The sequence below is a fragment of the Thioalkalivibrio sp. ALE30 genome (assembly GCF_000377465.1).
Classification (GTDB): Bacteria; Pseudomonadota; Gammaproteobacteria; order Ectothiorhodospirales; family Ectothiorhodospiraceae; genus Thioalkalivibrio.
Genome location: NZ_KB898168.1, coordinates 569,533 through 625,182, shown reverse-complemented (window position 1 = coordinate 625,182; position 55,650 = coordinate 569,533). Strand labels below are relative to the sequence as shown.

General features: G+C 66.3%; 49 protein-coding genes and 3 tRNA genes (2 of these 52 cut by a window edge). 20 read left to right on the top strand and 32 right to left on the bottom strand.

The features are described 5' to 3' along the window. From D107_RS0102825 to D107_RS0102785, 9 genes are all read right to left on the bottom strand, one after another. Window positions 1-246: the 5' portion of an arsenate reductase gene (locus tag D107_RS0102825; protein WP_018867359.1), read on the bottom strand. The gene continues 108 nt to the left of window position 1, outside the view; the window shows 246 of its 354 coding nt (coding positions 1-246); its start codon is at window positions 244-246; its stop codon lies beyond the left edge, outside the window. Further along, window positions 239-1,060, bottom strand: coding sequence for a 2,3,4,5-tetrahydropyridine-2,6-dicarboxylate N-succinyltransferase (dapD, locus tag D107_RS0102820; RefSeq protein WP_018867360.1), 822 nt, complete (start codon window positions 1,058-1,060; stop codon window positions 239-241). The genes D107_RS0102825 and dapD overlap by 8 nt, the downstream gene beginning before the upstream one ends. Before the next feature lie 20 nt (window positions 1,061-1,080). Next, window positions 1,081-2,286, bottom strand: coding sequence for a succinyldiaminopimelate transaminase (dapC, locus tag D107_RS0102815; RefSeq protein ID WP_018880729.1), 1,206 nt, complete (start codon window positions 2,284-2,286; stop codon window positions 1,081-1,083). Window positions 2,287-2,370: 84 nt separating this feature from the next. Then, window positions 2,371-3,105 carry a glycosyltransferase gene (locus D107_RS0102810; protein WP_018880728.1) on the bottom strand — a complete coding sequence of 245 codons (735 nt, stop codon included), beginning with the start codon at window positions 3,103-3,105 and terminating at the stop codon, window positions 2,371-2,373. Window positions 3,106-3,127: 22 nt separating this feature from the next. Beyond that, window positions 3,128-3,448, bottom strand: coding sequence for a rhodanese-like domain-containing protein (locus D107_RS0102805; protein WP_018867363.1), 321 nt, complete (start codon window positions 3,446-3,448; stop codon window positions 3,128-3,130). A gap of 165 nt (window positions 3,449-3,613) precedes the next feature. After that, window positions 3,614-3,940 (bottom strand): P-II family nitrogen regulator, encoded by a 327-nt coding sequence (locus tag D107_RS0102800; RefSeq protein WP_018867364.1) that lies wholly within the window; start codon window positions 3,938-3,940, stop codon window positions 3,614-3,616. Then, window positions 3,937-7,074, bottom strand: coding sequence for a DUF2309 domain-containing protein (locus D107_RS0102795; RefSeq protein WP_018880727.1), 3,138 nt, complete (start codon window positions 7,072-7,074; stop codon window positions 3,937-3,939). Before D107_RS0102795 ends, D107_RS0102800 begins: the two co-directional genes overlap by 4 nt. Beyond that, window positions 7,071-7,820 carry a hypothetical protein gene (locus D107_RS0102790; protein ID WP_018880726.1) on the bottom strand — a complete coding sequence of 250 codons (750 nt, stop codon included), beginning with the start codon at window positions 7,818-7,820 and terminating at the stop codon, window positions 7,071-7,073. The genes D107_RS0102795 and D107_RS0102790 overlap by 4 nt, the downstream gene beginning before the upstream one ends. Before the next feature lies 1 nt (window position 7,821). Continuing rightward, window positions 7,822-9,504 (bottom strand): NADH-quinone oxidoreductase subunit L, encoded by a 1,683-nt coding sequence (locus D107_RS0102785; protein ID WP_018880725.1) that lies wholly within the window; start codon window positions 9,502-9,504, stop codon window positions 7,822-7,824. Between the two features lie 1,141 nt (window positions 9,505-10,645). Here D107_RS0102785 and D107_RS0102780 point away from each other — a divergent pair. Then, window positions 10,646-13,267, top strand: a complete 2,622-nt coding sequence (locus D107_RS0102780; RefSeq protein WP_018880724.1) for a PAS domain-containing sensor histidine kinase — start codon at window positions 10,646-10,648, stop codon at window positions 13,265-13,267. A gap of 87 nt (window positions 13,268-13,354) precedes the next feature. Here D107_RS0102780 and D107_RS0102775 read toward each other — a convergent pair whose 3' ends face one another. The 3 genes from D107_RS0102775 to D107_RS0102760 form a co-directional block, all read right to left on the bottom strand. Beyond that, on the bottom strand, window positions 13,355-15,112 hold the full coding sequence (locus tag D107_RS0102775) for an EAL domain-containing protein (protein ID WP_018880723.1): 1,758 nt from the start codon (window positions 15,110-15,112) through the stop codon (window positions 13,355-13,357). Window positions 15,113-15,491: 379 nt separating this feature from the next. Then, entirely contained in the window at window positions 15,492-17,411 is a 1,920-nt protein-coding gene (locus D107_RS13265) for an ATP-binding protein (protein WP_081619343.1), read from the bottom strand. Further along, window positions 17,408-19,156, bottom strand: a complete 1,749-nt coding sequence (locus tag D107_RS0102760) for an EAL domain-containing protein (RefSeq protein ID WP_018880721.1) — start codon at window positions 19,154-19,156, stop codon at window positions 17,408-17,410. The genes D107_RS13265 and D107_RS0102760 overlap by 4 nt, the downstream gene beginning before the upstream one ends. Window positions 19,157-19,478: 322 nt before the next feature. On the opposite strand from D107_RS0102760, the gene D107_RS0102755 reads away from it, so the two are divergent. Next, window positions 19,479-20,372 carry a response regulator gene (locus D107_RS0102755; RefSeq protein ID WP_018880720.1) on the top strand — a complete coding sequence of 298 codons (894 nt, stop codon included), beginning with the start codon at window positions 19,479-19,481 and terminating at the stop codon, window positions 20,370-20,372. A gap of 619 nt (window positions 20,373-20,991) precedes the next feature. Here the strand turns inward: D107_RS0102755 and D107_RS0102750 are convergent. Together D107_RS0102750 and D107_RS0102745 are read right to left on the bottom strand one after the other, a co-directional pair. Then, window positions 20,992-21,068, bottom strand: a tRNA-Arg gene (locus D107_RS0102750). An 81-nt stretch (window positions 21,069-21,149) separates the two neighbouring features. Next, window positions 21,150-21,857: an MBL fold metallo-hydrolase gene (locus D107_RS0102745; RefSeq protein WP_018875347.1), complete on the bottom strand. Its 708-nt coding sequence runs from the start codon at window positions 21,855-21,857 to the stop codon at window positions 21,150-21,152. Window positions 21,858-21,929: 72 nt separating this feature from the next. Here D107_RS0102745 and D107_RS0102740 point away from each other — a divergent pair, with 72 nt between their 5' ends. Next, window positions 21,930-22,550 (top strand): methyltransferase domain-containing protein, encoded by a 621-nt coding sequence (locus D107_RS0102740; protein WP_018877777.1) that lies wholly within the window; start codon window positions 21,930-21,932, stop codon window positions 22,548-22,550. A 159-nt stretch (window positions 22,551-22,709) separates the two neighbouring features. Next, window positions 22,710-23,228, top strand: coding sequence for a DUF302 domain-containing protein (locus tag D107_RS0102735; protein ID WP_018875348.1), 519 nt, complete (start codon window positions 22,710-22,712; stop codon window positions 23,226-23,228). 86 nt (window positions 23,229-23,314) lie between these two features. Here D107_RS0102735 and D107_RS0102730 read toward each other — a convergent pair whose 3' ends face one another. After that, window positions 23,315-25,270, bottom strand: a complete 1,956-nt coding sequence (locus tag D107_RS0102730) for a DEAD/DEAH box helicase (protein ID WP_018880719.1) — start codon at window positions 25,268-25,270, stop codon at window positions 23,315-23,317. A 352-nt stretch (window positions 25,271-25,622) separates the two neighbouring features. Here D107_RS0102730 and D107_RS0102725 point away from each other — a divergent pair, with 352 nt between their 5' ends. Then, the gene (locus D107_RS0102725) at window positions 25,623-25,976 is read left to right on the top strand and encodes a metalloregulator ArsR/SmtB family transcription factor (RefSeq protein WP_026280728.1); all 354 of its coding nucleotides are present in this window, start codon (window positions 25,623-25,625) and stop codon (window positions 25,974-25,976) included. Window positions 25,977-26,075: 99 nt separating this feature from the next. Here the strand turns inward: D107_RS0102725 and D107_RS0102720 are convergent, their stop codons facing one another. Further along, entirely contained in the window at window positions 26,076-27,155 is a 1,080-nt protein-coding gene (locus D107_RS0102720; protein WP_018877775.1) for a lipoate--protein ligase, read from the bottom strand. A gap of 34 nt (window positions 27,156-27,189) precedes the next feature. Then, window positions 27,190-29,280 carry a TonB-dependent siderophore receptor gene (locus D107_RS0102715; protein ID WP_018877774.1) on the bottom strand — a complete coding sequence of 697 codons (2,091 nt, stop codon included), beginning with the start codon at window positions 29,278-29,280 and terminating at the stop codon, window positions 27,190-27,192. A 144-nt stretch (window positions 29,281-29,424) separates the two neighbouring features. Here D107_RS0102715 and D107_RS0102710 point away from each other — a divergent pair, with 144 nt between their 5' ends. Then, entirely contained in the window at window positions 29,425-30,057 is a 633-nt protein-coding gene (locus D107_RS0102710; RefSeq protein ID WP_018880717.1) for a MarC family protein, read from the top strand. A 67-nt stretch (window positions 30,058-30,124) separates the two neighbouring features. Here the strand turns inward: D107_RS0102710 and D107_RS0102705 are convergent, their stop codons facing one another. Then, window positions 30,125-30,625: a heme-binding protein gene (locus D107_RS0102705; protein ID WP_018867376.1), complete on the bottom strand. Its 501-nt coding sequence runs from the start codon at window positions 30,623-30,625 to the stop codon at window positions 30,125-30,127. 194 nt (window positions 30,626-30,819) lie between these two features. Further along, entirely contained in the window at window positions 30,820-31,590 is a 771-nt protein-coding gene (locus D107_RS0102700) for a hypothetical protein (protein WP_018880716.1), read from the bottom strand. A gap of 165 nt (window positions 31,591-31,755) precedes the next feature. On the opposite strand from D107_RS0102700, the gene D107_RS0102695 reads away from it, so the two are divergent. Then, on the top strand, window positions 31,756-32,811 hold the full coding sequence (locus D107_RS0102695; RefSeq protein ID WP_018880715.1) for an NAD(P)-dependent alcohol dehydrogenase: 1,056 nt from the start codon (window positions 31,756-31,758) through the stop codon (window positions 32,809-32,811). On the opposite strand, the gene D107_RS0102690 is transcribed toward D107_RS0102695, so the two are convergent. The 6 genes from D107_RS0102690 to D107_RS0102665 all read right to left on the bottom strand — a co-directional run bounded on the left by D107_RS0102690 (window position 32,801) and on the right by D107_RS0102665 (window position 35,169). Continuing rightward, window positions 32,801-33,448, bottom strand: coding sequence for a dienelactone hydrolase family protein (locus D107_RS0102690; RefSeq protein WP_026280727.1), 648 nt, complete (start codon window positions 33,446-33,448; stop codon window positions 32,801-32,803). The genes D107_RS0102695 and D107_RS0102690 overlap by 11 nt on opposite strands. Further along, window positions 33,435-34,088 (bottom strand): phosphoribosyltransferase, encoded by a 654-nt coding sequence (locus tag D107_RS0102685; RefSeq protein WP_026280726.1) that lies wholly within the window; start codon window positions 34,086-34,088, stop codon window positions 33,435-33,437. The genes D107_RS0102690 and D107_RS0102685 overlap by 14 nt, the downstream gene beginning before the upstream one ends. 130 nt (window positions 34,089-34,218) lie before the next feature. After that, window positions 34,219-34,422 (bottom strand): DUF2892 domain-containing protein, encoded by a 204-nt coding sequence (locus tag D107_RS0102680; protein WP_018867381.1) that lies wholly within the window; start codon window positions 34,420-34,422, stop codon window positions 34,219-34,221. Window positions 34,423-34,545: 123 nt separating this feature from the next. Next, window positions 34,546-34,749 (bottom strand): DUF2892 domain-containing protein, encoded by a 204-nt coding sequence (locus D107_RS0102675; protein WP_018867382.1) that lies wholly within the window; start codon window positions 34,747-34,749, stop codon window positions 34,546-34,548. 199 nt (window positions 34,750-34,948) lie between these two features. Next, a tRNA-Thr gene (locus D107_RS0102670) sits at window positions 34,949-35,024 on the bottom strand. A 58-nt stretch (window positions 35,025-35,082) separates the two neighbouring features. Then, a tRNA-Leu gene (locus D107_RS0102665) sits at window positions 35,083-35,169 on the bottom strand. 258 nt (window positions 35,170-35,427) lie between these two features. On the opposite strand from D107_RS0102665, the gene queA reads away from it, so the two are divergent. The 5 genes from queA to secF all read left to right on the top strand — a co-directional run bounded on the left by queA (window position 35,428) and on the right by secF (window position 40,881). Beyond that, the gene (gene queA / locus D107_RS0102660; protein WP_018880712.1) at window positions 35,428-36,504 is read left to right on the top strand and encodes a tRNA preQ1(34) S-adenosylmethionine ribosyltransferase-isomerase QueA; all 1,077 of its coding nucleotides are present in this window, start codon (window positions 35,428-35,430) and stop codon (window positions 36,502-36,504) included. After that, the gene (tgt, locus tag D107_RS0102655) at window positions 36,494-37,609 is read left to right on the top strand and encodes a tRNA guanosine(34) transglycosylase Tgt (protein ID WP_018880711.1); all 1,116 of its coding nucleotides are present in this window, start codon (window positions 36,494-36,496) and stop codon (window positions 37,607-37,609) included. Before queA ends, tgt begins: the two co-directional genes overlap by 11 nt. Window positions 37,610-37,693: 84 nt before the next feature. Then, window positions 37,694-38,023 (top strand): preprotein translocase subunit YajC, encoded by a 330-nt coding sequence (yajC, locus tag D107_RS0102650; RefSeq protein ID WP_018867385.1) that lies wholly within the window; start codon window positions 37,694-37,696, stop codon window positions 38,021-38,023. Between the two features lie 25 nt (window positions 38,024-38,048). Continuing rightward, a complete protein-coding gene (gene secD, locus D107_RS0102645; RefSeq protein WP_018875361.1) occupies window positions 38,049-39,917 on the top strand; it encodes a protein translocase subunit SecD in 1,869 nt (622 codons plus the stop codon). A gap of 16 nt (window positions 39,918-39,933) precedes the next feature. Continuing rightward, on the top strand, window positions 39,934-40,881 hold the full coding sequence (gene secF / locus D107_RS0102640) for a protein translocase subunit SecF (RefSeq protein WP_018880710.1): 948 nt from the start codon (window positions 39,934-39,936) through the stop codon (window positions 40,879-40,881). 96 nt (window positions 40,882-40,977) lie between these two features. On the opposite strand, the gene D107_RS0102635 is transcribed toward secF, so the two are convergent. The 4 genes from D107_RS0102635 to D107_RS0102620 form a co-directional block, all read right to left on the bottom strand. Continuing rightward, window positions 40,978-41,505 (bottom strand): DUF302 domain-containing protein, encoded by a 528-nt coding sequence (locus tag D107_RS0102635; RefSeq protein ID WP_038035082.1) that lies wholly within the window; start codon window positions 41,503-41,505, stop codon window positions 40,978-40,980. 105 nt (window positions 41,506-41,610) lie between these two features. Continuing rightward, window positions 41,611-42,165, bottom strand: coding sequence for a C40 family peptidase (locus D107_RS0102630; RefSeq protein WP_018880708.1), 555 nt, complete (start codon window positions 42,163-42,165; stop codon window positions 41,611-41,613). Further along, entirely contained in the window at window positions 42,143-42,943 is an 801-nt protein-coding gene (locus D107_RS0102625) for a hypothetical protein (RefSeq protein WP_018880707.1), read from the bottom strand. The genes D107_RS0102630 and D107_RS0102625 overlap by 23 nt, the downstream gene beginning before the upstream one ends. 61 nt (window positions 42,944-43,004) lie before the next feature. Continuing rightward, on the bottom strand, window positions 43,005-44,567 hold the full coding sequence (locus D107_RS0102620; RefSeq protein ID WP_018880706.1) for a bifunctional aminoglycoside phosphotransferase/ATP-binding protein: 1,563 nt from the start codon (window positions 44,565-44,567) through the stop codon (window positions 43,005-43,007). Window positions 44,568-44,707: 140 nt separating this feature from the next. Here D107_RS0102620 and mrcB point away from each other — a divergent pair, with 140 nt between their 5' ends. Genes mrcB through truD form a run of 5 tightly spaced genes read left to right on the top strand, consistent with a single transcriptional unit; the run spans window position 44,708 to window position 51,344 of the window. Then, entirely contained in the window at window positions 44,708-47,062 is a 2,355-nt protein-coding gene (gene mrcB / locus D107_RS0102615; RefSeq protein ID WP_018880705.1) for a penicillin-binding protein 1B, read from the top strand. 41 nt (window positions 47,063-47,103) lie between these two features. Then, a complete protein-coding gene (locus D107_RS0102610) occupies window positions 47,104-47,628 on the top strand; it encodes a tetratricopeptide repeat protein (RefSeq protein WP_018880704.1) in 525 nt (174 codons plus the stop codon). Next, complete coding sequence (locus D107_RS0102605; protein WP_018880703.1) at window positions 47,621-49,597, top strand: ATP-dependent DNA helicase; 1,977 nt, start codon at window positions 47,621-47,623, stop codon at window positions 49,595-49,597. Before D107_RS0102610 ends, D107_RS0102605 begins: the two co-directional genes overlap by 8 nt. After that, window positions 49,588-50,271, top strand: coding sequence for a tRNA (adenosine(37)-N6)-threonylcarbamoyltransferase complex dimerization subunit type 1 TsaB (tsaB, locus tag D107_RS0102600; protein ID WP_018880702.1), 684 nt, complete (start codon window positions 49,588-49,590; stop codon window positions 50,269-50,271). Before D107_RS0102605 ends, tsaB begins: the two co-directional genes overlap by 10 nt. Beyond that, window positions 50,268-51,344, top strand: a complete 1,077-nt coding sequence (truD, locus tag D107_RS0102595; RefSeq protein WP_018880701.1) for a tRNA pseudouridine(13) synthase TruD — start codon at window positions 50,268-50,270, stop codon at window positions 51,342-51,344. Before tsaB ends, truD begins: the two co-directional genes overlap by 4 nt. 11 nt (window positions 51,345-51,355) lie before the next feature. Here the strand turns inward: truD and D107_RS0102590 are convergent, their stop codons facing one another. From D107_RS0102590 to D107_RS0102580, 3 genes are all read right to left on the bottom strand, one after another. Beyond that, window positions 51,356-51,787: a PAS domain S-box protein gene (locus tag D107_RS0102590; RefSeq protein ID WP_026280423.1), complete on the bottom strand. Its 432-nt coding sequence runs from the start codon at window positions 51,785-51,787 to the stop codon at window positions 51,356-51,358. A 221-nt stretch (window positions 51,788-52,008) separates the two neighbouring features. Further along, the gene (locus D107_RS0102585) at window positions 52,009-52,617 is read right to left on the bottom strand and encodes a DUF3365 domain-containing protein (RefSeq protein ID WP_018867398.1); all 609 of its coding nucleotides are present in this window, start codon (window positions 52,615-52,617) and stop codon (window positions 52,009-52,011) included. A gap of 538 nt (window positions 52,618-53,155) precedes the next feature. After that, window positions 53,156-53,713: a Smr/MutS family protein gene (locus D107_RS0102580; RefSeq protein ID WP_018867399.1), complete on the bottom strand. Its 558-nt coding sequence runs from the start codon at window positions 53,711-53,713 to the stop codon at window positions 53,156-53,158. A gap of 109 nt (window positions 53,714-53,822) precedes the next feature. Between D107_RS0102580 and surE the strand changes: the two genes are divergently transcribed. The 3 genes in view from surE to D107_RS0102565 are tightly spaced (at most 56 nt apart) and all read left to right on the top strand, a layout consistent with a single transcriptional unit that may run on beyond the window. Continuing rightward, the gene (gene surE / locus D107_RS0102575) at window positions 53,823-54,593 is read left to right on the top strand and encodes a 5'/3'-nucleotidase SurE (RefSeq protein ID WP_018875374.1); all 771 of its coding nucleotides are present in this window, start codon (window positions 53,823-53,825) and stop codon (window positions 54,591-54,593) included. After that, window positions 54,583-55,248, top strand: coding sequence for a protein-L-isoaspartate(D-aspartate) O-methyltransferase (locus D107_RS0102570; protein ID WP_018867401.1), 666 nt, complete (start codon window positions 54,583-54,585; stop codon window positions 55,246-55,248). Before surE ends, D107_RS0102570 begins: the two co-directional genes overlap by 11 nt. 56 nt (window positions 55,249-55,304) lie before the next feature. Beyond that, window positions 55,305-55,650: the 5' portion of a YqaA family protein gene (locus tag D107_RS0102565; RefSeq protein WP_018867402.1), read on the top strand. Its footprint extends 239 nt past the window's final position; 346 of the gene's 585 nt are visible here — the first part of the coding sequence; the start codon lies at window positions 55,305-55,307; the stop codon falls past the right edge of the window.

Sequence of the window (55,650 nt, the reverse complement as noted above, 5' to 3'; positions counted from 1 at the left end):
GGCGATCGCGCGTTCGCGGTCCAGCCCGTCGCGCTGTTCGGCGGGAAGCTGGCGCCAGGTCGTGCCGCGCCGGTTGACCAGGGCCTCCCAGCCAAGCGCCTCGACCCAGGCGCGCACCCGGGCTTCCTCCAGTCCGTCCTTGCGAACGTCCACGAAGCGAACGCTCACGCCGGCCGCGTCCAGCGCCCGGCGAGCCTTGCGGACGGTATCGCAGTTGGCGATCCCGAAGAGCGCGATCTCAGACATCGCGCAGCAGGGCGTTCAGACCCACCTTGGCCTTGGTCTTCTCGTCCACGCGCTTCACGATCACCGCGCAGTACAGCGAGTACTTGCCGTCCTTGGAGGGCAGGGTGCCGGAGACCACCACGGAGCCGGCCGGTACGCGGCCATAGAGGATCTCGTCGTTCTCGCGATCGTAGATCCGGGTGGACTGGCCGAGATACACGCCCATGGAGATGACCGCGCCTTCCTCGACGATCACGCCCTCGACCACCTCGGATCGGGCACCGATGAAGCAGTTGTCTTCGATGATGGTCGGGGCCGCCTGCAGCGGCTCCAGCACGCCGCCGATCCCGACGCCGCCGGAGAGATGCACATTCTTGCCGATCTGGGCGCAGGAGCCGACCGTGGCCCAGGTATCGACCATCGTGCCTTCATCCACATAGGCACCGATGTTCACGTAGGACGGCATCAGCACCGTGTTGGGGGCGATGAAGCTCCCGCGGCGCGCGGTGGCCGGCGGCACGACGCGCACGCCGGCCTCGCGGAAGTCACGGCTGGAGGTGTCGGCGTACTTGGACGGGACCTTGTCGTAGTAGTTGGTGAAGCCGCCCTTGATGAACTCGTTCTCCGAGATGCGGAACGACAGCAGTACGGCCTTCTTCAGCCATTCGTTCACCACCCATTCGCCGCCCTTCTTCTCGGCGACTCGGGCACGGCCGGTGTCCAGCATCTCCAGCGCCTCGTTCACCGCATCGCGGACATTGGTCTCCACGTTGCGCGGGTTGATCTCGGCGCGGCGTTCAAAGGCGGTTTCGATGGTGCTCTGGATATCGGACATCAGGTTTTCCTTGCAACGTATTAATAGGTAATGGATTCATACAGGCTGGCAATGCGCTCGGCGGCCTCGACACAGGCGGCCGGCTCGGCGACCAGGGCCATGCGGACATGCCCGGCACCGGGGTTGTGCCCGGAGGTCGGGTCGCTGCGCGAGAGGTAGCGCCCGGGCAGCACCGTCACTCCGGCCTCGGCGTACAGGCGGCGGGCAAAGGCCTCGTCGTCGCCTTCGGGAACCCGTGGCCAGAGGTAAAAGCCGGCGGCCGGTGTGGTGACGTCGAGTATGGCCTGTAGCCGCGGGACGACCGCCGCGAACTTCTCCGCGTACAGGGCCCGATTGTGCGCGACATGGGCCTCGTCCGCCCAGGCCACGCGACTAACGGCCTGGGTGGGCGGCGGCAGGGTGCAGCCATGGTAGGTACGGTACAGCGCGAAGCGGTCCAGCAGCTCGGCATCGCCCGCCACGAATCCGGAGCGCAGCCCCGGGAGGTTGGAGCGCTTGGACAGGCTGTGGAACACGATGCAGCGCTCGAACCCGGTATTGCCCATACGCGCCGCGGCACCCAGCAGGCCGGCGGGTGGGGTGGCCTCCGGGTGATAGATCTCGGAGTAGCACTCGTCGGCCGCAATTACGAAGTCATGGCGTTCGGCCAGACGGATCAGGTCCTGCATCGCCGCCTCGGACATGCAGGCGCCGGCCGGGTTGCCCGGGTTGCAGATGTAGACGAGCTGCACCGCATCCCAGGTGGCGACGTCGATCGTGGAGAAGTCGGGTAGATAGCCGTTCTCCGGCGCCAGGTCGTAGAAGGCCGGTTCTGCCCCGGCCAGCAGGGCCGCACCCTCGTAGATCTGGTAGAAGGGATTCGGCATCAGCACGCGCGCCCCGGGCTTCTCCGCGACGACGGCCTGGGCGATCGCGAACAGGGCCTCGCGGGTACCGCTGACCGGCAGCACCTGGCGCTCGGGCTTCACGGTATCCAAGTCGAACCGGCGTTGCAGCCAGGCGGCGATCGTCTCGCGCAGGGCCGGTTCGCCGCGCGTGGTGGGGTAGTGGTTGTAACCCTGTACGGCGTCGCGCAGGGCGGGTTCGACGAAACCCGGAAGCGCATGGCGTGGTTCGCCGATCGACAGCGCGATGGGCTCCAGCCCTTCCGGCTGGCGCAGGTCCGCGAACAGGGCCCGCAGGCGTTCGAACGGGTAAGGCTGGAGCCGGTCGAGGCGGGGATTCATGGCGTCCGGGGGTTCCTCTGCAGGGCGCGAACCGAAAGACCGCGCAGTATACCGAACCCGACGGGGCGACGGCACCGCGATCGTTCAGTCGCGACTGCCCGGACGGGTATACCAGAACCAGCTGAGGCGGCGGGAGCGCAGGCTCCAGGGGAGCAGCAGGACCTGCAGCACCACCAGGATGTGACGGCCGGGGTGAAACCAGTCCGCCTTGCGCCCGGAGGTCAACACGGGGGTGTCCAGGATTTCCACGCGCTGGCCGTGTGCCCGGCCCCAGCGGCGCAGGGCGCGCGACAGGAAGACCTCTTCCCCGGCATACACAGCTTCGCTGAAACCGCCGACGGCGGTGAAGGCCTCGCGGGTACAGAAGACGTAACAGCCGGCGGCCAGCTTCAGGCGCGCCGCCAGCGCGTTCCAGGCGCCGGCACCCCAGCGGTAGATGTGGTGATTCAGGTGGTCGAAATCTACTCGGGCACCGCCGCCGCAGACGCGGCCGCTATCCAGTGCCTTCAGGGTGGCCTGCAGCAGGTCGCGATCCGGCCAGGTGTCGGCGTCCACGAACAGCAGGTCGTCCCCGGTGGCCGCCTCGGCGCCGGCATTGCGGGCGCGGCTGATCCTGCGTTCCGGCTCGAAGACGACACGACAGCCGGCGCGCTGCGCGATCTGCGGGGTCGCGTCCGTGGAGGCGTTGTCCACCACGATGATCTCGCTGGGGCGATCGACGGCCGAGAGGGCGTCCTGAACGGCCGCCAGGGTTCGTGGCAGCCATTCGGCCTCGTTCCAGGCCGGGATGATGACCGACAGGGTGGGTGCGCGTCTCACGCAGCGGCCAGGGGAGCTCTGATCAATAGGTCGCCATGTGGGGATCGACCTCGCGTGCCCAGGCATCAATGCCGCCGGACAGGTTGATCACGTTGTTGAACCCGACCCGCTGCAGAAAGCCGCAGACTTGCTGGCTGCGGACGCCGTGGTGACAGATCACCACGATCTCGTCCTCCGGATTCAGGTCCTGGTACGCCGTCGGGATCTGGCCCATCGGGAGCAGTTGCGAGCCCTCGATGTGGCAGTGCCGGAATTCCCAGGGCTCGCGCACATCCAGCAGCTTCGGCGGGCTCTTTGCCTGCGAGAGATAGTCGTGCAATTCCCGGGGGGACATCTGGCGCATGGTGGTGAACCGTGACTGGGGAGTGACTCAGGCTGGCCTCGGGAGTGGCGCATTGCAAGAGGCGGGATGCACGCCAGGGATTGGCATGTTGCCTGTGAACCGGCCAAGCCCGGCTGTCGAACAGCAGGTGTTCCCGGGGGCACCGCAGCCGCCCGGGGGCGGATTTCAGCCCTTGAATTTCACCAGACGGCTGACCTGGATGTCGGAGATGAAGATCACGCCACTGTGCTGGTTGAAGAAGGGGGTGAAGCCCTCGAGGATCGGCTCGACCAGTTCCTCGGGTACGGCGGCGATGATCATGATCAGCACGTCGTCCTCGTTGAACATCAGATGGCCTTCGTGGAAGCCCTGGCTGCCCTTTCCCGAGAGGTTGCCCATGATGGTGTAGCCCTTGACGCCGGCCCGGTCGAGCAGATCGGTGGCAAAGGCCTGGTGTTCGCCCTCGAGAATGATCTCCAGCTTCTTGAGGGGATTCAGGTTCACGTCGTTCATGCGCGGGTCTCCTCCGCAGCCGTTGGATCGGTTTGTCCATGAGCGGCCCCGGGCAGCGGCTCTTCCAGCCACTGGCCGTCCGCGAAGCGATGGATCCGGTGGGTCTCGGGGTCGAGGATCACCACCAGGATCCATCCGTTGGTGACCAGGCTCCGGACCTTGGCGACGCCGTTGATCGCCGCCCGGGCCTGTTCAAAGGGCGCCTCGATGACCGCCAGCAGGCGGATCGGGTCATGGTATGGCCGGCCGTCGCGCAGTACGGTCTGGGCGGGGAGGCCGGTCCGCAGGTCACTGAGGTTGCCGGTGATGACACCGAGGCGGCACGCCACGTTGTGGTAGACCTTGCTGCCGCTGCCATAGTGTTCGTTGTCGACCGTGGAGAAGTAGTGCTCCATGTTGATCCACTGGGCGACCACCAGCGGGCCGGTCAGGATATTCGCGAGCAGACGCCCGCGCGGGTCGAGGCGATAGTCGTAGGAGTGCAGGAAGGTACGGCCCTCGAGGTCGCTGCCCTCGGTCAGGTGGCGGCGCCCGATGATGAAGCCCGCGTTGCGCGCCAGGCCCCATTCGGGCCGCACCTGGGCCCAGTCCACCGTGTTGCGCTGGGCCATCCGCGCGGCCTGGATGGGCTCGAGTTCCGGCCCGCCCTCCGGCGGCAGGGTCTGCAGCCGCTCCGCGGCGGTGCGGCGCCGCGCTGCCTGCAACCCGTTGCGCAGGCGCTCGAGGTAGACGAGATGACTGGCCGGGAGCAGATCCAGGTCGTGCAACTCGATCGCGTCGCTGGTCGTGTTGTGGAATGCCGGCAGGAACCAGGCATCGTCCGGGATGTGGATGCCCTCGTGCCGCAGGCGCCGGCGAACCTCCGGCTTGTTGCCCATATGCGCCAGGACGCGGGCACTGACGAGGCCGTGACTCCCGCCGCAGGCACCGCAGTCGAGGGCGGACTCGTAGGGATTGTTGTGCGACTGGCTGCCGTGCCCGGTCAGGATGATGAAGCGGGAGAAGTGTTCAGTGAGCCCGATGGAGCGCAGCGCCTGGGCGACGAAGTAGGTCTGCTCGTCGAGGGAGAAGCCGATGCGCCCGAGGCGTTCGAGCTGCATCTGCGCATACGAGCGATTGATGCGGTAGCGCTGTTGCAGGGTCTGGATAAAATCCGCCTCGGCGCGTTTGCCAAGGGCGAAAGCCTGCGCGAAGTGGGTCTGCCCCGTGTGGCGCCCCAGGGCCGCCTCGCGCAGTTCGCGGATGATCGCGTCGGTGATCGATTCGCGCTCGATGCCAAACTCCTTGTGAATCGCCTCCACGATGATGACCCGCTGCAGCGCACGAACGACCGAGTCCGCCTGTTCGCGGGTGAGCTTGTCGACCAGCAAACGGGTGGACGGCTTGTCCGATTCGATGCGGTGGCGCCAGCGATTGTAGAGCCGCGGCGCGAGGGTCTTGCCGACCATGTCGAAACCGAAGAGCAGGCCAATGGCCTCGACCGTGAAGTAGGGCGACAGGACCGAATGCTTCAGGTCGTGCAGCAGGTGTTCCGCCGAGGAATACAGATCCGTCTCCAGTTTCTCGGCGCCGGTCGTCACCTCGAGGACCAGGTTCTTCGGGGTCAGCAGTACGGGACACAGGTGATCCTCGCTACCCTTGCCCAGCGCGATGAAGCTGACCGGGACACCGAAGAATCCGGCGATCCCGTAGGTCTGGTAGTCGCCAAGCGTCTCGAGCTGGCGGCGAATGCGTTCCGAGCGCACATCGATACAAAACAGCATCTGCGCAAAGGGGCGCTTTTCGCGGGGTGGCGCGGGAGTCGGGTTAAGGCGTGACAGCAGCGCGCGGCGGTAGGTTGTCTCCATGGCCTCCAGCCAGATCATGCCCTCGCGCCGTTCGAATGCCTCCAGTTCCGTCAGCACCTCGGCCAGGCATCCCGGCGAGAGCCCGCGGAAGGCATTCGGTGTGCCGGCGCGCTGTGCCAGTTCTTCGAGGGCACGTGACTGGGTCCCGGCTTCAGCCTGGCGCTTCTCGGGGATGTAAGCCCCGATGAGCCGGGCGATTTCGGCCGGCCGACCGCGCGCCACTGCGTCCTCGACGGACTCGGCCCGAGTGGGCAGCACGGCGCCGGTGAACAGTTCGTGGCGCAGGAAGGATTCCGCCGGGCGCTCGGTAATCCGGGCCTCGAGTTCGAACCGGTTGCGTGGCATCCGACGGCGCCGCGCGTGTTCGCGGACCAGGGACAGTGCCAGCACCAGGCGAATCGCCAGGAAGTCGACCAGGTCCGCTGGATATTCGCGGGCCCAGTGATAGCGAGGCGCCCGTTCGCGCCAGCGGATAAAGCCGGCCCAGCCGTGCAGATGGGTGAGTTCGCGCACGATCAGCCCGGGCCAGGACGGCTCGGGGATGCCGAGTTCGTCGAGGACGAAGGCGATGATGCCCTCCGGGGTGTCGCTCTGATCCAGGATTTTCTTGATGTGCAGGCCGCGCAGGAACAGCCGCAGGTTGCGCTGTGCAAGCTGGCTCCAGGCGGCGAACAGGCCCTGTTCGCGCCCGGGCATGGGCCAGGCGGACTGGCCCTCGTCGAAGAAGTCGAGGCAGGTCTTGATCAGGAGCTCGTCCAGGGTCTCGGCGATGCGGGTGTCGTAGAGGTGGTCCAGCGCCTCGTAGAGCGGCCGCTCCGGCGGGAACGCCCGGCGCAGGATGTCCTCGATGCGTTCCACATCCACGCCGTCCCCCGCGGATGGAACACCGCCGGCGAGGATGGCCGCCACGTCCTCCGCCGCGGCCAGCACGCACGGTCGACGGGCCGGTTCGCGACAGCGCGTGAGCAGGGTATGGATCAGCGCGTGGCCACCGGTGGCCTGCAGGGCTGGATAGCCACCAAGCGCCCGGTCGATCGCTGTGTCCAGCGCATCCGGGTCGATGCGGCCATCGGCGAGCAGCCACTGGTAGTCGGCGCGGGCCAGGAAGCCGCGCCCGTGGAACAGGGCCCGGCCACGCTCGATCGCCTCGGGGAAGGGGTGGTCCTCCAGCCCGTGCAACGGGTTGTGGTGGATGAAGGTGCGCATGGGCCAGAAGTTGGGGATCGGCTCGGCGGCCATGTGCACCATGGAGCGGATCTTCAGCTGGCGGCCGAGGGAAAGGGTCACAGCGCACCTCCGGTCCAGATGAGCCCGGCGCCTGTCAGGGCCACGACGAGACCGGCGAAGCCCCATGCGCGGGGGGCCGTCAGATCGGCAGCCACGGGTCCGCTGCGCGGACCGAATACCGTGCCCTGCAGCAGACGGGCCCCCGCCCAGCTCCATAGCAGCCAGATCAGCAGGATGCCAATGGCGAAGCCGACGGGCGCACTGCCCAGTAGGGTCAGCAGGGCGAAGAAGCCGGGGAACAAGGGCAGGGCCATTGCCGCGAGCGTTGCCACCACAATGATCCCCGAGAGGCGCGGCAGATCGCGTGCCAGACCGCCGTGGAGCCCCGTGTAGGCGGCTCCCAGGCGTCCGACGAGGGCTTCGTGCACCACCAGCATCAGGACAGGGGCGGTGGTCAGTGCCAGCGTCACGGCGACGAGATCAACCGGCGCGGGTGTTTGCAGGGCGTAGAGCCAGACCAGGGGCCAGGCGGATACGGCCAGCATGGCGTTCCAGCGCCCGACCTCGCGCACGGTCAGCATCCGGAAGGCGTAGAACAGCGCACTCATCACGGCCCAGGTCGCGAGAATCGGACCTGGCTCCAGTTCGCCCCAGAGGATCAGGACGACCCCGATCTGGGGCCAGACGACGACGAGTGCGAGCCGTACCGGCAGAGGCTGGGTGCTGACGGCGAGCCGCGTGAACAGCATCGTGGCCGGGAAAAGCGGCAGGAAGAAGGCGGAGAGTATCAATAGAAACACCGACATGTCAGCGCCACCTCAGCCAGATATTGAGGCGTCTGGACAGGGCCAGCAGCCGGTCCGTGACACGTTCGTGGACGTCGGCTACATAAAGCTCGCGCGACAGCAGCGAGTACTGCATCAGCCGTGCGCCGGCCGGCAGCTTGTCCATCGGGCGCTGGCGCGTCCGGCTCAGATAGGCCCCGATCCAGCCGAGGACGAACACCACGGCCAGCAGGACGACCAGGACATCGAAGGTGAGCTTGTCGATACCCGCCGCCGAGTAGAGTGCGTCACGGAATGCGGCATCCGGATAGAGGAAGGCCTCGAAGGTGTGGCCCACGAGGACGTAGCCGATCACGATCACGGCGAAGGACAGGATGATCAGGGCCATCATGCGCAGCGGATTCTCGGTATCGAGCCGCTGGGCGGTGAAGAGCACCTGGACCCCGGTGATCCAGCCGAAGAACAACAGCACGATCGCGCCCTGTTGCTGGAAGAAGCGCTCCGCAACCCAGGCATGTGCGCCGACCAGGATCACCAGCGGCACGATCAGCGTGACCGCTCCGATGATGAACCAGGGCACGCGTGCGGGGGCCGATTTGCGCTCCACGAGGAAGTCGTAGAGAGGCTCGTTGGGAACCCCGTCATGGCGGCGCGCGGCCCCGATCACGTTGCCGGCTCCGAGGAACAGGGTGCCCTTGAACAGGCCGTGGGCGATCAGATGAAAGATCGACAGCGCGAAGGCGCCGGCACCGGTTTCCATCACCATGAAGCCCATCTGCCCCATGGTGGAGTAGCCCAGCGACTTCTTGATGTCGTTCTGCGAAAGCATCATCAGCGAGCCGATCACGGCGGTCAGCAGGCCCACGATGAAGAGCAGATGGAGGACCTCGCTACTGTGGACAAACACCGGGGCGAAGCGGTTGATGATGATGCCGCCGGCGTTGACGATCCCCGCATGCATCAGGGCCGACACGGGCGTGGGCCCCTCCATGGTGTAGGGCAGCCAGGTGTGCAGCGGGAACTGGGCCGACTTCGCGAAGGCGGCCAGCGCTACCAGGAAGGCCACCGTCCCGGTGACGGGCAGCCCCATGACGGTGCGGGCATCGGGGCTTTCGGCGATACGGTCGAAGAGGGTGGGGAGGTCGAGTACGCCGTAGGCCTGGAACAGGATCACGGTGGCCAGCACCAGCGGCAGGTCCCCCAGACGGTAGGTGATGAACGTCCAGAAGGCGTAGCGCTGCGCGCGCGGCGGTTCGGTGTTGTGCGTAAGCAGGAAGTAGAGGACTACCCCGATCAGGTGCCAGCCGATCAGGAGGGTGATCAGGTCGCCGGCCATCACCATCAGGAGGATGGATCCGGTCATCAGGTCCAGCAGCATGAAGAAGCGGGCGTACCCGGGCTCCTCGAACATGTAGCGGATCGAGTAGACGTGCACCACCAGGCTGATCCCGGCCACGACCAGCGCCATGATGGCGCTGAGCGGGTCCAGCTGCAGGCTGCCCCAGCCGTTGGCCAGGCCCATCCACTGCGGCCCGGTGTCGCCGGTGATGTAGAGCGCCAGCTGGAACGCGGCGATCCCTACGACGATGACGTTGATCCCCACGCTCAGGTGCGCGACCCGGTGGCCCAGCCGGCCCGCCAGGAGGTGCACCAGCAGTGCTGCCAGAAAGGGCAGCAGGGCGATCAGCCACTGCAGTTCCATCATTGTCCCACCCCGCTCTTTCGGGTAACGCCCCGCGTGTTGCGGGTCGTCCACCTCCGATCGCGTCCTGCCCGAGGCCTGCACGGCGCCCAGCTTGGGAAAACGCCGGGAGCACTACCGAGGCGTCATCGAAACCCGGTTGCTACGCTAAAAGTACGGGTCGGGGGCATGATTGCGCAAACGGCGCATTCCCGGGAGCTGGCCCGTGGAAAATATAGAAGGAGATGCGTTGCGCCGCACCTGAGGGCTGGCTGTAGGGGCACGATCGAAGGCGTTCCTACGAACACAAGGAACGGAATGACTCGCGAAGCCAGGTACTAATCGGGCACGAGGAGCCCAATTGGCGTAATTCGGGTTTGTCACAGGAGTGGCACGAGCCCTGAGCCAGAACGAAAAAGGGACCAGCGACTGTAAGTCACGGATCCCTTTCTCCGAAATCTGGCGCGCCCGAAAGGATGGCGGCGACGCGGTACGTGTTGACCTCCCGGCTGCCGGCTGTGGGCTGACACGTTCCTCGCTGCGCTCGGGGTCGAACCGTATTGTTGAACGGAGGTTCGAATCCTTTGTGCTGGTCCAAACGAAAAAGGGCACCCGAATGTGGGTGCCCTCTCTCAGGAATATGGCGCGCCCGGAAGGATTCGAACCTCCGACCTGGTTCGTAGCCAGAGCAAGGGTCGTTGGTGCGCGTAGGCTAAGGAGGATTTAGAGCGGCGCCAAATGGCACCGAAAACCCATAAGTGTCGGATACTACTAGTGTTCGCCGTCCCCGAAGCATAACGCGATAGGCCGACTTGGGCCGACGAGGCGCGTTACGCTTAGAGCCAATCGGGCGTTCGCCGTCACGGGGACTGGCACAGGCCTTTTCCTCCCGGATGACCTTCTGGCTAGGGGTACACACTCAGGGCAAGAGCCTCATGAAACAGATCAACGTCCCCGTCACGCGCTAAAAGCTCTCAGTCGCTGCAGTTCAATCATCTTCTCACCTCGATCTGCGCGGTCCCGGACGCCTCGAGTGGCCCTGTCAAAGGGTGGCGAAGTAGCCCGAAACCATACTTTGTGTTCACCTTATGGCCGATAAACGAATGAGGGCCGGGGGTTACTGCGGCTATGCGTAATTGAAGTCGAAAACGTCAGGAAACCATCAATGACCAGAACCGAGCCCTCGGAGCCGCAAAGCCCGGCCGTCACCGCAGTCGTATTTGTCGGCATGGCCCTGATTCTGGTCGCCGAGCGATTCACGCAACTGGGATTCGCGCACGGTTTTCTCTACGTCCCTCTGATTGTTTTGGCCTTCTATGCGGGTGGAGGGCGCCTGCAAACAGCGGTGACGGTGTTGGCGGTAGCCGCTATCTGGATTGGGTACGCGCTGTCGCCGGCTGCGCCTGAAGGCTTTTCTACCGGGTATGTCGTCGCGAACCGGTTTGGGGCCACCGCAGCAGTTCTGGCGGTCTGGTTCGTCTTCTACTATCACCAGTCCGTATTTGAGGAGGAGCGCAAGCGGCTGGATCAACTGCGCAAGGAACGGGAGCGCTACGAGCAGATCGCGGATGTGATGCCCATCCAGGTCTGGACCGCGAGACCCGATGGTGAACTCGACTATATCGGGGCCCAGTTCGCGCGTTTTTCCGGCGCGTCGAAGGACGACTTTCTGCGCGCCTGGCGCGACTCCCTGCATCCGGCGGACCGAGCCTCCACGCTGGAGCAGTGGGGCCATTGCGTTGAAACCGGTACGCCCTACCTGCGCGAGGTGCGGCTTCGCCGCGCGGATGGGGAATATGTGTGGCACCTGGCGCAGGCAGTTCCACAAGTGTCTCAGGATGGAACGGTCCAGCGCTGGCTGGGGTCGGCGATCGAGATATCGGCGCTGCGGCAATTGCGTGAAGAGGCCCATGCATTGCACCGGCGCCTGAAGGAGACGGTCGAGAGCATCACGGATGCCTTTTTCACGGTCGATCGGGAATTCCGCCTGACCTATGCGAATCGGAAGGCGCGAAGTCTGCTTGAGCTGTCCGGTGAGTCGGAAGAACGCGTATCCATCTGGGGCAAGGAGCGGTTTTCACCGAGTAGTGCGTTCGGGGTGCAGTTTCGACGCGCCATGCGTCGCGGAGAGGCGGTGAGCTTCCAGGCGCATTTCGATCCCCGGGGGGTATGTCTGGATGTGCGGGTCTATCCATTGGAGGGTGGCCTGACGGTGTACCTGCTGGATGTCACCGACGAGCGCCGGCAACAGCAGGAGCTCAAGCTGCTGCAGGCGGCGGTTTCGCGCATCAACGACGTTGTCCTGATCACGGAAGCCGAGCCGATCGATCATCCGGGTCCGCGAATCGTCTTTGCCAACAAGGCCTTCGAGCAGCGCACGGGCTATACGGTAGAGGAAGCGGTTGGCAACACGCCGAGAATGCTTCAGGGCCCGGGTACCCAGCCGAAGGAGCTGCAACGCATTCGGCGTGCCCTGGAGAAGTGGCGTCCGGTGCGCGCGGAGCTCCTGAACTACACCAAGGCCGGCGAGGAGCTGTGGCTGGAGTTGGATATCGTGCCGCTGGCCGACGAGACGGGCTGGTACACGCACTGGGTCTCCGTCGAACGCGACATTACCGCCAAGCGCGCGCTCGAGCAGGAGTTGATGAAGGCGCAGCGCATGGAGGCAACCGGGCATCTGACGGGGGGGCTGGCGCATGATTTCAACAATCTTCTGACCGTGATTCTGGGCAATGTGGACCGTCTGGAAGAATGCCTGTCCGATCAGCCGCAACCGGCTCGGCTGCTGCGGGTGATCGAGCAGGCCGCGGAACGTGGACGCAACCTCACCCAGAGCTTGCTGGCTTTTGCCCGGCGCCAGACGCTGATGCCCGAAACGCTGGATTTCCTGGCCTTGCTTGAAGAGATGCGCCCGATCCTGGAGGCCTCTCTGGGGCAAAAAAGCCGACTGGTCATCCTGCCGCCGGAGGGATCATTGCGTCCGGTCCACATGGACCGAAGCCAGCTTGAAAGCACGTTGTTGAACCTGGCCTTCAACGCCGCCGATGCCATGCCGGAAGGGGGCGTGCTGGAGATCGGGACGCGCAATGCGCCCTCGGGTCCAGGAGGACGGGCCGGCCCGGACGACGACCATGCGGATTTTTTGGAGGTCACGGTTCGCGATACGGGCACAGGGATCGCGCCGGATGATCTGGACCGGATTTTCGAGCCGTTTTTCAGTAACAAGGGTACAGCGGAGGGTAGCGGGCTGGGTCTTAGCATGGTGTTCGGCTTCCTCCAGCAGTCGGGAGGATCGATCCAGGTTGCATCGGAGGCGGGGTTCGGGACGACCTTTACCTTGCGCCTGCCCACATCCAGCGAGCCGGTCGAGCAGGCTGGCGCACCCGTCCCGAATGCCCTGGAGCAGGGCTGGGGGCAGGTAATCCTGATTGTGGAGGATCATCCGGAGATCCAGGAGCTTGTAACCAGCATCGTGCGGGACGCCGGATTCCAGACACGGGACGCCGAAGACGCCGAGAGTGCGATGGATATCCTGCGCAGCGATGCCCAGATTGACCTGCTCCTGTGCGATGTCGTGCTGCCGGGGCAGTTCTCGGGGGCCGATATCGTAGCCCTGGCCCGAAAGGTGCGGCCGGATCTCCCGATTCTGATGGCCTCGGGCTATACGGGCGACGAACCCATGCTGGACCCGACCGATGCCGACATGCCGCCGGTGCTGCGCAAGCCGTACCGCAAGAGACAGTTATTGGCGGCGATTCATCAAGCCCTGCACCCGCAATCCGGGTAGCGTGTCAGTGGCCCGTAGGGGGAGGTGGCCCCGATCGAGCGGCTGGTGACTTTGCCTATACCCACTGGTGGGGTCCGCTCGCTCGGGTCACTGGGACGTATAGGCCGGATCCAGATCCGTTTCCTCGTTGGTTAAAAGCGCCTCCGCGTTGGTCGCGGGCTGGATCTGGGAATAGGACGCACCCATGAGGTGCTCCACCTGGTCATGCTCGATTGGCTTGGCCAGGAGTGAGCCCTGGAGTTCATCGCAGCCCAGATGCACGAATTCGCTCACCTGCGTGGGGTTCTCGAGGCCGCTGGCGATGACCGACAGCCCCAGGTCATGGGCCATGCGTACGATCGCCTGTATCGAGCGTGGGTCATGCAGCTTCCCGGAGGAGTAGCACAGCGCCTTTGCGTCGAGCTTGATGGTATCAATCGGCAGCGTGCGCAAATGGGTAAGGGGGACGTGCTTGCCATGGAAGCTGTCGACGATGCAGCGCATCCCGGAGGCGCGAAGATGGCGCAAATAGCGTAGTTGTCGACCCTTGAGGGACATCACGTGGCGTTCGTGAATCTGCAGGCCCAGCGTCGCGAGGGAGAGGTCATGCGTTCGGAGCTGTCGCGCGACCTCTCCGAAGAAGGTGTGGTCATGCAGCATGTGAGGGTGAAGATCGAGGTAAACGGCGGGCTCGCATTGCTTCGCTTTCCATTCGGACAGCCGCTCCACGATGTCCTCCACCACCCAGCGGGCGAAGTGCTGGATCATTCCCGCGTGTTCGATCAGGGGCAGGAAGCGGTTGGGCGGGATTGGCCCCCGGATGGGGTGATGCCAGCGGGGCAGTGCCTCGAGCTTGAGGAATTTGCGGCTGCGCAGTTCCAGTACGGGTTGATAGACCACCTGGATCTCCTGGTCCTCGATGGCCTTGGCAATTTCGCCCAGTAGCTGGGTGTCACCTTGAAACGATCCGGTTCCCCCATGGTAGTCCCCTTCCGGTTCGGCCATCAGGGCATCGCGGGCGCGCGCCAGAAGCCGGCTCGCGGCGTCGCTGATGTCCGGGGCAGGGGGTGCGGTACCGCCCGCAGCGCGCGGACCGGGATCCCGCGGTTCCATGCGCTCACTGACCGTGCTGGAAACCAGCTCGGTATGAACCTCCAGACCGTCAATATTGAAGGGGGTTTCGCGCACCGAGCGCAGGCGTTGTGTCTGTTCGGCTGGGTTCCAGGGTATGTCCGAACTGTTCACCACCGAGAGTGAGTCCGGGGCCGAACGGCTGACGAAGGCGCCCGCCGGCATCACAAGGCGAATGCGCTCGGCCAGGACCTGCATGACCTCGTCCATGCGTCGCGTACCAAAACGCTGCTGCAGACCCTTGAAATTGGCGACCCGCACCTCGGTGACGTTTGCGTACTGGTCGCGGCCGGTCGTGCTCCTCAACAGGACTTCGACGTGTTTCTGTGCGGATTCGTAATCAGGACCGCCGGTGGTCGGATCGAGCCCTCGCAGTTTGTTGACGCGGCCCTCGAGATTGGAGACCGCGCAGGAAAGCATTCCCACCAGGACCCCGATCACGCCCAGCCAGATCGCGCGAATGCCCCAGTCAAGCCAGAGCCAGGCGTACTCCGGTGATAACGACCAGGCCGAATACGGGGCGATGAGCCCGGCAGCGAAGAGCGCCGCCAGGAATCCCCCCACGATTCCGAACGCCAGGGCGGCAAGGATCACGGGGGCGAACAGGAACAGCGTGAAGGTGCCCTGCTGGCTGGCATCGACGTACAGAAAGGCGAGACTGCTGACGAAGACCAGGGCCACCAATGCGGCGGATTCTTTGGGGTTGCGACGCAGGGCATGAACGAGGTCGGTCATCCCCGAGAGCGACGGGTTCCAGTAGCGCAGACGCCGTACTTGTTGCAGCCAGGGGCTCATTCCCGGTTCTCCAACGCTTGCGCGGTGCCCTTCGGTGGAAGATCGACCCGAAGTGGAACAATTTCCCCGCGGACGGGGTCTGGTGGCCCGCCTTGGCGCGAGCGGGAGGGGCCCAGGGGCCGAGCGGGGCCACGGCCCAGATTTTGACGTCCTTGCGGCCCGAACGCGCTATAGGCGGTGCTCGTGGCGGGTCTGCTCCTGCGAAGGCTGGTCATCTCGAGTCTCCGTGTCTGCGAATGCTCGACTTGCTCCCAGCTTGAGGTGGCCCCCCGCGATCCTCCAGCGATCTTTGTTCCAGTATGGGGGGAAGAACCTGGCGTCAGCGCTGCTCCATGGCCCTGGGCGAACCCTCGGCGTCCGGGGGCAATTGTGCGGGGTCGATACCCGCCGCGATCGGGTTGCGCAAAAGGACGGGGTCCTCGACTCGTCCGGGCTTGAGGGTCAGGCCTTCGGCGTTCAGTGCCTGCTCGATACCTGCGTCCAGTGCCTCGATGGCTCCGAGGGCTTCCAGGCGGGTGCGGAACTCCCCGATGCAGCGGCCCTCGACCGAGGATTCCGTGCCGCAGAACGCTCGGAACAACGGGATCTCGTACAGGGCTTCTTCCACCGCAGGATCGGTATAGGAAAACCACCGTTGCAGGCAATAGATCCGCAGGTGGGTGTTCAAACCGGCGGGAAACGGATCGTTGCCCACACCCACATCGGTCAGATGTTGCAGCAGCGTATCCCACGGCAGGATGCGTTCGATTCGGTCCAGAAAGAGGGCGCGATGGGTCATGCAGGCCGGATCATCGGTCAGTGGGCGGGGCCAGGTGGGCAGGGCCATCGTGTTGTGTGCCTCGGTGTTGGGAAGGGTGGCGGGAAGGTTCTTCAGATTTGTGAATCGGGGGGGCAGGGGCAGGCGCACGACGGCTCGGGTGCCGCCGCCGGTGGAGGTGAGTTCCACACTGCCTCCACGGGCCTGAACCAGCGCCTGTACCAGTGTGAGCCCCAGTCCGAGGCCACGCCCTTGCTCCTTGGTGGTGTAGAACGCGTCGAACAGCCGAGCGTGCGGGACGTCGGGCAGTCCGCAGCCGGTATCCTGGACCACGAGGGTGGCCCTTGAACGGCCGTTCAGGGCCTCGAGGGCCGTGGTAATCCAGATGGTGCGTGGCTCATTCCGTCCCCCGGCGGTGCCGACCGCGTCCAACGCATCGCGCGCATTGGACACGAGGTTCGCCACAACCTGTTCGAGATCGCCGCGTGCGGTCTGGATGGGAGGAAGGTCCTGAAACTGGCACTGGACCCGGATGTGACGCGTTTCCAGCTGTTGCCCCATAAGCTTGAGGACATGCTGGACGGCATCCGTTACCCGGACGGGTTGGGGGCTTCCCGGGGCGCTGGTGAACAGCCTGAGCAGGCGTACGAGTTCGGCTGCACGGTCGGTCTGCTCCATGATGCGTTCGAGGCGAGCAAGGACATAGGACTGTGGCTCGTCACCCGAGGATTTCCTCAGGAATTCCTCCGCGTTCTCGGCGGCAAGCTGAATGACCTGAAGGGGCTGGTTGAACTCATGCGTCAGGCCCTGCGCGGTCTGCCCCAGTGTGGCCATGCGCGCGTGTTCGAGCAGGCGCTGCTCGTTGGGCCGGGCGACGGTTACATCCAGCGCAATCCCGGTGATCGCGCGGGACCCGTCAGCCTCCCCGTCGCATACAGCGAGCCGTTCGTGTATCCAGCGCAGCGAGCCGTCGGTAAGCCGGATGCGATAGTCGACAGTACACCAGCCCTGGTCGCGCAAGGCCTTGAGCGCCTGTTCGATGCGTGGAACATCTTCTTCGATGGCGGCGCCGAACCAGTCTTCGGGAGGTTCGTTCCGCCCGGTCAGGGAGAAATAGCCCTCGCTCACGGAAGCCGACTTTGGCCGACCGTGCTGCGGCAGCCGGCCCGTCCACAGAATGACCGGGGTGGGGAGTTGGGTCAGGCATTCCAGTTGCGGCCCGAACGCTGCAGCATGGCGACCGGGGTCGGAATCGGGATCGTGTTGGCTGGGGTCGCGTACAGCGGGATCGAGGGTTCCGTCGAAAGAACGGATCAGCCAGCCGGCCGCCAATCCGGCCCCGAGTCCGCTCAATACGGCCCAGGGACTCCCTGAAGGAATCGATACGCCGACGACCGTATCCATGAACCACGGAATGGCCAGGACCACGAATGTGGCGATCAGTGCAAGAAACGCGGCGGCGCGTAGCAAGCGGGTGTTCATCCGTCCGCCTGTGCCATGGCGGCTACGAATTGACAGGCCTTGCGCAGCGGCGAGCGGGCGCAGGCGCGGCGAAAGGCGTCGCGAATGGCTTCCCGTGATGCGGGCTTCTCGAGGTGCTCGGCGCCGTGTTCGAACGCGTGCTTGTCCAGGATCTCCTGACCATGGCTGGTCAGGATGACCGGAATGGGGGCGACCTGGCGTTCGATGAAGACAGGATGCTGCAGGAGTTGCAGGCCGTTTCCGTCGGGCAGGTCGATGTCGATGAAGATGACGGCGACATCGTCGATGTTGGCCAACTGCCATTCGGCATCACTGATGGTGGAGGCCAGCCAGCAAGTGATGCCTTCATCCGTGAGGATCGCCGACATCTCTTCGCGGATGTCACGGTCGTCATCGACGATCAGGCACCAGGGCGACGTTTCGGTGTGATTGACTCCTGCCGCAGGAAAAACCGGCCCCGCATCCAGCTCAACGTCTGTCGCACGAACGTGGCGGTCGGGTATATCCCCGTCCGGGGAAGGGGGCGCGGGTACGTGACAGGAAGCTGCGCACTGGGTGGCGGCTTCGATGGGGATCGGGTGGCCGAGCAGATACCCCTGGGCTGCCGCGAACCCGAAGCGCTGGGCCATCTGCAGCATGTTCTGGTCCTCGATGCCCTCGATAACACTCTCGATAGCGCGGTGGTTGCAGAGAATCGCGATATCCCGCAGCAGAGCCTGGCGGCGGCGGTCACTGGTGGCATTGCGAATGAACCAGCTGTCGACCTTGACCTCGGTGAGGGGCAGCTGAGCCAGTCGCGTGAGACCGGCCGAGCCCGCGCCGAAGTCGTCCAGGGAGATTCCGAAACCCGCGATTCGTGCCTGGGCCAGGCCCATGCGCTGTGAGGCGCTGAGCGAGGGCGCGTTTTCGGTGAGTTCGATCATCAGCGCGTGAGGGGGAAGGGCGGCCTCCGTCCACGCCCGCACGAGATCGCCCGGGAAGCGGGGATCACCGAAGATTTCGGCCCCGGCGTTGATGGAGAGCCGCAGCTGGTCGCCAAAGCATTCTCGCAGGGCGGGCGCCTGACTCAGGATGCGGCGGAAGATTTGCCAGAACATGGGCCACGCGAACTCGGGGTTGTCCAGATAGGGGGCGAATGCGGCGGGCCTCAGGGTTTTCCCTTGCTGGTCGTCGGTCAGTCGCGCCAGGGCCTCGAACCCCAGCAGCTTCCCGCTGCGAAGGCAGTACTGGGGCTGAAGATACGGGTTGAGCTGCCCCTGTGCGAGGCGTTCGGAGAGTTCCTGCCGGCCAATGGTGGCAGCAAGCTCGTCTCGGGGACGAGTGGAGGGTTGATTTTCCAGCCGCTGAAATAGATCCAGCAGGGATGTACGCCGGACTGGCTTGCCGAGCGAGCCGAGGACGTCGAGCCCGAGTTCCCAGGCGACATCGCCTGCGGCATTCAGGATGTCCTCGTTCAGGCCCGACAGAAACGCCACGGCCGGTGCTGCCGGTCCCATGCGTCTGAGCTCAGTCAGGAGATCGAGCCCATCGCCTTCCGGGAGTTTCAGATCGAGCAGAATCAGGTCGTAGTGCATTGCGCGGAGACGGCGTCTTGCCTCGGCGAGGCCCGAGGCACCATGGGCGGCGATCCCGTGCTGGCAGGCGCTCTCCACCAGCTCATCCCGAATTTCTCGGACGTCGTCCACCACCAGCATGAGGGGCGCCCTGGGCACAGTGGCAGGATGCGAGGTGTCCAGTAGCGTCATGCGGCTCTCCGGGGCTTTCGATGCGTATATCTCTGCGGGTTCAGCATACTCAAGTGCCCACCGCGGGGAAGCCGCTGAGTGAGTAACTTCCGCCAAAATGGTGCCTTTGTGGAAGCCGGCCGCTTACACCCTTTCGAAGGGGGCGCCGCGGGGCCTGGCGTCCCCCGCTGCGTGCACGGAATGCGACCCTCGGTGGCCATGGGCCAGGACTCATGCGGGTCCTCCCAGAATGAAAGATGTCGCTTTGACGGGTGGAAACCTGGATGGTGGATTAGACTCCCAGATTCCAATGTCCAGAACTGGCCACGGTTGATTGCCCTGAATGAATACGACCCCTCCATCCGAAGCGGCTTCGGAGCCTGTCGCGCTTCTCGTCGACGATGACCCCGATGTGCTCGAAGAGCTCCTGGGGTGCCTCGCGCTTACGGATGTCCCTTGCGTGTCGGCAAGGAATGGCCGCGACGCCCTGCGCTGGTTGCAAGGGCACCACGGGATTCTGGTCGTCGTCGTCGATCTTCGGATGCCGGAGATGGATGGATTCGCGCTGATCCGCGCAATTAGGGACACCGCCAAAGAAGGGGCGCGCCCACGCATCATCGTGATGAGTGGCTACCTGGATACCGATTCCGCAGTGACGGCCCTGCGTCACGATGTGGACGATGTGCTCAGCAAGCCCGTCAGCAGTGCAGACCTGAACGCAGCGGTCGGTCGTGCGATCCGGAGGGCCCGTGAAGACCGCGAGAGAAGTGGATTTGTCGAGAATGTCTCGTCGGCGATGGAGCAGTTGCGCAAACAAATGCTCGACATGGACCGGCAGCTGAAGGCGTACGGCGCGGCAGGTCACGGCGATGAAGGCGATGCCTCGGTATCGGAGGGTGGGCACCTCGCGAATGAAGAGATGCTGGAGCGAGTCAGTCAGGTGCTCGAGCATCAACATCGCCGGCTGCAGTATTTTCCCGCCGATCTGTTTTCCGATCCTGCCTGGGACATGCTGTTGGATCTGATGCACAACCACCTGACGGGACATGCGACGTATGTCTCCAGCTTGGCCGTGGGCGCCCGTGTACCTTTGACGACAACTTCGCGCTACCTGGAAACGCTCGAGCGCCTTGGGCTGACGATGCGCCACCAGGATCCCGGCGACCGGCGCCGACTCAGGGTATCCCTGACCGACCAGGGTCTGAAGTCGATGCGTGCCTACCTGGCATCACTTTGACGCTTCGTGCGGGCCGTAATGTAGCTGGTGGAGTGGGGGGCGGACCGGGTTGTCTGGTCCAGATTCGAATCCGTTGTGCGGTAAATGAAAAAAGTACCCGAACGTGGGTGCCTTTTCTCTCGGATATGAGGTGCGCGGAATAGGGGCCTATGGCGCGTTGTGGCACAGGTTGGTCACAGAATTGGCCTCAGGACTTCCGAAGCCACAAAAGAAAAAGGGACCAGCGACTGTAAGTCACTGATCCCTTTCTCTGGAATATGGCGCGCCCGAAAGGATAGCGGCGGCGCTGCGCGTCTTGCCCTTCCGGGTGTCGGCCGTGGGCCGACACGTTCCTCGCTGCGCTCGGGATCGAACCGTATTGTTGAACGGAAGTTCGAATCCTTTGTGCTGGCCCAAACGAAAAAAGGCACCCGGCTGTGGGTGCCTTTTCTCTGGAATATGGCGCGCCCGGAAGGATAGCGGCGACGCTGCGCGTCTTGCCCTTCCGGGTGTCGGCCGTGGGCCGACACGTTCCTCGCTGCGCTCGGGATCGAACCGGATTGTCGACGGAGGTTCGAATCCTTTGTGCTGGCCCAAACGAAAAAAGGCACCCGAACGTGGGTGCCTTCTCTCTGGAATATGGCGCGCCCGGAAGGATTCGAACCTCCGACCACCTGGTTCGTAGCCAGGTACTCTATCCAGCTGAGCTACGGGCGCATCGTCTGAAGGCGCGCATTATCGCGATTGGTCCCGGGGGATGCAAGCCATCGGGACGGATTCTTTGTTTTTCGGCCCGTCTCAGCTCCGGGGGATGGGGTGGTAGGGCGTGCTGCGTACGCGGTCGTGCTCGACCATGCGGTAGTGGACGAAGTCGTCCTTGTCGTGGAAGTGCAGGAAGGGGTTGCCGGCGTCCTGTTCTTCCAGTGTGGATTCGGCTTTGTCGGCGTAGTTGTGGCCCGGGTGGATGCAGGTATGCGCCGGCAGGCCTTCACGCAGCCCGTTCAGGGTATGGAACATCTGTTCCGGGTCGCCGCCGGCCAGGTCGCAGCGACCGCAGCCGAAGACGAACAGGGTGTCCCCGGTGATGAGGTCGTCGCCCGCGGGCATGTGAAAGCAGGCAGAGCCGGGCGTGTGGCCGGGCGTATGCAGGAAGCGGATCTCGGTATCGCCCAGGCGCATCGCATCGCCGCCGTGGTGCAGCTCCGGGCGTTCCAGTTGCTTGCCCCAAAATTCGGCCTCCGGCTTGAGCAGGTGTAGCCGGGCATTCGGGTATTGCTCCAGGATGGCCTCGACGCCGTTGATGTGATCGTGATGGCTGTGAGTCAGCAGGATGTCGGAGATCTCGACGTCGTTCTCCCGTGCCTGACGGATGATCGCCTCGGGCTCCCAGGCGGGGTCGACCACGGCGCCGCGGTGACTGGCGCGATCCTCGATCAGGTAGACGAAGTTCTCCATGGGGCCGAGTTCCTGGCGGTGGATGCGGTAGGGCAGTTGGTTCCGGTCCATCGGGCTCTCCGTGAGTCGTTGGCGCTTTGGTATGGTCTATCGGGTTCCTATCCTGTGCCGAGAAGGAGTCCGATGCCAAATTCCGAAAGTTCCCCTGCCGATTCCGCTTCCGTCGATGCGGAGGCGGACTGGGAGGCCCGCTATCAGGCGGGCTCGACCCGCTGGGATCGCGGTGGGCCCAGCCCCTCGCTGGAGCAATGGTTGCAACGCACCGCCCTGAAGCCGGGGGCCCGTATCGTGGTGCCCGGCTGCGGGTTTGGCCACGAAGTCCCGACCCTGGCGGCACGGGGCTTTCGCGTGATTGGACTGGACGTGGCGCCAACGCCCGTCGAACAGCTGCGGAGCGATCTGGACCATGCCGGCCTGGAAGCCGATGTGGTTCAGGCCGATATGCTGTCCTGGCGGCCGGAGGCACCGGTAGACGGGGTTTACGAGCAAACCTCCCTGTGTGCCCTGCCGCCCGCTCAGTGGCCGGCCTATGAACGCCAGCTGCACGCCTGGTTGCGCCCGGGCGGTGAGCTGTTTGCGTGCTTCATGCAGACCGGCCGGGAGGGTGGGCCGCCCTTCCATTGCGCGCTGCCGGCCATGTGGGAACTGTTTCCGGCGGATCGCTGGGACTGGCGTGACGAGGCGGGTCGCACCGATCACACCAACGGCAAGTACGAGCTTCTGCACCGCCTGATCCGGCGTTAGTGCAGGCGGGGCAGATTGCTTTGATCGCGGGGTATCTCCCGTCGTCCAGTGCGGGAGAGCGGGTGAAGCGCGCCAGCATGATCTAGATTTCGGTAAGGAAGGATTCACATGCCGCCCCGGCCGGCGAACCCTTCCGTCCACCCGAATCAGGAGAGCGCGATGAAAGTCTGGATGCTGGTGTTGCTGTTGATGCTGCTGCCGTTGCCTCTGGCTGCGTCGGATTCCACCGATGTGGAGGAGCTGGATCGCGAGACCCTGCAGCAGATGGTTCGACACAGCGTGGAGCTGGTGCGCATCGAGGATGGCGTAAGCATTGATGACGCTATCGAGTCGATGAAGCTGCGGGCCAACCTGCGCAATTTCCAGGAGGTCGCGGATCTGCCGCTGTCCGAGCAGGTGCGGGCGATGGGGGGCGAGGGCAACTACATGCGCATCCTGGCCTTCTGTGATGCGCTGATTGCCAATCAGATGGTGCAGCACGACATCATCTTCGCCAGCTTTCTGCCTTGCCGGATCGCCGTGGTGGAGGACGACGAGGGGCAGGGCTGGATCGTGACCACCAACATGGACATGATGCTGCACGCGACGGACCTGCCCGAGGACCTCGAGGCGACCGCGCGCGAGGTCCGCGACACGATCTACAGCATCGTCGAGGCGGGCCGTACCGGCGATTTCTGAAGCCCTGAACGAGAAAGCCCGCGGCATCCAGAGGTGTCGCGGGCTTCTGGCCTGAGCCAGCCGTCGTCTTCGCGGGTTGGGGCGGGTTAGCCGTTCGCGACCTTGCGCTTGATCATCAGCGTGCCGTCCGCGCGCGGACCGGAGGCCTTCGGGGACCCCGTGCCCTTGCCGGCGGGGCGTTTGCCCGGCGCCGCATAGGCCGGGCGCTTGCGGTTGGCCGGGGCCGGGCCGCGCTTGGCGGGTGCCGGCTTGCCCATGGGCCGCGACTTCCGGGCCGCCGGCTCGGACCGCTCATCGCGGGATTTGCCGGGCTTGCGCGCGGGGGCGGGCCGTGCGTCGTCCTGGTGGGCCGACTGGCCGGGGCGGGGCGCCTGGCGGGTCAGCTCCAGCTTGCGATTCGCGACGTGGATGTTGCCCAGGCGGCGAATGGCAGCCTCGTCCAGCGAGGCCGGTAGATCGACATGGCTGTGGTCGTCGCGCAGCCCGATGCGGCCGATGTCGCGGCCGTTCAGCCCGCCCTCATTGGCGAGTGCGCCGACGATGGCGCCCGGTGCCACACCGTTGTTGCGGCCCACGGGCATGTAGTAGCGCACCATATCCGCTTCCGGCTCGCGATCCTTGCCGCGTGAGGGGCGCTCGCCTCGGGGCTTCGCGTCGCGACGACTGTTGCCGCGGTCGGTATGGGGCGCGCGGGCGGCGGCCAGCAGCGGGTCCGTACCCTGACGGGCGTTGGCATCCAGCGGGCTGTCGGCGGTGGCGAGGGCGACCAGGGCCAGGGCCAGGTCGCGTTCGGATACCGTGCCGTCGGCCAGCAGGCGCTCGACCAGGGCGTCGTGCGCGCTGGCCTGTTCACTGCCCAGCAGGGCCTGGACTTGTTCCGCGAAACGCGCCTCGCGACGGGCCTGCACGGCCTGGCGATCGGGAAGCGCCTGCTCGCGGACCGGCTTGCCGGTCAGGCGTTCGATGTCCTTGAGCATGCGGCGCTTGCGCGGCTCCAGGAACAGGATCGCGCGGCCCTTGCGCCCGGCACGGCCGGTACGGCCAATGCGGTGCACATAGACCTCGGCATCGCCGGGGGCATCGAAGTTGAAGACGTGGCTGATGCGCGGCACATCGATGCCGCGGGCGGCGACATCGGTCGCAACGATCACGTCCAGGCGGCCGTCGCGCAGGTCGCTGACGACGCGCTCCCGTTCGCCCTGTTCCATGTCGCCATTCAGGGCCGAGGCCTTGATGCCGGCGAGGCCGAGGGCGTCGGCGATCTCCACCGTGGAGGCCTTGGTGCGGGCGAAGACCACCGCGCCATCCAGGTCTTCTTCGGTTTCCATCAGCCGGGTCAGGGCCTCCAGCTTGTGGCGGGCGTCGACCAGGCAGTAGCTCTGGTCGATATCGGTGCCGGCCTCGTTGCCGGCACCAATCTTGATCTCTTCCGGCTCGCGCATATGGCGATGCGCGATACGACGAATCGGACCCGGCATGGTGGCCGAGAACAGGGTCGTCTGACGCGCTTCCGGGGTCTGCTCCAGGATCCACTCGATCTCTTCGACAAAGCCCATGCGCAGCATCTCGTCGGCCTCGTCCAGCACCACGACCCGCAGGGCCTCCAGGCTCAGCGTGCCCCGCTTGATGTGGTCCACCACGCGGCCAGGGGTGCCGACCACGATTTGCGGGCCCTTGCGCAGGGCGCGCAGCTGCTCGCCCATCGGCTGACCGCCGTAGACGGGCAGCACGTCGATGCCGTCGAACCCGGAGGCGAATTCGGTCAGCGCGCCCGCGACCTGATTGGCCAGTTCGCGGGTCGGGGCCAGCACCAGTGCCTGGGGCACGCGCTCGCCGGCGTCAATCAGGTCGATCAGCGGCAGGCCGAAGGCGCCGGTCTTGCCAGTGCCGGTCTGGGCCTCGCCCAGGACGTCGCGGCCTTCCAGCAATGCAGGGATACAGGCGGCCTGAACCGGGGTCGGGGTGGTGAAGCCCATATTCGACAGGGCACGAACCAGCGACTCGGAAAGCCCGAGCTGGGAGAAGGAGGGGGAATCGGACATTGGGGGGTACTCACACAGGCCGGAAACAAAGGCCCGGCGAAAATCGGATGGCAACTGCCAACCCGGCATCATACACGAATCGAAGCCCTAACAAGCGAAAACTTCGGGACTTTCTTGGGGGCGTCCCTGCCTGGCAGTCGTTCCTGGGCGGGGACGAGATCGAACGTGATGCTGATCGTCCCTCGTTTGGAGGCCAGGCGCGCGGGCGGACCGAATCGTTTTCGGGCGCCGCCGAAATATCCAATGGGCTCGCTGCGTCTTACCGGTGGGGCCGCATATGGCTTGCTCGGTCGAATTGCCCAACCTGCGTGGTCGGGATATAGTTCGCCAACCCTGATTTGCTGGATGCAATATGTCGCTTAAACCAACGGATTTGTTCAACCTGCTGGCGGACGAGACACGGCTGCGGTCGCTGTTGCTGATGCAGGCGGAAGGGGAACTGTGTGTGTGCGAGCTGACGCATTCTCTGGAGATGTCCCAGCCGAAGGTGTCGCGTCACCTGGCGGCCTTGCGTCAGCACAAGGTGGTGCGGACGCGGCGGGAGAGCAACTGGATCTATTACCGGATTGCGTCCGATTTGCCGGAGTGGGCGGGCGCGACCCTGCAGGCCGCCGAACGCGCGGCGGCGGGAGCGGAGCCCTATGCGGGGGACCGGGTGCGCCTGGCTACCGCGCCCAGCCGTGCCGAGTTCCTCGACTCGGCTTGATCAGCGCACCGCCCGAACAAGCGGCATGACGCAAAACGGCCGGCGCCCCGTGCAGGGCGCCGGCCGTTTTCGTTTGCACCACCTGTGGTGCAGGGCGGATCAGTGCGGTTCGCGGTGGACGCAGGCCAGGATCGCGGTGGCGATGTCGCCGGGTTCGATACCCGGGGCATCCAGGCCGATCTCCTGCATGCAGGCGGTCGCGGCGGTTTGCAGGGCCTCCTGGTCCAGCGGCTGGCCGTGCAGGGCGTCGGCGATGCGGTCCATGCCGTCTTCCGGGAAGACCGTGAAATCGCCGGACAGCAGGAGATCCGCGATGTGATCGTCCTTCTCCATGAGCTGGGCCCGGATCAGGCCGCCGGCGGCCTTGTGGGCCCCCTCGGTCAGGTGGGTGCCCGCGGCGATCTTGACGCCCATCTCCACGAATTTGCGGCCCTTGCGGTAGGTCCATTCAGGGTCCGTGAGCTCGGCCATCTGTTCCTCGATGGCGGCGGTTTCCTCGGCGGTGGGCTCGCTCATCTCGACCTCGACGTCGAGATCGCTGGCCACCCGTTTCAGGAAGGCGTCGCGCACGGTCTCGCGGTCCGGCATCTCCCCGAGTTCGCGGGACAGCGTGGTGATGTAGTCCTCCATGCCGGCGCGCAGCTTGTCGCGGAACTTCTCCGACGGCACCTTGAGGCAGCGCGCCATGGTGGCGGTGTCGAAGTCGAACATGAAGCTGCCGACCATCACGGTGGCATTGCCGATACTCGCCGCACCCGTGCCACCGATCTTGCGGCCGGCCACGTGGATGTCGTTGACCGGACGGAAGGTCGCGTTCACGCCCAGGTCCTGATAGGTGTTGATCACCGGGTCAATGAACTTCTTGTAGATGTCCGAGACGATCCGCGGCGCCTTTGACGACGGATAGATGAAGTGGAAGAACATCTGATTGTGGTCCAGATAGACCGCACCACCGCCAACGTGACGGCGGATGATGGGCAGGTTCTGTTCCTTGCAGAAGTCCTCGTCCGCCTCCAGGGCGATCTCCTGGTGCAGGCCCACGCAGACGTAGGGATCGTCCGGGTTGACCAGGGTGAGCACCGGGTCGTCGTCCTTGCCCATGGCCTCGGCGATGCCGTGGTAGACGGCCTGGGAGCGCACGGCCGGCTGCTGGCCGAAGTCGATTACGCGTAAACGCATAGCGGTTTCCTTGTCTTTTTCGTGAGGCGGTCGCTCAGAATTCTGCATTCCAGGTGAGCCCGAAGCTGCGGCCCGGGGCCCAGATGTCCTGGACACCGTTGGCCGGGTCCAGGCGGGCTTCGGTCATTTCGTTGACATGCTCGCGGTAGGTCTTGTTCGCGATGTTGGTCACGCTGAAGGTGATCTCGTTGGAACGAAAGCCCGCGCTGGGCCCGAAGCGGTAGCCTACGGCGAGGTCGGCGGTGGCGAACCCGGAGGTGTTGCGCTCGGTTCCGTCGGTGAACGTGTCCGCCGTGCGGCTCTGACTCGCTACGGCGCGCACACGCGCATCCCACTGCCAGCCCTGGGCCACGGTATGGCTCAGGCCGATGCTGGCCTCCGGCGGCGGCATCTGGGTCAGCGGTTCGTCGAAGCGGCTGTCGCGGTTCTGCCCGCGGATCCACGTGCCGCTTGCGTAGCCGGTGATCGCGTCGGTGAAGGCGTGCTCCACCAGAGCCTCGACACCATGGATGCGCGCCTCGTCGAGGTTGATGGTTTGCTTGAATCCGGGTGCAGTAACCTGGCCACCGATATAGTCGCGGATGCGGCTCTCGTAGGCAGAGACGGTGTAAGAGGTCGCGCCGATGTTGCCGCGGGCGCCCACCTCGAAGGTGCGGTTGCGTTCCGGATCCAGCTGCGGATTGCTCTGCCAGGTGAAGCCGTCGCTATAGGGATATGTCAGGTAGCGCTCCAGCAGACTGGCGGAGCGATAGCCCTCGGACAGGCTGAAGTACGGGTTGAAGGCCTCGTCAAGGTGCCAGGTGAGCCCGGCCGACCAGCTGAAGTTGCGATCGGTCTTGTCCAGCGGTTCGGAAACCCCCATGGCGGCATCGGCGCTTCCGCGCACCTCGTCATAACGGGCGCCAAGGTTGACGGTCGCCCAGTCAAGGTAAGTCTCGTGCTGGATGAAGACGCCGGCGGACTCGATCTTTCCGTTTTCGACTAGCGGCATCCTAATTACGGGCTCGTAATCGGGGGGAGCACCCACAAAGGAAACTGGGCTGGCTTGCAGGCGCCAGGCTTCGGCCCCGACCAGCAGGATTTGGTCATCGGTGGGGACCAGTTCGGTCTGCACGCGAAGGCCGTCCGTCGTGAAGTCAGTATCGGAAGTCCTGTAGTCCTGTTGCAGGCGTTCGCTCCAGTCGTAGTTCCCGCGGGAGAGTTCCTGTCGATACATGGAAGCCTCTACTCGCGGTGCCCAGGCACCGCCCAATTCGCCTTCATAGCTCAACTCGACGAGATCACGTGTCTGGCGCGGTGTGTAGTGCGTATTCACACCTGCCGGGCGCTGCCCGTCGTTCGGCGTAAAGGTGCGCGAGGCGAGGTACCAGACGTCCTTGCGTTCGTCGCGCTGGGCGCGGAACTGGACCTCGTGGCCCGGCGCCAGCTTGCCGCGATAGCGCAGGTGGTAGGCGTTCTGTTCGGTGCCGGAATCGCGCAGGCGGTCGCCGTCGCCGTTCTTGTAGTCGTCGGTGTTCAGGTAGGCGGTGGAGAGGTCCAGCACGTTGCGGTCGTTGGAGACGGTCACGCCTACCGCGCCGCGGATGCCGTCATCCACCGAGGTGACACCGAGGCGCGAGAAACCACGGGTCTCGGGCTCCTCGGTGAAGTCGCCGCCGCGGGTGATGATGTTGATCACGCCGCCCATGGCGCCGGCGCCATAGAGTACGGAGCCCGGACCGCGCACGATCTCGATGCGTTCGATCAGGTCCACGTTCACGTAGGACGCCAGTGAGCCACGCGCCGGCGGCTGCATGGCGTTGATGCGTACGCCGTCCACCAGCACCAGGACCTGGTCGCGCTTGAGGCCGCGGATGATCGGATCGGAGCCCACCGATCCGTCCACCGCGGTGGCGATACCCGGCTGGCCCCGCAGCAGATCGCCCAGGGTGCGCGCCTCGCGGTTGCGGATCTCGCTGGACTCGATCACGGTGACCGAGGCGGGGGTCTCGTCGATCAGCGTCTCGTAGCCCGTCGCCGTGACCGACACGGTGCCCAGAGTGTGCGCGGCGTCCTGGGCGTGGGCAAGGGCGGGTGACGCAAGCAGACTGGCCAGCGTCAGCTGACCGACAACACGACGTTTCATGGCTGGATGGCTCCCCAATCGGTATTTCAGAGCGCGCTAAAGTAGGTTCGTGAAACACGAAGGGCAACTTACACCTCGAAGTGTCGGGCTCATTCAGGTTTGTGCCATGCCCCCCGGAAGGGGCCGCGAGAGGAGGGATCCGCCATGCTGGAACTGGGAATCGTCGCGCTGACCACGTTCTTCGTGACCATCGGGCCTGTGGATGTGGCGGTGGTGTTCGCGGTGCTCAGTCAGGGCATGAGCGCGGCCCAGCGGCGAGCCATGGCGATCCGCGGGGCGCTGGTGGCCGGCGGTATTCTCCTGCTGTTCGCGCTGGTCGGGGAGGCGCTGCTTTCGATTCTGGGCATTTCGCTGGCGGCGCTGTATACCGCAGGCGGCATCCTGCTGCTGCTGATCGGGATCGACATGGTGTTCGCCCGCAGTTCCGGCGGCGTCTCAGCGACGCCGGCGGAGACGCAGGAGGCCCGGACGCGCAAGGACCTGTCGATCTTCCCGCTGGCGACGCCGTTGCTGGCCGGCCCCGGCGCCATGGGGGCCGCCATTCTGATGATGAGCCGGGCCGAGGGCGATCCCGCCGCTCAGGCGGTGGTGCTGGGCGCGCTGGTCGCCGTGATGGTCCTCGCGCTGGTGTGCCTTCTGGTGGCCTCGCGGCTGCAGCACTGGCTGGGCGTGACCGGGGCGCATGTGCTGACGCGCATCCTGGGGGTCCTGCTGAGCGCGCTGGCCATGCAGTTCATCTTTGACGGGTTGCAGCGCAGCGGTTTGCTGGCGGCCTGAAGGGATCGAGGGGATCTCGAGCGGGGGCCTTGCCGCCCGTGGCGGCAAGGCCCCCACGTCACGTGGATCAGAGCAGGTCGTCGGCGATCGCGTCCATGCCGGCGGCCGCGCATTCATCGTCGATCTGACCGCTGGGCGCGCCGGAGATGCCGATGCCGCCGATAATGCGGCCCCCGGCCATGATCTGCTTGCCCCCGCCCAGGATGCTGACCCGGGGCAGATGCTGGATCCCGTAACCGGCCGCGCCGGGATCGGTCATTTCGCGCAGTTCCAGGGTGTCGGTGCGGAAGCTGACGGCGGTCCAGGCCTTGCTGATAGCGGTGTCCACGGTATGTGGCCCGGCGAAGCGATCACGCTTGAGCGCCTGGGGCGTCCCGTGGCGGTCCACCACCGCCGCGGTCACCTGGGTGTCGCGATCGCGGCAGGCCTGTACCGCCGCCTCGGCGGCCTTGACCGCGAGTTCGGGGATCAGGGTGGGGGTATCGAACGTCCCCTCGCTGGCGTGCAGCGGCGCGGCAGCCAGTACGAGGGCGATGGGGGCGGCAAGAGCGTAGCGCAGAGTCTTCATTACGGGCCTCCAGGGAGCCGGGGTTTCGCACCCTGATCACTAGATCGCCCGGTCATGCCCTTCAAGCGGTCCACGATGCGCGCGGACCGGCTGCTCAGCCTGCTTGAGGAAACGATCTGTTTCGCCGGCAAGTTACTGTGTTTTCTTTATAAAACGCATCAAATAACGCTGGCGCGAGTGGTGGTCGAGCTGGCTCAGGCCGCGCCGCTGGCGACTTCGCGATCACGGCGGGCGAGGTCGCGCAGGGCATGGCGCAGGGCGGGCCGAAGCGGGGTATTCAGATGGGCGCGGGCGCGTCCCGGCGGTATCCCCTGATCGCGGCAGAACAGACCCAGGGCATAGGCAAGATCATCGCGGGACAGCGCGGCTTCACGTTCGGCAGACGGGCCCTTGCAGGCACCGCACTGATTCACGCGGACCTGAAAGGCGGTATTGGCCAGCATTACGCCGAAGCCCATGCGGGTGGCCAGAAGCTCCGCGATGTGCGCCTCGTTGCCTTCCAGGGCCGGTGGGGTCTGGCGCGCCGTGGCGAGCAGACGCAGGGCGATCTCGCGTGCGAAGTGGGCGATCAGGGCCTGGGAATGGGAGACCAGTTCCGGATCGTAGGGGATACCCACTCTCGCGCTCTGGGCTGTCGCTCCGCTCCGGGCGGCGCGGGCTGTGCCCATGGCGTCCCACGGGACCGGGGCGTCCATCAGGTTGCCGGGATGCGAGAGCCGAAACGGGCCGTCGGCGAGCCCGGCATGCTCCAGAACGCGATCAAATACCAGCTGTGCCATCGCCTGCCGGTTGTCCGCCTGGCCGGGGAAGTGCTCGGCCGTGGGCAATACCAGGTGTGCTTTGCGCAGAAGCGGGCCCAGGTGGGGTTCGTTCCCGGCCCAGTCGAAGATCGCGTGGATCCAGGCACGGCTTTCCGGGTCGAGGGCCGGCGCGCGTTGAAACAGGCGGGGGATGAGCGAGATCACATGCGATCCTGAACGGCGGATGTAGCCTTATTGTACGGCAGGCGATCGTCGGGTCGCGATCGCAAGGCTCGGCCCAAGTGACCAGGCGGACGGCCTGCTATGTTCGATAAACAGGTTGCGCATGAAGCCGGATGCAGCAACTGGCCACAACCCGAGGAGGCGAGCATGAGTACGATGAAGGTGGCGGTTTTCGTCGAGCCGGGTCGGATCGAGATCCAGGATCGGCCTATCCCGGAGATCGGGCCGACGGATGCCCTGCTGCGGGTGACGACCACCACGATCTGCGGGACCGATATTCATATCCTCAAGGGCGAGTATCCCGTTGAGGCTGGACGCATCGTCGGGCACGAACCCGTCGGGGTGATCGAACAGCTGGGGAGCGCGGTGACCGGCTACGAGGTGGGCCAGCGTGTGATCGCGGGGGCCATTACGCCCTGTGGGCAGTGCCATTCCTGTCAGGAAGGCATCTCCAGTCAGTGCGGTGGCAAGGCCATGGGTGGCTGGCAGCTGGGGAACACGATCGATGGCTGCCAGGCGGAGTACGTGCGTATTCCCAACGCTCAGGCCAACCTGACCCCGGTGCCGGACGGGCTCAGTGACGAGCAGGTCCTGATGTGCCCCGACATCATGAGCACGGGTTTCGGCGGTGCGGAGAGCGGGCACATCCATATCGGCGACACGGTGGCGGTGTTCGCCCAGGGCCCGATCGGCCTGTGTGCCACGGCCGGTGCCAAGCTGATGGGCGCGACCCGGATCATCGTGGTCGATGGCGTGCCGGAACGCCTGGAGACCGCCCGCAAGCTGGGCGCGGATGTGGCGATCAACTTCCACGAACAGGACCCGGTCGAAGCGATCATGGACCTGACCGGGGGCCGCGGGGTGGATGTGTCCATCGAGGCCCTGGGGCAGCAGGAAACCTTCGAGGCCTGCCTGCGCATCCTGAAACCGGGCGGGACGCTATCCAGTCTCGGGGTGTATTCGGGCAAGCTTTCGATGCCGCTGGATGCAATCGCGGCCGGACTGGGGGACCACACCATCGTGACGACACTGTGCCCCGGCGGGAAGGAGCGCATGCGGCGGCTGATGGAGGTGGTCGCTTCGGGGCGCGTGGACCTGACGCCGATGGTGACGCACCGCTACAAGCTGGCCGATATCGAGGCCGCCTACGACCTGTTCTCGCATCAGCGCGACGGCGTGCTGAAAGTGGCGATCACGCCGTAGGGAGCCACTGACGGAACCAGGCCGCCGCGAGGTCCGCCGCCTGCTCCAGCGTGCCGGGTTCCTCGAACAGATGGGTGGCACCGGGGATGATCTCCAGATCGCAACGGGCGTGCATCAGCGCCTGCGCCTGGCGATTGAGCTGGATGACGGTGGTGTCGAGGCCGCCCACGATCAGCAGCGTGGGGCTTTCCACCCGTTGCAGGGCGTTACCCGCCAGGTCCGGACGGCCGCCGCGCGAGACGACCGCCCGGATCGCTTGTGGCGCGGCCGCGGCGGCCCGCAAGGCAGCGGCCGCGCCGGTGCTGGCGCCGAACAGTCCCAGCGGCAGGGCTGCCAGGGTGGGCTGTGCCGTCGCCCATTGGCAGGCCTGCACCAGCCGCCGGCCGAGCAGCTCGATGTCGAAGCGGTTGGCGTAGGCCCGGTCCTCCTCCTCGGTCAGGAGGTCGAACATCAGGGTGGCCAGGCCGCTGTCCTGCAGGGTGCCGGCGACCTGGTGATTGCGAGGGCTCAGGCGGCTGCTGCCGCTGCCATGCGCGAAAATGACCAGCCCAATGGGCGACCCGGGCAGGTCGAGGATGCCCTGGTGGGGATCGCCATCCAAGACGAGGCTTACGTTACGGTCCTCAGCGGGAGACATCGGGTCGTTGCGACTGGTGGACCGAGGCGAGCAAGGCGATGACTTCGTCATCCGAGGTCTGCTCGAAATCTTCGTAATAAGCCCCGACGGACCCGCGAAAATATTCCGGGATATCCAGGGTGACCAGTTCGTCTGCCTCGGTTTCCAGCATCGCGGCGGTCTCCGCCGGCGCGACGGGGATGGCCACGACGAGGTGGCGGGGCCGGCGCTGGCGGGCGTCGCGGATCGCCGCGCGCATGGTCAGGCCAGTCGCGATCCCGTCATCGACGATGATGGCCAGTTTGCCGGTCACATCCGGCGGGGGTGTGGTGCAGTACAACTCGCGCCGGCGCCGGGCCTCCGAGCGCTCGTGCGCTTCCGCCTGCTCCAGCCAGTCGGGATCCACGCGCTCCGCCTCGCGCGGATTGCAGACCCGTTCGCCGTGTTCCGGTACGGCACAGATGGCGTACTCGGGGTGGAACGGGTGACCGATCTTGCGCGGGATCAAAAGGTCCAGCGGCATGCCCAGGTGCCGGGCGACCACAGCGCCCAGCGGCACCCCGCCTCGTGGCAACGCATAGACGACCCCGGGCTGACCTCGATAACGGTCCAGGGCGCGGGCGAGCCGCTCACCGGCTTCATTGCGGTCTCGGAAGCGCATGCGGGCACCTCGCGCAGGGGGTTATTCCCGTGAGTGTAGGCCACCGTATCGCGCACCGGGGAACGCCAAAAGAAAAGGCCCGGGGCCAATGGCGCCCGGGCCTCGCGAGGAGATGGTCTGGTCGAGGGGCTTAGTTGAAGGCTTCCCCGGGCTTCACGCCCATGGCCTTCAGGATCATCGCCAGCGGGCAGAAGCCGGTGAAGGCGGACTGCAGCAGGTTGAAGCCAACGAACAGGGTCAGGATCAGCCACATCGGGGTGAAGAGCCAGGCGAGGATGGCGCTGATGATCACGACGGTGCCGGCAAAGGCGAGGACGATGCGGTCAATGCTCATGGATGATGCCTCCGGGTTTCGTATTAGTGATCGCTAATATGTAGTCTGTCGCCCGTGATTACAAGGGGTGCGGGGCGGTCGCACCCTACGGGGAACGTTGAGCCCAAAGTGGCCTGTAGGGACTCAGCGGAAGATCTCGCCAGGCTTCAGCCCCATCGACTTCAGGATCATGATCAGGGGGCAGAAGCCGGTAAACGCGGCCTGAATCAGGTGGACGCCGATAAAGGCCGCGAGCAGCAGCCACCAGGGGCTGACCAGCCAGGCGAGCAGGGCACTGACCAGCACGACGATCCCTGCGAACAACATGAAAAAGCGGTCTGTGGACATGATGACGCCTCCTTGGGGCAGAGCCCGAGGGGGTTGTCTGCGGGGCGTAGCCCGGGGGAAAGCCGGGCCTGCTGACTCGGCTTCCCTGTGGGGCGCCTCTGGACAACCTCGTATCTCCGAGATTACACCCCGCGGGGCGATCGTCAAGGTAGGGATGTGCGTCAGGAGAGAACACCACTGGCTGTGGGAGCCCGAAAAATGGAGCCGGCGACAGGAGTCGAACCTGCGACCCTCTGATTACAAATCAGATGCTCTACCAACTGAGCTACACCGGCCTGGTGTCGGGGAGTCGTGCGCCCCGGGCGAGCCCTGGCGGAGGGCCCGAGAAAATGATGGTGCCGGGAGCGAGAATCGAACTCGCACTCTGTTGCCAGAACCGGATTTTGAGTCCGGCGCGTCTACCAGTTCCGCCATCCCGGCTTGTGGGGTGCCGGAGAGATGCCGATGGGTTGGCGTCTCCCCGTGGCACACGGATGTGCCGTCGGAATCGCCCTCAACGGGGGTGGATTCCAAAGCAGGCTGCAAAACGCGTTTGCAGCGCTGCGCGCGCTGAAAAAGCCAGGTCGACTTTGTTCAGCGCGAGCGTAGTGTAGCGCAGGTTCCCCGTGGCAGAAACGGGCTTCGCGGGCCGGGGCATGCCGCGCCGCGCTGGCGTGGCGCGTGGTAGCATCGCGCGCCATGCGTGTTGCCGACTTTGATTACGAGCTCCCGCCGGAGCTGATTGCCCAGTATCCGCTGCCGGACCGTGTGGGGTCGCGCCTGCTGGTGCTGGAGGACGAGCGCCCGCGGGATGCCGGGTTTGCGGAGATCGAGGACCTGCTGCGCCCGGGCGATCTGCTCGTGCTGAACGACACCCGCGTGATCCCGGCGCGAGTATTCGGGCAGAAGGAGAGCGGGGGCCGGGTCGAGGTGCTGGTCGAACGCATCGAATCGACCGGGCAGGTACTGGCCATGGTCCGGGCCAGCCGAGCGCCAAAGGTGGGGACCCGCCTGCGGCTCGCGGATGCTTTCACGGTCGAGGTGACCGGGCGCGAGGGGCCGTTCTTCCGGCTGGTTCTGGTGGAGGCCGGGGACGTGCTGGCTCTGTTGCGCACGCACGGCCATGTGCCACTGCCGCCGTATATCGAGCGGGCTGACGAGGCCCAAGACGCGGATCGCTACCAGACGGTGTTCGCCCGCCGCGAGGGTGCGGTCGCCGCCCCCACCGCGGGGCTGCATTTTGACGACGCGCTGCTCGCGCGGCTGCGGGAGGCGGGGGTGGAGACGGCGACGGTGACCCTGCATGTGGGGGCCGGGACCTTCCAGCCAGTCAAGGTGGAGGACACCGCCGCGCACGAGATGCATGCGGAGTGGCTGGAGGTCTCGCCCGAGGCCTGCGCCGCCGTGGCGGCGTGCAAGGCCCGCGGCGGGCGTGTGGTGGCAGTGGGCACGACATGCGTGCGCTCGCTGGAGACCGCAGCGGCCGGGGGCGCGCTTGAGCCGTTCCAGGGCGAGACGCGGCTGTTCATCCAGCCGGGCTACACGTTCCGCGTGGTGGACCGGATGGTGACCAATTTTCATCTGCCACAGAGCACGCTGCTGATGCTGGTGGCTGCGTTCGCGGGCTATCACCGGATCCTGGATGCCTACGCCCATGCGGTCGCGCAGCGGTACCGGTTCTTCAGTTACGGCGATGCGCTGTGGCTGGCGCCGGGGCGGGCCGATGACCTCCCGCCCAGCCTGAGCGCTGATACCGGAGGCTCCGATGGAGTTTGAAAACCTGGCCGCCGATGGCCCGGCGCGGCGCGGCCGCCTGCATTTTCCGCGCGGGACGGTCGAGACGCCCGCATTCATGCCGGTGGGGACCTACGGCACGGTCAAGGCGATGACCCCCGAGGAGCTGCGCGAGCTCGGGGCGGAGATCATCCTGGGCAACACCTTCCACCTGATGCTGCGGCCGGGCACGGAGGTGATCCGGGCGCATGGCGATCTGCACGACTTCATGCACTGGGAGGGACCGATCCTGACCGATTCCGGGGGATTCCAGGTCTTTTCGCTGGCCGAGATGCGCAAGATCTCGGAGGAGGGGGTGCGTTTCCAGTCGCCGGTGGATGGCTCGAAGGTACTGATGACGCCGGAGTCGTCGATGCAGGTGCAGCGCGAGCTGGGCTCGGACATCGTGATGATCTTCGACGAGTGCACGCCGTACCCCGCCACGGAGGACGAGGCCCGTCGGTCCATGGAATTGTCCCTGCGCTGGGCGGCACGTTCGCGCGCGGCGCATGGCGACAACCCGGCGGCCCTGTTCGGGATTGTGCAGGGCGGGATGTACCCCGAGCTGCGCCGGGAATCGGCGGAAGGCCTGCAGGCGATCGGCTTTGACGGCTACGCGATCGGGGGATTGTCGGTGGGCGAGCCGGAGGACGAGCGGCTGCAGACCCTGGACGTGACCCTGCCGCTGTTGCCGCCGGATCGCCCACGCTACCTGATGGGGGTGGGACGACCGGAGGATATCGTCGAGGCAGTGCGTCGCGGCGTGGACATGTTTGACTGCGTGATGCCCACCCGCAACGCGCGCAACGGTTTTCTGTACACCCGCGAGGGCGTGCTGCGCATACGCAATGCCCGTTTTCGCGAGGATACCGGGCCGATCGACCCGGAATGCGGGTGCTACACCTGTCGTCACTATTCGCGGGCCTATCTCAAGCACCTCGACAAGTGCAACGAGATCCTCGGCTCGCGCCTGGCGACCACCCACAATCTGCATTACTACCAGGACCTGATGCGCGGAATGCGCGAGGCAATCGCGGCGGGGACGCTCGAGGCGTTCGTCGGCGATTTCTACGCGCGGCGCGGCATGGACGTCCCGCCTGTGCCATAATCCGCGCGTTATTTTTTGCGCCGTCCGGCTGCGCTTTTCGCGGCGGGGCGGGGCTCGACCCGAACCGACAGACGGAGTGTTTCGATGGACTTTCTGATTTCTGCAGCGCATGCCCAGGAAGGCGGAGCCGCCGGCGGCGGCATGATCGAGTTCCTGATCATGATCGTCATTTTCTTCGCGATCATGTACTTCCTGATCATCCGCCCGCAGAGCAAGCGCGCCAAGGAACATCGCAACATGGTCGAGGCGCTCTCCAAGGGCGACGAGATCGTCACCAACGGCGGTGTGGCCGGCAAGATCACCGAGGTCAGCGACGACTTCATCAAGGTTGATATCGCCGATGGCGTAAACGTGGCCGTGCAGAAGCAGTCGGTCGCCTCCGTGATGCCCAAGGGCACGCTCAAAGACCTTTAAACCCCGCCCTTCAGGGTCTCCGAATATGCGCAATTCCTATCCGGCGTGGCTGTACGCCCTGATCGTCGTGGTCGTTCTGGGTGCGGGGCTGTACGCCGCGCCCAACCTGTTTCCGGAGGACCCCTCGGTCCAGATCGGGAATCCGATGACCGGCGAGATCGACGAGAACATCCGGGACCTCATGGGCACCATCCTGGGTGCCCAGGGCGTGACGCCGAAGCAGGTCGAGGAGCAGGACGACGGCCAGATATTGCTGCGCTTCGAGACCACCGACGAGCAGTCGGCCGCCGCCGAGATTCTGCGCAACGCCCTGGACGACAACCATACGGTGGCCCTGAACCTGGCCCCGGCCACGCCGAACTGGCTGCGGGCGATCAATGGCCAGCCGATGGCTCTGGGCCTCGACCTGCGCGGCGGGGTGCACTTCCTGATGGAGGTGGATCTGGAGGCGGTGATCGGCACGGCGATGGAGCGCTACGCGAACGAGTTGCGCGGGCGCATGCGCGACGAGCGTCTGTCCTTTGACACGATCGAACGCAGCTCCAGCGACCTCACCGTGATGTTCGGCAACGAGGCGAACTATGAAGCGGCCGAAAGCTGGCTGACCCGCGAGTACCGCGGCGAACTGGAGTGGGACGTCCGCGGCTCCGGCGACTCCATCCGGATGGTGGCGACGCTGGACGACGACCACCTGACCGAACTGCGGCGGCAGGCCCTGCAGCAGAATATCTCGACCCTGCGTTCGCGCGTCGATGAACTGGGCGTGGCCGAGCCGATCATTGCCCAGCAGGGCGAGAACCGCATCGTCGTGCAGCTTCCGGGGGTGCAGGACACCGCCAGGGCCAAGGAGGTGCTGGGTGCGACGGCGACGCTGGAGTTCCGCCTGGTATCGGAATCCGGGGACCCGATGGAGGCGGCGGAGTCCGGCCGTGCGCCGTCGGGCACGCGTCTGTATCGCGAGCGTGACGGGACGCCGGTGCTGCTGCAGCGCCAGGTCATGCTGACCGGTGACTACATCACCGACGCCTCTTCCGGTATTGCGCAAGACACCGGCGGGCCGGCCGTGTTCATTAACCTGGATGGCCAGGGGGCGCGGATCTTCTCGCGGGTGACCTCGGACAACGTGGGGCGCCTGATGGCCTCGGTGTTCATCGAGACGACCACCGAGACGGTGGAGGAAGACGGTGAGCAGGTCCTGCGGACCTCGCGCAGCGAAGAGGTGATCAACGTTGCGCGCATCAATGAGCCGCTGGGTCGGCGCTTCCAGATCTCGGGACTCGACAGCACCCGCGAGGCGCGCAACCTCGCGCTGCTGCTGCGTGCCGGGGCGCTGGCCGCGCCGATGTCCATCGTGGAAGAACGCACGGTCGGGCCAAGCCTGGGGCAGGAGAACATCGACCGCGGCATGCAGTCGGTGGTGATCGGCTTTATCGCCGTGATGATCTTCATGATCCTCTACTACCGCGTGTTCGGCCTGATCGCGAACGTGGCACTGGCCCTGAACCTGATCTTCATCGTGTCGGTGCTCTCGATGCTGCAGGCGACATTGACCCTGCCGGGGATCGCCGGGATCGTGCTGACGGTCGGTATGGCGGTGGACGCCAACGTGCTGATCTTCGAGCGCATACGCGAGGAGATCCGCAACGGATTGTCACCACAGGCGGCGATCTCGTCCGGCTATGACCGGGCCTTCACGACCATCGCGGACGCCAACGTGACGACGCTGATTGCGGCCCTGGTGCTGTTCCTGTTCGGTACCGGTCCGATCAAGGGCTTCGCGATAACGCTGTCGATCGGGATCATCGCTTCGATGTTTACCGCGATCATCGTGACCCGCGCCATCGTCAATCTGACCTACGGGCGCCAGCGCCGGCTGACGCGCCTGGCCATCTGAGCGCCGGGAGACCCGCATGCTTCCGCATCTGAATTTCGCCGAATCGAACATCGATTTCCTGGGCAAGCGCAAGATCACGATCGCCATCTCGCTCATCCTGATCCTCGCTTCCATCGCCATGCTCGCAACCCGCGGCTTGAACTTCGGGATCGACTTTACCGGGGGTACCCTGGTGGAGGTCGGCTATCCCGAGGCGGTCGAGCTGGATCCGATCCGTGAGACCCTCGCGGCCGGGGGCTTTGCCGGGGCCCAGGTGCAGACCTTCGGGACCTCGCGCGATGTGCTGATCCGTCTGCCGCCAAGCGAGGATGACGACGATCCGGCCATGCTGTCCAACCGCGTGCTGAATACGCTGCAGGATGGTGGACCGCAGGACCCGGACCTGCGTCGGGTGGAATTTGTTGGCCCGGCGGTCGGGGAGGAGCTGCGCGAGCAGGGCGGCCTGGCGATGATCTATGCCCTGGCGGGCATCCTCATCTACGTGGCGGTTCGCTTCGAGTGGCGGTTCTCCATCGGTTCGGTGCTGGCGCTGGTGCACGACGTCCTGATCACCCTGGGGATCTTTTCGTTGCTGCAGCTGGAGTTCGACCTGGGCGTGCTGGCAGCGGTACTGGCGGTGATTGGTTACTCGCTGAACGACACCATCGTCGTCTACGACCGAATACGCGAAAACTTCCGGGTCCTGCGCAAGCAGGGGACGGAGCAGGTGATGAACAACGCCGTCAACAAGACCCTGGCGCGTACCATTGTGACGAGTGCTACGACCCTGCTGGTACTGTTCTCGCTCGCGTTCCTCGGGGGGGCTGCACTGCAGAACTTCTCGATCGCCCTGATCATCGGGGTCATTGTCGGGACCTACTCGTCCATCTTTATCGCGGCGACGGCGGCCTTGATGCTGGGCGTTGACCGTCAGGTCCTGCTGCCGGTGAAGAAGGAAGGGGCCGAGGAAGATCAGACGCCCTGAGGGGGGCGTCACACCGGGTTGCACGTTGCGGCCCGGAAAGAGAAAGCCCGGAGCCGCAAGGCCCGGGCTTTTTTCGTGTTGGACGGGCCGCCTGGTTCAGAAGGACAGGGCGTTCTGCACGATGCGGTCGACCAGTTTGTTGACGTCGCGCAGGGCTTCCGCGGAGGCCTCGTCGCCGATCTCCGGGACGCGCTGGTAGCCCACGTAGATGGTACCGGGCTCGTCGGAGAGTTCGTAGATTGCGATCACGTAGGGGCAGAAGGTGATGTTGTGAGGGTCCGCATCCATGGTCGCGCGCGAGTAGGTGGCGCTGCAGAAGTCCACGGACATGCCGTTCAGGTACAGGCCTTCGCCACTTTCCTGGTCGGCGGTGCGGTCCAGCATGTCGGCAATGTAGCCGCGATTGTTGATCACCAGTCCCTCTGCGGCGATGGCGTCCTCGATCATCTCGTAGTAGAAGTCGAACTCGCCCTCGATGCTGTACACCACGCGTTCCTCGGTCTCGATCACGGTCTCGGGGCCGAATGCGTGCGCGGTGCTGGTGACGAAGCCGACGCCAAGCCCGAGGGTGATGGCGAGGGCCGAGGTTCGCAATGCGCGTGTTACGGGGTTGGTCGTTTTCATGGTTCCTTCCTCAGGTAGCGGGTTCGAAGGCTGGTTGAGCGGGAGCGGGTTGTGCCGCCAGCGCCCGTCGGGGCGGCCGGCAGCGCAGTTTCCGGGGTGCCGGTTTCAGTCGAAAAAGTGACCGGCAAAACGGGTTCGGGGTGCCCAGTAGGGGTTGTCCAGTTGCTCGATACGCACCTGGCCCCGGGAGCTGGGTGCATGTACGAAACGTCCGTCTCCCACGTAGACCCCGACGTGATCGATTTGACTCCCGTTGATCGCGAAGAACACGACGTCACCCGGCGCCGGGGCGCCGTCGCGCCGCGTGGCGGCCCGGGCCTGGTCGCGAGTGGTGCGCGGTACGCTGCGACCGGCCTCGCGGTAGGCGCGCTGCACCAGGGCGGAACAGTCGAGTCCGGAGGCGTCGGTTCCCCCGTAGCGATAGGGCGTGTCCAGGTGCCCCAGGGCCGTGAGGACGACCTCCGAGCGCTCCAGACCGGCCTCGGGCGCGGGACTCATCCGCCCCTGCGGCAGCGGCTGAGGGGTGGCGATGGTGGTGGCGGTCTCCGTGCCGCGCGGCTCGGGGCCGGCGCTGCAGGCCGCGAGGAACAGCAGCCCGCTGCCTACCAGGGCGAGGGGCAGGAGGCGCGGGACGGCGTCAGAAAAGGTCGCGTTCGGCATAGCGCTCGGGGACGGTGAAGAGCTCGGGGCTCAGGTCGTCGGTGGAGATGCCCGCGAGGCGAGTGGTCACGCCGTCGTGTTCGCTGACCTCCAGGGGGATGCCATCCACGCGCGGCAGCAGGGATGCGCCCATCTGCGAGGCCATCGGGCCACCGGCCTCGAGGGCGCTGAGGGACAGCTCATACAGGCGATCCATCAGGGCGCCCAGGGTGGCGAAGTCGTGTTCCTCCAATCCCAGACGGGCCGGGTCCGACACGCAGACCGTACTCTGCACCTGACCGTCGATCAGGACCTCGTGCTCGTCACAGACGAAATCGCCGATCTCGCGCTGCTCGCCGGTGGTCCGGGTGCTGATTTCGGCATCGAAGCCTTCCGCGCCGATGCCCAGTTGCTCTTCCAGTTGCTGGCGCACCTCCGGCGGAAGCTGCTCCATCTGGCGACGCAGATCGCTGACCATATCGGTCATCGCGCGCATTTGCTGGTCCATAACCTCGCGGGTCAGCGGGGTGTAGGTCTGTTCGGTATCGTCCACGACGGTCAGCTGGTCGTTGGTGGCGTCGAACAACATATAGCCGGAGGTGCCGCTGATCGCCTCGTTCAGCTCCATGCGAACGATGTCACCGCGCACCAGGATCTGGCTCTCCAGCCCCTCGTCGTCCACATAGTGGAGCAGGGCATCGGCCTGGGCCGCAGAGCCCAGCGCCAGCAGCCCGCAGGCGGCGAGCGGTGTAAGGGCCTGGCGGAGGCGGTCGAACGGGCCAGTACGGCAACGATGCATGGGGGTGTCTCCGGTTTCCGGGCGGACTGTGGTGCTCGTGGGCCTCATTGTAGCGCGTTGCTCAGGTTGCGACGGGCTGGAGCAGGCGGTGCGCGAGGGCATCGGGGTCGAGCGGTGCATCCGGGGCGACCTCGATGCAGCCTTCGGCATCGGTCGGCCATTCCTGTTGGGGCTGCTGCTGTTGCATGACCTCGATACCGGCATCCGAGGCGTCGGTGCCCGCGCGAGCGCGGCGCTCCAGGCGCTCGCGCAGAACGTCTTCGCGCGCCTGGCAGGCGACCACGGCGAACCCGGCCGCATGGCGCCGGGCCAGGGCCTGGAACGGAGCACGTTGCTCGCGGGTGAGGAAGGTGGCATCCACGACGACGGTCAGTCCGAGCGACAGCAGGCGTTCCGCGCGCTGCAACAGGTGTTCGTAGATCCGGGCGCGCCCGGCGGCGCTGTAGTCCACCGGCTCCTCCATCCGCTTGCGCTCGATGTCGGAGCGCAGCCGGATCGCCCCCAGGGCCTCCAGCACCTGGGTACTGACGACGGTCTTGCCACTGCCGGAGACGCCGTGCATCAGGACGAGGCGCGGCGAGCCAGCCTCGGTCAACCGGTCCGCGAGGGCGAGGTAGCGACTCATCTCCGCCCGGTGGGCCGCTTGTTCATCGGACGGCAGCTGGGGCTCGGCTCCGTGTATGCCCTGGACCTTGGCCCGGATCAGGGCACGGTAGACCTGGTACAGCGGCAGCAGGGCAAGACCATCGAAGTCTTCGCGCCCCTCGAGATAGGCATTCAGCAGCCGCCAGGCATGGGCGCGGGAGCGGCGGGCCAGGAGATCCATGGTGGTGAAGGCGATCTCGGACATCACGTCGATCCAGCGCAGGGCGGGGTCGAATTCGATGGCGTCGAAGGCGACCGGGACCTCGTCGCCATCCTCGTTCGTGACGTAGACCAGGTTCCCGAGGTGCAGGTCACCATGGCCGTGGCGCACGAACCCGGCATCATGTCGTTCCTGAAGAAGGGGCCACAGCCGATTGATTTCCTTGCGGGTCCATTGTTCCAGGCGCTCGAGGCGCGCCCGATCCGAGGCGCCGTTGACCGATTCGGAGAGGGCCGGGAAGTTGTCCAGCATGGGCTGGGTCGCGGCCTCGGCGGTCCCGTACTCGGATTGAGCATCGGTCCGCTCGGTGCGCTCATGGAAGGCCGCGATGTAGTGACCGAGCGCATCCATGGCCGCCGTGGGGAGCCGGTCCCGCTCCAGTAGTCGGTCGAGCTGGCGCTCGCGGTCGAAGCGGCGCATGCGCACGGCATAGTCGAGCACGGGGCCGGCGCCATTGATGACCGGATGCGCGTCGTCACCATTGAGGGTCACGACCTCCCGATAGAGCTGGGGCGCCAGGCGGCGGTTAATCTCCAGCTCGGTCTCGCAGTAATGGCGGCGGGCGTCCAGCGTGGTGAAGTCGAGAAAGCCGAGATCCAGCGGTTTCTTGAACTTGTAGGCCTCGTCGCCGGCGAGGATTACGGTGGAGATATGGGTCTCGATGGTCCGAACCGCTCCGGTGTCCGGCAGGGGCGTCGGGAAGCCGTTGCCCTGGACCAGTTGGCGCAGGCGTTTCTGGTGCTGTTCCAGTTCGGTCATGGGGGCTCCGCTTGGAGGTTCAGGCGGGCGAGCGTCGGCGCCGGATGTTTTTCCCGGAATCGCCGGGCATGCACCCGTTTTTGCTTGTCGGTCAGGTTACCATTGCAGCCGTTCCGGTCACGTCGCCCCCCAGCCAGTCCATGCCACGAAAGAGCCGCCAGCGTCCCCGTCATCGAAACGCGCCCCGCAGGGGGCGGGTCCGGCGCCTGCTGGGCGCGGGGGGCTGGACCCTGGCCGGCCTGCTGCTGGCCGCCGTGGGGATCGGGGGGCTCTATGTCCATCATCTGGACCGCGAGATCCGCGAACGGTTCGAGGGCCAGCGCTGGGCATTGCCCGCCCGGGTGTATGCGCGGCCGCTGGAGCTGTATGCCGGCCGCCCGCTGACGGCGGATGCGCTGGAGATGGAGCTGCGCGCGCTGAACTACCGCGAGACGCCGGAGGGTTCGGGCCCGGGCGAGTTTCACGTCAGCGGCGGTACCGTGCGGCTGACCACCCGGCCGTTCACGTTTGGGGACGGACCGGAGCCGGCCCATTCGGTACGCGTGCGCCTGGCGAACGGCCGGGTGCAGTCGGTGGCGGAGCAGTCCGGGGGCCGCAATGTGGACCTGATGCGGGTGGAGCCGTTGCTGATTGGCAGCATCTATCCGACCCATGGTGAGGATCGCATCCTGGTCGATATCGACGAGGTACCGCGCGAGCTGATCGGGGCGCTGCTGGCGATCGAGGACCGGCGGTTCATGTCGCATCGCGGGATTGATCCGGTGGGCATCGGGCGCGCGGCGGTCGCCAACCTGCGTGCCGGGCGCACGGTCCAGGGGGGCAGCACGCTGACCCAGCAGCTGGTCAAGAACTTCTACCTGACGCGCGAGCAGACGCTGAGCCGCAAGCTGAATGAAGCGGTGATGGCCCTGTTGCTGGAACACCGCTACGACAAGCGGGAGATCCTCGAGGCGTATCTGAACGAGGTGTTCCTCGGGCAGACCGGCGAGCGGGCCATCCACGGCTTCGGCCAGGCGGCCCAGTTCTACTATCAGCGTCCATTGAACGAACTGCGCCTGGATCAGCTGGCGCTGCTGGTCGGTCTGGCGCGGGGAGCGAGTTATTACGATCCGCGCCGCTTCCCCGAGCGGGCCACGCAGCGCCGCGACCGGGTCCTGGAGGCGATGGCGGAGACCGGTCTGGCGAGCCGCGAACGCGTGGACCGGGCCCTGGCAACCGCACTTGATGTCTCCCCGGTGATGCCGGAGGGGCGCAGCCGTTTCCCGGCCTTTCTCGACCTGGTGCGGCGGGAGCTGCGGGCCGACTACGCGGACGAGGATCTGCGCAGCGAGGGCCTGCGGATCTTCACGACCATGGATCCGGTGGTGCAGATGCGGCTGGAGGACCGCCTGGTGCGGGGCGTGGACGAGCTGGTCCGGAGCCGCGGGGGCGGTTCCGACCTCGACAGCCTTCAGGCCGCGGCGGTCGTGACCGATCCGCAGGCGGGCGAAGTGCTGGGGGTGGTGGGGGATCGCAACCCGCGCTATCCCGGGTACAACCGGGCCGTGGAGGCCCAGCGCCAGGTGGGGTCGGTGATCAAGCCGTTCGTCTATCTCGCGGCCCTGACCAACCCGGATCGTTACACCCTGGCGACCCTCCTGGATGACAGCCCGCTGACCCTGCAGCTGCCGCACGGGGAGCCCTGGACGCCGCGCAATTTCGATCGCGAGAACCGGGGGACGGTCACGGCCTGGGAGGCCCTGGTGCAATCCTACAACGTGGCGACCGTCCGCCTTGCGGAGGAGATCGGTATTTCCCAGGTTGTCAACCTGCTGCAGACGCTGGGGCTGCAGCGGACGCCGGCCCCGTTGCCTTCGCTGGCGCTGGGCGCGATCGAGCTGTCACCGCTGGAGGTGGCCGGGCTCTACCAGGCGCTGGCGAACGGCGGCTACGCGACGGGTACCCGGGTGATTCGGGATGTCCTGGATCAGAACGACGAGGTCCTGTCCCACTACGGCCTTTCACTCCAGGGGGCGGTGTCGGATGGTTCCGTGCGCGTCCTGACCCATGCCCTGCACGACGTGACTCGCGAGGGGACCGGGCGGCGGATCGCGGCGCGGCTGAACGGTCAGGTGGTGGCTGGCAAGACCGGTACCACGAACAACTTCCGGGACAGCTGGTTCGCCGGCTTCGATGATCGGCATGTGGCGGTGGTCTGGCTGGGGATGGACGACAATCGCCCGACTGGGCTCACCGGTGGCGTCTCCGCCGCGCCGGTCTGGGCGGAGATCATGGCGGGGGTAGGCGTGCAGTCCCTGCGGCTGGACGGCCACCCCGGCGTGGGCTATCAGGAGGTGGACCTGGCCTCCGGCCTGCGGGTGGAAAACGAGGACCATGCCTGCGAGGCGGTGAAGACGCTGCCGTTCTGGCAGAATTCGGGGCCCGAAGGGCGCGCCGAGTGCGACCTGGGCAGTGATTCCGGCTCGCAGGGCTGGTTCGAGAGGTTATTTCGGTGAAGATGTTCCGTATTGCAGAGGACCGGTCCCGGAAGCCGCGGATGGCCAAGGGCGGCTGGCGGGCGGTACAGGGCGCGGGTGTCGTCGCGCTGGCGCTTGTGCTGGCGGCCTGCGCGACCCCGGCGCCGCGCGATGCCGGCGCGCCCGCGCCCGACGCGACCGAGAGGGCCGTTTATGAGGATCCGGCGCAAGAGGAGCGTGATGCACCCGAGCCGGAACGCGAGCCAACCCCTGGCGCGGCCCTGCAGCTGGCCCAGCAGGCCGAGTCGGCGCGCCAGGCCGGGGATACCGCGCGGGCGGAACAACGCCTGGAACGGGCCTTGCGCATCGCGCCACGGGATGCGGGCCTCTGGCATCAGATGGCCGCGCTGCGGCTGGAACAGGGTCGCCACGAACAGGCCGAGCGCCTGGCGGAGCGTTCCCTGCGGCTGGCGGGTAGGACCGACCGCGAGCTCGGGCTGAAAAACTGGCGCGTGATCCTCGCGGCGCGCGAGGCCCTGGGCGATGCCGCCGGTGCCGAGGAGGCCCGCGAGGCGATCCGCCGTCTGGAAGCCGACGTTGTCTGACGCGGCGGCGGGATCGGCGGCCGTTCACGCCCTGAGCCCGGGGGGCGACCTGGCGGAGGCCGTTGCCGGCTTTCGCCCGCGCGAGCCGCAGCAGCGCATGGCCGTGGCGGTGGAGGAGGCCCTGGCCACCGCACCCACCGCCCTGCTCGTCGAGGCGGCCACCGGGGTGGGCAAGACCTTCGCCTATCTGGTGCCGATCCTGCAGGCGCGCCGCCGCGCCCTGATCTCCACCGGTACCAAGACCCTGCAGGACCAGCTCTTCGAACGCGACCTGCCGGTGGTCTGCGAGGCGCTGGGCTATCGCCCGCGCGCAGCCCTGCTGAAGGGCCGGGCCAACTACCTTTGCCACTATCGCCTGGAACTGGCCGCGGCCGAGGCGGGCGGGGCGACCGGTGGCGGAGTACGCCGTGACCAGTTGCCGGTGATCGAGGCCCTGCAGCGGTTCGCGCGCACCAGTGACACCGGGGATCTGGGGCTGGCCGGGATCCTCGCGGAGGACTCGCGACTCTGGCCGCAGGTCACCTCGACCGTGGACAACTGCCTGGGCGGGGAATGCCCGAACTACAACGACTGCTTTGTGGTGCAGGCGCGCAAGCGTGCCCAGGAGGCGGACGTAGTGGTGGTCAACCACCACCTGCTGCTCGCGGACATGGCCCTGAAGGAGGAGGGCTTCGGAGAACTGCTGCCCGAGGTGGACGCGGTGATCGTCGACGAGGCGCACCAGTTGCCGGATATTGCCGGATCGTTCTTCGGGATTGCCGTCGGCACGCGCGCCCTGCGGGAGCTGGCGCGGGACACGCGACGTGAACAGGAGCAGCATGCCCCGGAGATGCTGGACATTCGCCAGCGGGTCGCGGAACTGGAGGCGTGCGTCGCCGAGTTCCTCGAGGCGTCGCGGACCTGGGAGGGGCGTTCCAGCTGGGATACGGTCAACCCGGAGGGTGCCCTGGATCCGTTGCTGGACCGCCTCGACGCGACTCTGGGGTTTGTCGGGGACGCGCTGGAGGCCGCCGCGGCACGGGCGCCGGGGCTGGAGCAGCTGCGCGGGCGCAGCGCCCTGTTGCTGGAGCGCCTGCGGGAATGGCGCGAGGAGACCCCGGATACCGTGGCCTGGGCCGAGCGCTTCAGCCAGAGCCTGACGCTGCATCGGACGCCGCTGGATGCGGCGCGTCCGCTCGCGCAGCGCCGGGCCGCGCGCCCGGCGGCATGGATCTTTACCTCGGCCACGCTGGCCGTGGGAGAGGACTTCAGCCATGCGGCGCGGCGCCTCGGACTCCCCGCGGACGTGGCCAGCGAACGCCTGGACAGTCCCTTCGATTTTCCCCGTCAGGCCTGCCTGGTGCATCCGCAGCCACCGCTTCCCAATCCCAACGATCCGGGATATACCCGGGCCTGCATTGCCTGGGCGTGGCCGCTGTTGCGGGACAACCCGGGGGGCGGGTTCTTCCTGTTTACCAGTCACCGGGCCTTGCAGGAGGCGGCCGCTATCCTGCGCGCCGAACTGCCACGCGACCGCGAGCTGCTGGTACAGGGCGAACAGCCGCGGGGCGATTTGCTGGCGCGGTTTCGCGAATCGGGGACGGCCTGGCTGCTGGGGGCCCACAGCTTCTGGGAAGGGGTGGACATCCGCGGCGAGGCGCTGTCGATCGTGATCATCGATCGCCTGCCGTTCGCCGCGCCCAACGATCCCGTCCTGCAGGCGCGCGCGTCCGCGCTGGAGGCCGAAGGTCGGTCGCCGTTCATGGAGTTCACCCTGCCGCAGGCCGTGCTGGCCCTGAAGCAGGGCGCGGGGCGGTTGATCCGGGATGCCGATGATGCCGGCATCCTGGGCCTGTGCGATCCGCGTTTGACCGGAAAATCCTACGGCCGGCGCTTTCTCGCCAGCCTGCCGCCGTTCCATCGCACCCGGGAACCGGCGGCCGCGCTGCGCTTCCTGGAGCAGGCCCGGGAGACGAATACATGCGCCTGATTGCGCTCGAAACCGCAACTGAACAGTGTTCGGCCGCGCTGTATGTCGATGGCGAGATCCTTGGCGTTGCCGAGCGCGCGGCGCGGCGCCACGGGGAATTGATCCTGGGGCAGGTGGAACAGCTGCTGCGCGAGGCGGATATCCCGCGCGCCAGCCTGGATGGCGTGGCGGTGGGCCGCGGCCCCGGGGCCTTCACGGGCGTCCGCCTCGGTCTGGGGGTGGCACAGGGGATGGCTTTCGCGCTGGATCGCCCCGTGGTGCCGGTCTCCACGCTGCAGGCCCTGGCGCAGCAGGCGCTGCGGGAGGGGCGACGGCCGGCAGCCGTACTGGCGGCACTGGACGCGCGCATGGGCGAGATTTACTGGAGCCTTTGTCCGGTCCGGGGGGACCGCGTGGAGACGGCGGCGGAACAGGTCGGGGCGCCTGCCAGCCTGGTGCCTGCCTGGCCCGAGGGCGAGCGTTTCGGTCTGGGCTCCGCGTTTGCCGCCTACCCTGAACTGGCGGCCGCGCAGGGGCTGGCCATGGCCGCCGTGGATCCCGACGCGCTGCCGGATGCCCGCGAGATCGCCCTGCTGGGGGTGGACGCCTGGGAGCGCGGCGAGGCCGTGGCCCCCGAGTATGCGCAGCCGGAGTATATCCGCAACGATGTCGCCCGCCCGGCCACGCCGCGATGAGCCGGGAAACCGAAAACGACGCCACTCCCTACCCGTGGTTGCCGCCGCTGGTCGCCACGATCAAGGCGGAGCCGGAGGACTTTCGGGTCGAGGAGGTACCCGCCACGACGCCCGAGGGGCAAGGCGAGCATGTCTGGCTGGAGATCGAGAAGCGCCTGCTGAACTCGGAGGACGTGGCCGTGTGGCTGGGACGCGAGTCAGGTGCGGGACGCGGCCGGGTGAGCTACGCCGGGCGCAAGGACCGTCAGGCCGTTACCCGCCAGTGGTTCAGCGTGCAGTGCCCGCCCGAGTCCGAGCCGGATTGGGCCGGCCGGGCCGAGGCCTGGAATACCGCACAGGAGGCCGAGGCGACGGGCAGCTGGATGCGGGTGCTGCGCGTGATGCGCCACGCGCGCAAGCTGCGCACCGGCCACCTGGCCGGCAACCGCTTCGAGATCCGACTGGGCGCCGTGCAGGGTGACCGGGCGGCGGCGGAATCGATCCTGGCGGCGGTGCGTGACGGGGGCATCCCGAATTACTTCGGCGCGCAGCGCTTTGGTCGCGATAACCTGGAACGGGCGCGCGCCTGGCTGGGTGGCGGGCGGGCGCCGCGCAGCCGCAATCAGCGCAGTCTCCTGCTCTCCGCCGCGCGCTCGGCGATCTTCAACGCGGTACTCGCGGCCCGCGTGCGCCGTGGCGACTGGGATCGGCTGTTGCCGGGGGACGTGGCCAATCTGGAAGGCTCCGGCAGCGTGTTCGCGGTACCGGAGGTGGATGCCGAGCTGGAGGCCCGTGCCGCCCGTCTCGACATCCACCCGACCGGGCCCCTGTGGGGCCGTGGCGCCATGCTGACGGCGGGCGAGGTGGCGGCGCTGGAGGCGGCCATCGCTGCAGAAGAACCGGTATTGGCGGAAGGGCTGGAGCAGGAGGGTGTCCGGGCCGCCCGCCGATCACTGCGCATGGTACCGCGGGCCGTTGCATGGCGCTGGGAGGGCGACGACCTGTGGTTGTCGCTGGAACTGGGGGCCGGGGAATATGCGACGGGGGTCCTGGACGCGATTGGCAACGCGCGGGACGCGGACCGGTCGGGCTGACCGGGGCGGGCTCAGGCGGAGTTCTTGAGCTTGCTTTCGGCGCGTTCGGCGCGCTGTTCGGCCTCCACGCGGTCGGTGATGTCCTTCTGGATGCCGATGTAGTACGTGAGCCGGTCCTCGTCGTTGAATACCGGGGTCAGCGACAGTTCGTTCCAGAACAGGCTGCCGTCCTTGCGGTAATTGCGCAGGGTCACGCGGCAGGGGCGGTTTTCCTCGATGGCCGAGCGGATCTCCTGGCGCACCTCCTGATCGGTGTCGCTGCCCTGGAGGAACCGGCAATCGCGGTAGAGGATCTCTTCGGAGCGGTAGCCGGTGAGTTCTTCGAAGGCCCGATTGACGTAGATCAGGATGTTGTCATCGCCCTCGCGCTCGGCGATGACGATGCCGTCATTGGAGGCATCCACGGCGAGGGCGAGGAGTTCGGCGTCTATCGTTCGGGTCATAAACGTGTAGCGATCTGGTCTGCGAGTCGAGCGCGCCAGGGCCCTGTACCGGGCGCAACCTCCGCGCTTGTATGGCACGAAAATAGCACGTTCCGGTGCCACTGTGTTCAAAAATCGGACACCAGCCGGGATGTTTTCGCGTGGCGCGGACATAAAAAAGGCCGCCCGAAGGCGGCCTTTCTCGATGGGGTCCGGGCTGTTCGCCGGAGCCACACGAAGATTCACATCTCCTGGGTCACGGTGAAGGCGCCGCGCACGTCACCCTCGCGGAAGCCGGTCGCCTGATCTTCGGGGTACAGACGTTCCAGCGCGTGCTTTACTTCGCCGCTGACCTCGGATCCGTGGCAGGTGAGGCAGGCCCCGCCGGTCGGGATGGCGGCCATGAAGCGGAACTTCGGCTCGCCGTCTTCGGCCTCGACCACGCCGAAGCGGGGCGGGAGATCCGCGGCCGGGGTACCAGCCGCGTGCTGGGCCTCGAAGCCCTGCAGGGTGAGGCGTTCCCAGCGGTCCGGGGCGTTGTTCTGGTTACGCAGCTTCAGGCTGGTGCGACCGATCTCAATGCCGGTCTCGGCCGAGATGTCACGTGCAATCTCGGGGGCGCGTTCGTTGCAGACCTGGATGGCCTCGGTCGGGCCGCCCGATTGCATGGCGGACATCAGCTCGCCCTGCAGGGTGCTGGCGAACTTCTGGATGGCGTCACGATTGGCGGCGATGCGTTCCTGCAGATCATCCTGGCTCAGCTGGGGCATCGTGTCGGCACTGGCGTAGCCGCTGCCGGCGGTGAATGCGATCAGGCCGAGGGCCAGGGGGGCAAGCTTCCAGTTCTTCATGGCAAATACCTCGCAGTGCAGAGTCCGTTGCGTCCTGTACCTATACAAGAGCTGTACAAAGCATGGACCGATCGTGGTTGGAATGCAAGGAAGGGCGTACGGAAAGGATAGCCGGCCGGGCTAGCCAATTCCGTAAAACACCTCACAGGCCTCGACTCAGTCTAAGCGTGAATATCGCGAATTGCGAATATGGCAAGGGCCGTATGTGAGTGCGCCGTTGGTTGGGGCGGTCACGGCCCGTTCGCATGGGGTCTCAGGGAGACGCTGATTTAATCGCACGTCCGCGCTCGAGTCGCTTTTGCGTGCGAACAAGGCGCGGTGACTGCCGTGCAGTTATTCTGCACAAGGGAACCGCAACGCTGTTCGCGCGCAAAAGCGGCCGATCCCCTGCTTTCAATGGCTTGTGGGGTTGGTGCCCCCTGTTCCCCGATCCTGCGTTGCGCCGCTTGCGGGTAGAACCACTACCCGCTGCACGACGCGCCTTGTCTCGGAAAACAGGGGGCACCAACGCGGACGTGCGATTAAATCAGCGTCTCCCTCAGCGAGCGGAATCCGGGTTGCGCGGGCGTTTGAGCAGGACGTAGACCGCCCCGGTTCCACCATCGGCCGGGCGTGCGGAACAAAAGGCCAGTACGTCGTCGCGCTGGCGCAGCCAGTGGTCGGTGAGGCCCTTGAGGACCGGGCCTTGCTGGCGCGAGCGCAGTCCCTTGCCATGCACGATGCGAACGCACAGGGCTCCTTCCCGGCGGGCGTCATCCAGGAACAGGCCGATGGCGCGGCGCGCCTCGTCGGCGAACAGGCCATGCAGGTCGATCTCGTCCTGGATGCGGTAATGCCCGCCGCGCAGCTTGCGGAATACCCGCTGGCTGATACCCGGGCGCGCGAAGCGGAGTTCATCGCCGGGCTGCAGGTCAGCGGCGTTGAGTGGATCGCTGAGCCAGTCGGCGTGGGCCTGGGCCTCGTCGGCGTCGCGTTGGCGGGCCCGGGCGGCGGGTCGCGGCGGCCGCACGTCGGCCTGATCGCTGTGGAGTCGACGAACGTTGCCAACCGCCTGCAGGAATTCGTCGAAATCGTTGGGATCATCCCCGGAGTTCATGGCAGGATACTCGCACTTTTCGGGGGGCGGGCGCGATCGTGTCGAGCGACGGGCCCGGCCCGGACGGTTTCCAGTATATTAAGAGCCCTCTCAACGGCCCCTTTCCTGCATGCGCATTCTGGTTAGCAACGACGATGGAATTCACGCCCCGGGCATTCAGTGCCTGGCGACGCATCTGCGCCGGATTGCCGAGGTCCATGTGGTGGCGCCCGACCGCGATCGCAGTGGCGCCAGCAACAGTCTGACCCTGGTGCGGCCGCTGCGCACGCGTCACCTTCAGGGGGGCGACGTGCAGGTGGACGGGACGCCGACCGACTGTGTCCACCTGGCGATCACCGGCCTTTTGCAGCAGGAACCGGACGTGGTGATCTCCGGCATCAACGCGGGTGCCAACATGGGGGATGACGTGCTTTATTCGGGCACGGTCGCCGCCGCGATGGAGGGGCGCTTCCTGGGACTCCCGGCGATCGCGGTTTCGCTGGTGGGGCCGGACCTGCGCCATTACGACGCCGCCGCGAGCGTGGTGGTCGAGCTGCTGGACCGCATCAATCGCGTGCCGCTGCCGGCGGCCACCATCCTGAACGTGAACGTCCCCGATCTGCCGCGCGCGGAGATCCGCGGGGTCCAGGCCACGCGCCTGGGGCATCGCCACCGGGCCGAGCCGATGATTGCGGACGAGGATCCCCGCGGGCGTCCGATCTACTGGGTCGGGCCGGCCGGTTCGGAACAGGATGCCGGGCCCGGTACGGATTTCCATGCGGTGCGCGAGGGGTATGTCTCGGTCACGCCGATCCAGGTGGACCTGACCCGCTTTGACGCGATCGATACGGTAGGGCGCTGGCTGGACGATTCCCTGCCGGAGGCTGGGCATGGTTCCTGATGCCGCCGGCGCGGGCCTGACCTCGCAGCGGGCGCGCGATCGCCTGGTCCGGATCCTGGAAGGGCAGGGGATTCGCGATCCACGGGTCCTGGAGGCCGTGCGCAGCATCCCGCGCCACCTGTTCGTGGAAGAGGCTCTGGGGCACCGTGCCTACGAGAACACGGCCTTGCCGATCGGTCATCGCCAGACCATTTCCCAGCCCTTTATCGTTGCGCGGATGACCGAGGCCCTGCTGGAAGGTGACCGCCCGCGCACGGTCCTGGAGATCGGGACGGGCTCGGGCTATCAGGCCGCCGTGCTGGCCCAGATCGTGGATCGGGTGTTTTCGGTGGAACGCATCCAGGCGCTGAGCCGCAACGCGCGCGAGCTTCTCAGTCGTCTGGGGATCAACAACGTGAACCTGCGCCACAGCGACGGTGGGGAAGGGTGGCCGGAGAAGGGGCCGTTCGACGGCATCATCCTGACCGCCGCTCCCCGGGAGGTGCCGGAGGCGCTGCTGACCCAGCTGGCGCTGGGCGGCCGGTTGGTCGCGCCGGTGGAGGGTCCGGACGGGCGCCAGCAACTGGTGCGCTACACCCGGACGGAGGAGGCCTACGTGCGCGACATCCTGGATGCCGTGATGTTCGTGCCCATGCTACCGGGGGCCGAGCAGTGACGCGGGTGACGCCCCTTCCGGGTGGGTGTGACTGAGCCGATGGTGGTGTGGCGCCGATGAAGCTCTTCGAGCCCCTATACGACCGGGTGATGGGATGGTCCCGTCACCCCCATGCGCCGCGCTATCTGGCCGGGCTTTCGTTCGCCGAATCCTCGTTCTTTCCGGTCCCGCCGGACGTGATGCTCGCGCCCATGGCGGCCGCTCGCCCGCGCTCGGCCTGGCGTCTGGCCGCGCTGACGACACTGTTTTCTGCCCTCGGCGGTCTGCTGGGTTACCTGATTGGCTGGCTGGCGTTCGAGTGGATCGGCCCCTGGTTGCAGCAGGTGGGGTATGGCGAGGAGTTGCGCCAGGCCGAGGCCTGGTTCGCGACCTGGGGGGTATGGGTGGTGCTGATTGCCGGTT

Coding starts and splice junctions, on each gene's coding strand:
- D107_RS0102630 (WP_018880708.1), bottom strand. CDS start 42,165: ATGCCGAACGCGACCTTTTCTGACGCCGTCCCGCGCCTCCTGCCCCTC.
- D107_RS0102790 (WP_018880726.1), bottom strand. CDS start 7,820: ATGTCGGTGTTTCTATTGATACTCTCCGCCTTCTTCCTGCCGCTTTTC.
- D107_RS0102745 (WP_018875347.1), bottom strand. CDS start 21,857: ATGGACCGGAACCAACTGCCCTACCGCATCCACCGCCAGGAACTCGGC.
- D107_RS0102705 (WP_018867376.1), bottom strand. CDS start 30,625: ATGAAGACTCTGCGCTACGCTCTTGCCGCCCCCATCGCCCTCGTACTG.
- D107_RS0102675 (WP_018867382.1), bottom strand. CDS start 34,749: ATGTCCACAGACCGCTTTTTCATGTTGTTCGCAGGGATCGTCGTGCTG.
- D107_RS0102570 (WP_018867401.1), top strand. CDS start 54,583: ATGGTTCCTGATGCCGCCGGCGCGGGCCTGACCTCGCAGCGGGCGCGC.
- D107_RS0102720 (WP_018877775.1), bottom strand. CDS start 27,155: ATGCGTTTACGCGTAATCGACTTCGGCCAGCAGCCGGCCGTGCGCTCC.
- D107_RS0102775 (WP_018880723.1), bottom strand. CDS start 15,112: ATGACCGACCTCGTTCATGCCCTGCGTCGCAACCCCAAAGAATCCGCC.
- D107_RS0102725 (WP_026280728.1), top strand. CDS start 25,623: ATGTCGCTTAAACCAACGGATTTGTTCAACCTGCTGGCGGACGAGACA.
- D107_RS0102680 (WP_018867381.1), bottom strand. CDS start 34,422: ATGAGCATTGACCGCATCGTCCTCGCCTTTGCCGGCACCGTCGTGATC.
- D107_RS0102625 (WP_018880707.1), bottom strand. CDS start 42,943: ATGCATCGTTGCCGTACTGGCCCGTTCGACCGCCTCCGCCAGGCCCTT.
- D107_RS0102710 (WP_018880717.1), top strand. CDS start 29,425: ATGCTGGAACTGGGAATCGTCGCGCTGACCACGTTCTTCGTGACCATC.
- D107_RS0102690 (WP_026280727.1), bottom strand. CDS start 33,448: ATGTCTCCCGCTGAGGACCGTAACGTAAGCCTCGTCTTGGATGGCGAT.
- D107_RS0102780 (WP_018880724.1), top strand. CDS start 10,646: ATGACCAGAACCGAGCCCTCGGAGCCGCAAAGCCCGGCCGTCACCGCA.
- D107_RS0102805 (WP_018867363.1), bottom strand. CDS start 3,448: ATGCGCCAGATGTCCCCCCGGGAATTGCACGACTATCTCTCGCAGGCA.
- mrcB (WP_018880705.1), top strand. CDS start 44,708: ATGCCACGAAAGAGCCGCCAGCGTCCCCGTCATCGAAACGCGCCCCGC.
- D107_RS0102800 (WP_018867364.1), bottom strand. CDS start 3,940: ATGAACGACGTGAACCTGAATCCCCTCAAGAAGCTGGAGATCATTCTC.
- dapD (WP_018867360.1), bottom strand. CDS start 1,060: ATGTCCGATATCCAGAGCACCATCGAAACCGCCTTTGAACGCCGCGCC.
- D107_RS0102685 (WP_026280726.1), bottom strand. CDS start 34,088: ATGCGCTTCCGAGACCGCAATGAAGCCGGTGAGCGGCTCGCCCGCGCC.
- D107_RS0102755 (WP_018880720.1), top strand. CDS start 19,479: ATGAATACGACCCCTCCATCCGAAGCGGCTTCGGAGCCTGTCGCGCTT.
- D107_RS0102620 (WP_018880706.1), bottom strand. CDS start 44,567: ATGACCGAACTGGAACAGCACCAGAAACGCCTGCGCCAACTGGTCCAG.
- queA (WP_018880712.1), top strand. CDS start 35,428: ATGCGTGTTGCCGACTTTGATTACGAGCTCCCGCCGGAGCTGATTGCC.
- secD (WP_018875361.1), top strand. CDS start 38,049: ATGCGCAATTCCTATCCGGCGTGGCTGTACGCCCTGATCGTCGTGGTC.
- D107_RS0102635 (WP_038035082.1), bottom strand. CDS start 41,505: ATGAAAACGACCAACCCCGTAACACGCGCATTGCGAACCTCGGCCCTC.
- D107_RS0102735 (WP_018875348.1), top strand. CDS start 22,710: ATGAAAGTCTGGATGCTGGTGTTGCTGTTGATGCTGCTGCCGTTGCCT.
- D107_RS0102740 (WP_018877777.1), top strand. CDS start 21,930: ATGCCAAATTCCGAAAGTTCCCCTGCCGATTCCGCTTCCGTCGATGCG.
- D107_RS0102610 (WP_018880704.1), top strand. CDS start 47,104: ATGGCCAAGGGCGGCTGGCGGGCGGTACAGGGCGCGGGTGTCGTCGCG.
- tgt (WP_018880711.1), top strand. CDS start 36,494: ATGGAGTTTGAAAACCTGGCCGCCGATGGCCCGGCGCGGCGCGGCCGC.
- secF (WP_018880710.1), top strand. CDS start 39,934: ATGCTTCCGCATCTGAATTTCGCCGAATCGAACATCGATTTCCTGGGC.
- surE (WP_018875374.1), top strand. CDS start 53,823: ATGCGCATTCTGGTTAGCAACGACGATGGAATTCACGCCCCGGGCATT.
- dapC (WP_018880729.1), bottom strand. CDS start 2,286: ATGAATCCCCGCCTCGACCGGCTCCAGCCTTACCCGTTCGAACGCCTG.
- D107_RS0102585 (WP_018867398.1), bottom strand. CDS start 52,617: ATGAAGAACTGGAAGCTTGCCCCCCTGGCCCTCGGCCTGATCGCATTC.
- D107_RS0102785 (WP_018880725.1), bottom strand. CDS start 9,504: ATGATGGAACTGCAGTGGCTGATCGCCCTGCTGCCCTTTCTGGCAGCA.
- D107_RS0102580 (WP_018867399.1), bottom strand. CDS start 53,713: ATGAACTCCGGGGATGATCCCAACGATTTCGACGAATTCCTGCAGGCG.
- D107_RS0102760 (WP_018880721.1), bottom strand. CDS start 19,156: ATGACGCTACTGGACACCTCGCATCCTGCCACTGTGCCCAGGGCGCCC.
- D107_RS0102695 (WP_018880715.1), top strand. CDS start 31,756: ATGAGTACGATGAAGGTGGCGGTTTTCGTCGAGCCGGGTCGGATCGAG.
- D107_RS13265 (WP_081619343.1), bottom strand. CDS start 17,411: ATGAACACCCGCTTGCTACGCGCCGCCGCGTTTCTTGCACTGATCGCC.
- D107_RS0102715 (WP_018877774.1), bottom strand. CDS start 29,280: ATGAAACGTCGTGTTGTCGGTCAGCTGACGCTGGCCAGTCTGCTTGCG.
- truD (WP_018880701.1), top strand. CDS start 50,268: ATGAGCCGGGAAACCGAAAACGACGCCACTCCCTACCCGTGGTTGCCG.
- yajC (WP_018867385.1), top strand. CDS start 37,694: ATGGACTTTCTGATTTCTGCAGCGCATGCCCAGGAAGGCGGAGCCGCC.
- tsaB (WP_018880702.1), top strand. CDS start 49,588: ATGCGCCTGATTGCGCTCGAAACCGCAACTGAACAGTGTTCGGCCGCG.
- D107_RS0102730 (WP_018880719.1), bottom strand. CDS start 25,270: ATGTCCGATTCCCCCTCCTTCTCCCAGCTCGGGCTTTCCGAGTCGCTG.
- D107_RS0102590 (WP_026280423.1), bottom strand. CDS start 51,787: ATGACCCGAACGATAGACGCCGAACTCCTCGCCCTCGCCGTGGATGCC.